This window comes from Heyndrickxia sp. FSL W8-0496 (assembly GCF_038007825.1).
GTDB classification, from domain to species: domain Bacteria; phylum Bacillota; class Bacilli; order Bacillales; family Bacillaceae_C; genus Heyndrickxia; species Heyndrickxia oleronia.
Genome location: NZ_JBBOXX010000001.1, coordinates 635,172 through 692,842, shown reverse-complemented (window position 1 = coordinate 692,842; position 57,671 = coordinate 635,172). Strand labels below are relative to the sequence as shown.

Genomic DNA, 57,671 nt, shown 5'->3' with positions numbered 1-57,671 from the left:
CATGGGGAACGGCACAGCAATCTGTTACTATTTGTCATTTAAATTTGCCTGGGAGTATTAATTGGCTTTGATAAGGTTTCAAAATAATAGAGTTTAGGATTTTAATAAGCACCAAGGTGCGTTTGGAGAAACTACAAGAATAGTGTCGTAGAGATGTTGCTCCCCATGACGCTTTTCTATAACATTCATTAAATTTCGATTCTAGGAAGCAGAAGAACCGTCCCTATGTTTTTTCTGGTAAACTAGTGAAGGGGGATATGTTACGCTCATATATTTTAGGGGGTTTTACTTTGAAGAAAATATGTTTGTTGATTTTAGGATGCCTGTTTATTCTTGCTTTAACCGCATGTAGTTCGGAGTCACAGACTACAAAGACTGATGAGTCTCAACACAGCAAAAAAGAAGTGAATGAAGAAAAAGAAAAGACCAAAGTCGATATTTTAAATGAAACATTTGCGGCATGGAAAAGTATAACTGGAGCCGTTTGGGTCAATTATTCTGCCGAAATAAAAAACACAGGAAATGTGTCCGCTAGAATTGATGATATAGTAGTAGACTTCCTAGATGGAGATGATAAGATTCTACAAACCGCACCCATGATTTCTCCAATACCGGATATCATCCCACCTAATGAAACTGCATATATTACAGAGTCGATTACATTAGAAACCGTCAAGGATCCCGCAGAATTAAAGAATACTCACATTAATATTGAATCTAGCAAAACCGATGACGAACTAATGATGCTAGAAACCGATAATATAGAATTATCTAAAGGAAAACATTCAGATATTCAAATGCCTTATCTTGTGACAGGAACTGTTACGAATCCCCACTCTGAAAAGGCAGATAATATTCTTATTTCTGCAGCATTGTATAGTGATAAAGATGAGTTACTAGGTGTTTTAAAAAGGACATTAGATATAAGCTTAGATCCTAATGGCTCTGAGAAATTTGAATTAAATTATCCTGAATTACCTGATGAAATTAGCGGAAAAGTAACAAAAGTGAAAGTAAAAGCCTATAATTCTTCCTATTGATATGTTGGTAGATTGCTCTTAGTCTAACTTGTTTAGTAGGAAATGAATGAACGTTGTAGTGACCTATATATTAATACAAACAGAAAGCTCCATGGAGGACGGTACTCTCCATGGAGCTTTCTATTTATTTTAGTCAATGCTAAACAGCATTCCCTCTCTGAAGCAAAAGAACCGTCCCTATGCTTCTTAAATACGAATCACACAATTATGCTCCGCTGCTTCCATTATTCCTAACACTACTTTCAACGAAGAGAGAGCATCTGATCCGCTAACAAGTGGTTCTTTGTCTAAACGAACACAATCAATGAATGCATCAATGACACCTGTGTTTGTTTGGTTATCATTTGTTTGAATGGATTCAAGCTTATAGTTAATCCTTTCCCCTTCTTTTGTTATCACTTCAATTTGGTTTTCAGGGCTGTTGTATATTTTTATCATTCCTTTTTCACAATAAAGCGTCGTACTATTATCCTCTTCACCATAATATGTCCATGAAAATGAGGCTGTACCAAGTCGTCCTTGCTTTGTTTTTAAAATACAGACAATGTTGTCACATACTTCAATTGGCTTGCCGTTTTCATCAACTTTATCGAGAGCACCTTGAAAGGCGCTAACTTGTTCGACTTCATCGTCTAATAAATAGTGTAGTAAATCAATTTTGTGGATCCCTAAATCACCTGCTACACCAAGGCCAGAGCGATCCTTTTTAAAAAACCAAGTGGATCTTGTTTTATTTACTCCCCACTGCTCTGGTCCTTGATGCCCAAATGTCGTTCTAAAGGTGAGCACATTGCCAAATTCTTTGCTGGCAATCATTTCTTTAGCCTTTTGATGGGCACGAGTGAAGCGTTGATTATGATCTATCATTAATTTGTTACCTGTTTTTCTTTGTGCTTCAACGATTTCGTTAGCATGTTCCATCGTTAATGATATGGGTTTTTCACATAATACATGCTTACCATTAAGTAAAGCCTTTGTAGAAAATATATGATGATTTTCATTCGATGAGCAATCACTTATTATTTGTATAGAAGGATCGAATAATAGCTCGTCAACAGTTTCTACTACCCTTCCACCGAACATGGTAGCCAGCTTTTCTGCTCGTTCAATATTTCTATCATAGAAAATGATTTCTTTTACAAATGGATTTGCTTTATATTCTGGTGCATGGCGCAATTTAGCTATTGAACCACAGCCTATAATCCCCACTTTAAAATCCAAGTGAATACCTCCCTATTCTCTCTTTTGGAAGACAACTGCCACAATGATGATCAATCCTTTTACAAAGCCTTGAAGATGTGGAGATACATTCATTAAGTTCATCATATTATTAAGAATTCCTAAAATAAGGACACCAAAAAATGTACCAAGAATTTTCCCCTTCCCACCAGTCATTCTTGTGCCCCCTATAATAACGGCAGCAATTGCATCTAGCTCATAAGACACCCCTGAGCTTGAGGATGAGATAGAATTTAGACGAGAGGTTTCAATAACGGCCGCAACACTTACTAATAAGCCTACCAAGCTGTATACGGCTAGTTTTACACGATCAACACGAATGGCAGAAAGAGTAGCTGCTTTCTCATTACTGCCAATGGCATAAACATAGCGACCAAACCGTGTTTTGTGCATTAATATATAGACAAGTACGGTCATAACGAGAAAAATAATGATTGGATAATCGATAATCCAAAGATCACTATTCGCAATAGCAGTAAATCCAGATACTTTCCCTGAAATACTTCCGCCATTAGCTATATATAGGGCAATTGAGCGTGCAGCGGCCATCATCCCTAAAGTAGCAATAAACGATGCAATTCTTCCTTTTGCCACCATTAACCCGTTCAAAAAACCAGCAAAAGAACCAACGATACATGCGGTTAATATAGCAACGAAAATACTACCTGAAGCATTTAATGCTAAAACGGAAATGACACCGACTAAGACGAGTACGGATCCAACCGATAAGTCGATTCCACCGGAGAGCATCACAACAGTCATTCCTAATGAAATGATACCTATAATAGAAACCTGCATTAATATATTCATTTGATTATTAATGTCTAAGAATCTAGGACTCATTATCGATGCAGCAATAAAAATAATGATGAAGGCAATAATTACACTATAATCTGTCCATAGCCATGAGAAACGATTGCTTGCTTTCGATGATTTTGGTTGTGGATTTGATTCCTTTAATTCAGTATTAACCATTATGAAGGACCTCCCTTTTCGATCCAGTTGCATAACTCATAATTTCATCTTCTGTAGCTTGTTCACCAGTAAAGCGAGCCATTATTTCCCCTTGATACATCACATGAATGGTATGACAGAGTTTTAAAATTTCCGGAGCTTCTGAAGATAAGATAATAATCCCTTTTCCTTGCTCAGCTAATTCAACAATATGCTGGTAAATCTCCCGTTTAGCACCAACGTCTATCCCTTGTGTTGGGTTATCAAAAATAATGATCTCTGTATCAACTTCTAGCCATTTAGCGATAATCACTTTTTGCTGATTTCCGCCACTCAACTTATCAATGGTAATCCGTGGATTGTGTACTTTTATGTTTAATTTCCTTTTATAAAAATCAAATTTACTTTTTTCTTTCCCTTCATGAATAAACCCCGATTTTTCAAAATTCCCTAAAGAAGAGAGGCTCATATTATGAATCACACTTAAATCTTTTATAATCGCATTTTCTTTTCTATCTTTTGGAACAAGAGCAATTCCTGCCATTAATGCTTTTCGTGGATGATCTATTTTTACAACCCGCCTATTAACCTTAATCTCACCCGAGTATTTTTTTCGATAACCAAATAAGCTTTCAAATAGCTCTGTCCTTCCATCTCCAGCCAGTCCAGTAAACCCGACGATTTCACCTTTCCTGACAGTAAAATGAATATTTTTAAATAGTCCTTCACTGCTCAAATTACTCACTTCGAGTACAGATGGACCAAATGTATGCTTTCTTGTAAAGCGCTCTTCTGAAATTTCCTTACCAACCATGAGTTTTGTAATCGTCTCAATACTCTCATTTTCCATATCGCCATTCCCAACTACTTCCCCATCCCGCAGTACGGTATAACGATTACAAATCTCTTTCACTTCCTTCAGTTTATGGGAAATATAGATGATGGAAACACCTGAGTTCTTAAGATTTCTCATCTTTGCAAATAACCGTTCTACCTCATGTTCTGCCAATGCTGATGTTGGTTCGTCCATAATAATTAGTTTCGATTTATGTAAGAGTGCTTTAGATATTTCAATCAATTGTTTGTAGGAAGTATCCAGATTTCGTACATACTCCTTCGGATGAATATCCACACCTAATAGCGCTAAAATGTCACTTGTTTGGTTACACATTTCTTCTACTTTTAAAAATCCAAATTTATTTCGAAGCTCTGATCCTAAAAACAGATTTTCATAGACTCGTAAATCAGAAACGACATTTAATTCTTGGTGAATAAAACTGATTCCATACTGCTGTGACACACGTGGGTTTGTTAGTTTCACTTCATTCCCATTTATAATGATGGAACCAACATCTGGTTTGAGCACACCACCTAAAATATTCATCAAAGTGGATTTCCCAGCTCCATTTTCACCTAATAATGCATGAATTTCACCACTCTCGACTTGCAAAGAAACCTTCTTTAATACGGATACACCGTTAAATGATTTTTCGATATTTTTCATCGCTATGAAAGGATTGGCAGACATTTCTTCATCTCTCCTTTGTAGGGAAAAGGGGAAATACAACAACTATACGATAGCTATTGTATTTCCGAATACTAATTTAAAGTTAGACATTAAAACTTTGAATCTGGATCATAGTGCTCATCAACATTTTCTTTTGTTACTTGAGTGGCTTCTTTTACGACCATTTTTTCTTCTGGTTCTTCCCCTTTAGCTAATTTTGCTGCAATTTTCACTGCATCCTCAACCATCGTAGGTGAATATAAGAAGGTTGCTGAAATAAGTCCACCATCCTTAATGTTCTCAAAAACTTCCTTGCCACCACCGGCACCTGTTACAAATTGAATATCTTTACGACCAGCTTCTTTAATGGCTTGGAGGACACCTAAAGCCATTCCATCATCCTGTGTAAAAACTGCATCAATTTGAGAATGAGCTTGTAAAATATTCTGCATTACTTCTAATGATTTTTCCGTTGAGAAGTCGCCACTCTGAGAGGCAATAATTTCAATTCCACTTTCACTCTCCATTGCTTCTTTAAATCCAGCTCCACGCTGCTCTGTCACGGAGCTTGGCGGACCTGTAATCTCTACAACTTTTCCTTTGCCTTTTAACTTCTCAATAAAGTACTTTCCAGCATTTACACCAATTCCTTCATTATCACCTTTTACCACAACTGTTGCTGCATCGTTTTCTAATTCTCGGTCAACAATGACTAAAGGAATACCGGCATCTTTTATTTTCTGACCTACTGGAGTCAGGGCAGCTGATTCAATTGGCAGCATGACAATGACATCCACTTTTTGTGAAATCAAATCATCAATATCATTTGCTTGTTTATTAGGATCTGCTGCATTCGTCATTACATAGTTAATTCCTTCACTTTTCTTGAGTTCCTTCGCTTGTTTTTCAGCATTATCAATGAGTGCTCCCATCCACCCATGTGTGGCAGATGGTAACGAAATACCGATTGTTAACTTATCGTCTCCATCTCCCTTACTACTACTACTTCCTTTTTCACTACTACAAGCTACCAAGACAAAAGCAGCTAATAAGCCTATACATAAAACTAGTAACTTTTTCAATCCATTCACCCCTTTGTTTTGTATAAAGCTCCCCCTTGAATGTAATCGATTACATTTTAAGGCCAGCGCTCTGATATGAAATCAATATTTTATAACAGAGCGCTAGTCTTAATGACTGCTTATCCTGATGTAGACTCGCGTATCACTAATTCATGATCTAAAATAACACTTTCCACCTCTTTGCCTTGTATTTTATTAATCAACATTTCGGCAGCTATCTTTCCCATTTTATACATTGGTTGGGCAATGGTAGTAAGTGTTGGATGGGTCATATTGGAAAAATCAATTTTGTCGAAGCCGACGATTGCTATATCATTCGGTACATGCAATCCATTTGCGTTTATTTCTTTAAGCGCTCCGATTGCTAAAAGATCTGATACAGCAAAAATAGCCGTAGGTCTATCTTTTAAATTCAAAATTTTTTTCATTGCCTGTTGGCCGTATTCAAAACCTAATTGCTGTGTATGGTAGATGTAATCGTCATTCACAGTTATCCCATGTTCTTTTAAAGCCTTTAGGTAACCCATTTTACGTTGTCTGGCATATAAATACTTTTCATCTGAATTAATCAAAGCAATTTTTGTATGACCAATTTTAATTAAATGCTTTACGGCCCGGTATGCAGCTTCTTCACTATCAATGGTCACATATGGAATAAGACTATTCTCCGCATATTCACTGCATTGAATAATGGCATGCCTTTTAGCTAACTTTGTTAATGCTTCCATATCTACAGCTGGATCCATCGAAATAATACCATCAGCCATTTTTTTTCTAACTAAATCAAAATAAATATTTTCTCTTTCCGGATTGGAATCTGTTTCGCATAGAAGAATATTATAACTTTTACCAATTGCTGTGCTTTCAATCCCTTTAATAATTTCTAAATAGAACGGATTTGAAATTTTTGGAATCAGCACGAGTAGTAATCGACTTTCAGAGTTTCTTAAATTCCTACCTAACATACTTGGCTCATAATTTAATTTTTTAATTGCTTCTTCTACTTTAATTCTTGTTTTACTTTTTACAGTACTCTGTCCATTTAATACTCTTGAAACGGTAGCTACTGATACCCCTGCTTCTTTAGCAACCTGCTTGATGTTTGCCATCTTGATCCTACTTTCTATGTCCTTACAAGTTTTTGTAATCGATTTCATTTTCATGATATTATGAACAGAATTATCTGTCAATACAAAAAATTCACACAGAAAAACATTGATTATATTCAATAATTTATATATGGTTATAAATGTAATGGATTACAAATCAGTATATTCTGAACTTTTCTTATAAAAGGAGGGCTTTCTTTGAAATTAGGTGTTTTTACAGTTTTATTCTCCGATATGCCATTTGATGACATGTTAGACTATGTTTCTTCTAAAGGTGTGGAAGCTATTGAGTTGGGGACAGGGGGCTATCCGGGTAATGCACACTGTAATGTGGATATGTTATTAATGAATCCCCAGGCTTTACAACAGTTTAAGAAAAAGGTTGAAGAGCATGGATTAGTGATTAGCGCATTAAGCTGTCATGCCAACCCACTACATCCACAAAAAAAGATTTCCGAACCGGCAAATCAATTATTAGAAAAAACAATCCTTCTTGCTTCTGAACTAGGAGTCCCTGTGGTTAATACCTTTTCGGGATGCCCAGGTGATCATGAGCATGCCCTCTATCCCAATTGGCCCGTCACACCATGGCCCCATGATTTTCAAGAAATTTTAAAATGGCAATGGGAAAAGAAGCTGATTCCGTATTGGAAAGAAAAAAATGACTTTGCAGTGGCTCATAATGTAAAAATAGGTTTAGAGCTTCATGGGGGATTTTCTGTGCATACACCAAATACCATGCTGCGCTTAAGAGAGGCATGTGGTCCTGCAATTGGCGCCAATCTTGATCCAAGTCATATGTGGTGGCAAGGTATTGACCCAATAGAAGCCATTAAAATACTTGGTCGTGAGAATGCTATTCACCATTTTCATGCGAAAGATACAATTATCGATCAAAATAATATGAATAGAAACGGACTTACAGACATGACAGACTACTCGGAAATGCGTGATCGTGCATGGTATTTTAGAACCGTTGGCTTTGGTCATGATTTAAAAACATGGGCAGATATTGTTAGTGCGTTAAGGCTGATGAATTACGATTATGTTATTAGTATTGAGCATGAGGACGGATTAATGTCCATTAATGAAGGATTTACAAAAGCTGTTGAAAACTTAAAACCTATATTGGTTAAAGAGTCCATTACAGAGATGTGGTGGACATAAATCTTGAAGGAATCTTTTCAGCACTCTGGGACAACGGAACCGACCCCCTGTCCCACCCTGTCCCAACAAGTTCCTTAATTTGACACAAAATTAATAAAGGATGAAATATTCGTTTTAAAAAGATAAAAGTGAAATTAGGCAGAAAGTAGTTTGAAATCTAGTTTTTATTTTCTATTTTTTGGTAGGCCGGTCTCTTGAATATGTAAACAGAAAGAGTATATTGGAGGTGTAAAAACTATAATTTTTTAGGAGATGCATGAGATGAAAGCATTAAGATGGCATAACCAAAAAGATTTACGATTAGAAAATATTGAAGAGCCTCAGGCTCTAAAAGGGAAAGTAAAATTAAAGGTAGAATGGTGCGGAATTTGCGGTAGTGATTTACATGAATATACAGCTGGTCCAATCTTCATTCCTACTGAAACACATCCATTAAGTGGGGATAAAGCTCCAATTGTGATGGGCCATGAATTTTCTGGACAAGTTGTTGAAGTAGGTGAAGGTGTGACAACTGTACAAGTTGGCGACCGTGTTACTGTTGAACCGATTTATGCATGTGGTGAATGTGAAGCTTGTAAAAAAGGAAAATATAATCTTTGCGATAAAATGGGATTCTATGGTCTTGCTGGAGGCGGCGGTGGATTTTCAGAATATGCAGCTGTACCAGCTGAAATGATTCATAAATTACCAGAAACGGTATCATTTGAACAAGGTGCACTTGTTGAACCATCTGCAGTTGCTCTTCATGCTGTTCGTCAAAGTAAACTAAAAGTCGGCGACAAAGCAGCTGTTTTCGGTACGGGACCTATCGGCTTACTTGTTATTGAAGCACTGAAAGCTTCTGGTGCATCAGAAATCTACGCTGTCGAGTTATCCGAAATTCGTCAACAAAAAGCAGCAGAGCTTGGTGCCATCGTAATTGATCCTAAAAAATACGATGCTGTTGAAGAAATTTACAAACGTACCAATGGCGGTGTTGATGTAGCTTATGAAGTGACTGGTGTCCCACCTGTTCTAAAGCAAGCAATTAACGCTACAAAAATTGATGGTGAAACAATGGTTGTTAGTATATTTGAAAAAGAAGCACCTATCCACCCTCATGATATCGTCATGAAAGAACGCTCTTTAACTGGTATTATTGGATATCGTGACGTATTCCCAGCTGTTATCAGCTTAATGGCTCAAGGCTATTTCCCAGCTGACAAACTAGTAACTAAACGTATTAAACTGGATGAAGTAATCGAAGAAGGATTCGAAGGCTTATTAAAAGAAAGAGACCAAGTAAAAATCCTTGTTAAAGCTGAATAAATGGCAAAACCAGATTTCTATGAAAATAGGAATCTGGTTTTCCTGTTATAACCTTACTATTTTGGGACAACGGAACCGACCCCCTGTCCCCTCAAATGCTAACCAATCACCTTACACAACCTATCCACCGCTTTTACAATTAGTTCTTGTTCAATATTCGCAAATCCAATAACAAGCTCAATCCATCCCTTTTCCACATTGGATTTATGTTTCAGCGTAAAGCGCCTTATTGTGTATATTTCTAGCTTTTTATCTTTGGCGAGAGTTTCAATTTCCTCATACGTCTTATCAGACTTGAATTGAGCAAGAAAATGTAGACCCGCCGGAATGTCCTGGATTCGCACCTTTTGTTTGAACCTTTTATGTAGCTCTTCTATCAACAGCTTCCGCTTTTGCTCATAATGATGATTCATCCGTTTAATATGCCTTGTATAACTGCCGTTTTCTATAAAATAATGCAAAGAAATCAAACTGATCATGTTACTGTATTGCATCAAGTCTGGATAATGCCTACGATAATCCCTTAACATTTCAGGTGGGAGCACCATATAGCTGATTCGGATGCCAGGAATTAGTGTTTTGGAAAAAGTGCCCGTATAGATTACACGTTGATTCCGGTCAAGACTTTGCAAGGAAGGGATACTGTTTGTTTCATATTTAAATTCGCTATCATAATCATCCTCTACAATATAGCGATTGTTTCCGTTGGCAGCCCAATTCAACAGCTCAATCCTTCTTGTGATTGGCATGATTTTTCCGGTTGGAAACTGATGTGACGGTGTAACAAATACAAAATTTGCTTTAGAGGCTTCAACTTCTCCAATGTCGATCCCTTTATCATCCAGTCCTACTGGTTGAACAGAAAAGCCCATATTTTTTAATAATCGATAAAAACGAAAATAACCCGGGTCCTCAACAGCAATAATTTCATTCTTATTTTGAATTTGCATTAATTGCTGAATAAGCAACTGTGTACCAGCTCCAATCACAATCTGTTCTGGCTCGCAAACAACACCCCGTGTGAGCGCGATCATTCGACTAATCGTTTTTCTTGTCATATAAGGTCCTTGAGGATGACCAAGTTCGGAAAGTTCCCTCTTATGATTATCAATCGCTTTATTCATGCACTTTAGCCATTCCTTGAAAGGAAATAGAGAAATATCCGCTGACATATGGGACAGGGAAAGCCAGTCACCATTGCTTGCATCGTGATTCTCTTTCAAATCCACTGGTAATTTATATACAGGATCCAGTGGATTTGAAAAGCTCGTAATATTTTCAACAAAATAACCTTTGCGCTCAATCGTATAAATATACCCTTCTGCAATCAACTGATCGTACGCGATGGCAACCGTATTGACACTGACACCCAATTCATCCGCCAATTCCCGTTTGGAAGGCAGCTTTTCATTTGCTTTCAACTTCTCATCCAGTATCTTGTTCTTTATTCCTTCATAAATCTGCTGATATTTGAAAGTGGTCTCTTCAGAATTGTCCAGTAACAAAAAACCCATCTGTTTCACCCTTATCTGGTACCTTATTTTTTATTAATCTGGTACTTTCCATTATACCAGTCAGTTGTCATACTAGGAATATGTTTACAGATGGAATCAGATTAACGAGTTGTTAAAGGAGGATATTAGCCATGATAACTACACATACAACCAGTAAAAAACTTCAAGATAAGAGGGAAAAATTTGTTGCAAGAGGGGTAAGCACTGGAAATCTAAACATTGTAGCGAAAGCTTCCGGATCTACCATCATCGATATCGACGGCAAACAATGGATTGACTTTGCTGGAGCAATAGGCACATTAAATGTCGGGCACACCCATCCGAAAGTAACAGAAGCTGTTAAGCAGCAAGTGGAAAAGTTTTTGCATCCTGGTTTTAATGTCATGATGTATAAAGGCTATATCAATCTTGCCGAAAAACTATGCGAAATTACGCCGGGGAATTTTAATAAGCAAGCTATTTTGCTCAATTCCGGGGCGGAGGCAGTTGAAAATGCAGTTAAAATCGCACGTCGCTATACGAAAAGGCAAGCAGTCGTGTCCTTTATTCGTGGATTCCACGGCAGAACAAACATGACAATGAGCATGACAAGTAAGGTAAAACCGTACAAATTCGGCTTCGGTCCTTTTGCACCAGAAGTCTACCAAGCACCATATCCATACACATACCACAAGCCTGAAAACGTATCTGAGGAAGCATATATCGAACAGGTAATTAAGGAATTCAAGGACTTCTTTATATCCACTGTTTCACCAGAAAACGTTGCTTGCGTTGTGATGGAGCCAATCCAAGGAGAGGGCGGTTTTATCATCCCACCGAAAAAGTTTGTTCAAGCAGTGCATTCGTTCTGTCAGAAGCATGGAATTGTTTTTGTTGCTGATGAAATTCAAACAGGTTTCGGGCGTACCGGGACATTATTTGCTATTGAACAATTTGACGTTGTTCCTGATCTTATAACTGTCTCGAAGTCATTAGCAGCCGGCTTGCCACTAAGCGGTGTAGTCGGAAAAACAGAAATCATGAGCGCGGCAGAACCTGGCGAACTCGGTGGAACATACGCTGGAAATCCAGTAGCCTGTGCAGCTGCCTTGGCCGTAATCGATGTCATTCAAGAAGAAAATCTGTTACAGAAATCAGAGGTAGTTGGTCAAAAAATTGAAGCAAAACTTCATGAGTTAGCTATAAAATATTTATTTTTAGGTGAAATTCGACGTCTAGGATCAATGGTTGCTGTTGAAATCGTTAAAGATCGCGATAGTAAAACTCCGGATAAAGAAAAAACCGGCAAAGTGACGAAATTTGCGAATGAAAATGGACTATTGCTTCTCTCGGCAGGTATAAAGGGCAATGTCATTCGCTTCCTGGCACCACTTGTCATTACAGACGAAGAATTGAACAATGGGCTCGCTATTCTGGAAAAAGCATTTGATAGCGTGAATAGTTAACTTTGCTCCCTAAAGGGAATAGAAATATATGGTGGTAAACAGGTAAAAAAACATTTGGAAAGGAGCAATAGGATATGACAGATTATATTAGCGTAAAAAATCCCGCTACAGGAGATTTAATCCAAGAGGTTAAAATCAATACCGAAGAGGAGATCAAACTTGCTCTTAAAAGAGGCCACGATAGTTTTAAAAAATGGTCAAAAATCAACGCCCATGAGCGTTCAAGATTGCTACAAAAATGGTCGAAAAAAATAAATGAGAACAAGGAAGAAATCGCAAAAGTCATGACCATGGAAAACGGCAAGCCGTTAAGCGAATCCTTGGGAGAAGTCGACTATTCAACAAGCTATATTGATTGGTACGCGGAAGAGGCAAAACGGATATACGGCCGAACAATCCCAGCAAATGTAGAATCGAAACGAATACTGGTCACCAAACAGCCAATAGGCCTAGTTGCTGCTATCACACCTTGGAATTTCCCAGCCGCGATGATGGCAAGAAAAGCAGCTCCTGCACTAGCAGCCGGATGCACGTTTATCGTCAAGCCAGCAGTAGAAACGCCCTTAACGACCATTAAGTTTATTGAGTTGGCTCATGAAGCAGGAATTCCAGAAGGTGTCATTCAATGTGTAAATGGACGAGGCAGTATGATTGGCGATTTATTTTCAAACAGCGATTACGTCCGGAAAATTACGTTTACGGGTTCAACACCAGTTGGAAAAGAAATAATCAGAAATAGCGCAGACACCATAAAGCACGTGACAATGGAATTAGGTGGTCATGCCCCTTTGATCGTAGCCGAAGATGCTGATATTGACTATGCTGTCAAACAAACTGTCGGTACAAAATTCAGAAATGCTGGACAAACCTGTGTTTGTGCCAACCGGCTCATCGTTCACGAAAGCATTGTGGACGAATTTACAGAAAAATTTGTTGCGGAAGTTAAAAAATTGAAAGTCGGTAATGGCTTGGATGAAGGGACAACCGTGGGACCGATCATCAATGAAAATGGGTTTAACAAAATTGTTGCCCAAATCAAAGATGCCAAAGAAAAAGGGGCAGAGGTCTTATTAGGTGATAAATATGATGCTAATCAGGAAAAAGGCTATTTCTTTGTTCACCCAACCGTCTTAAAAAATGTCAATACAGATATGATCATCATGCATGAAGAAACATTTGGACCAGTAGCACCGATCACCTCCTTTAAAACAATAGAGGAAGCAGTGGAACTCGCTAATAGTACACCATACGGTCTTGCTGCCTATTTCTTTACGACAGATTACCGCACTGGAACCTATCTTCATGATCATTTGGATTTCGGAATCATTGGTTGGAACGATGGCGGTCCATCAGCTGCTCATGCACCATTTGGCGGCATGAAAGAAAGCGGACTTGGTCGTGAAGGTGGTATTGAAGGAATCGAGCCTTACCTTGAAACAAAATACATGTCTATTGGTGGAATATGATCTAATTTCATATATACCCTATACAATAAAAAGGCATCGGCTAGGTGAAATGCCCCCCTTTCAAGTAGACAGTGATAAAAAAACACAATTAAACAACCTGAGTCCTGTGCTGCTATGGACTCAGGTTATTTAATTTTTTTTTGGAAAAGTTGATGATTGATAGGAACAAATACATTTATTTCATCAGCTTTTCTAAGCTAAAGAAATTTTCCATACAAGCATTGTCCCGACAGTTACTTTTTCTGGACATACTCACTTCATCTGATAAGATCTACTGCCTTTTTCTTAAAGGTGATGTCTAATTTTCCCCATAAAAAATCCCCCTTAAGCGTCTACTATAGGGGGAGCATAACAAGGAACTGATGTCTTTACATTCATTAAACCAAATAAAACGCTTCCATTTGGTAAATATAGATTAGTATTGTTAGTAAAATAAGTTCTCATTTTAAAGATGTTAGTGGTGTGAAGTTCATCCTAAAGGCTGCTGTTGTGTAATGCAATGAATATTTCCTCCACCAACAGAAATTTCACGGGTGTTTACCGTTACAATCTTTCGATCCGGGAACATCTTTTGAAAAGCTGCAATCGCATGTTCATCTTGAGGATCATTAAACGTAGGTAATACAACACCACCATTACATAAATAACAATTTATATAGGTTGAAATAAATGTTAGGTTAGGTGAACGGTTGTAACTAAACCTCGAGTAATCAATTTCCATGCTTTCCGCTTCACTTAGGGATATTTGTTTAGGCATTTGGATTTTATTAATCTTCAGCTTTCTTCCTTTAGCATCTGTAGTCTCACTCAATCGTTTATATGCATCTTGAAGTACCTCGTATTGTGGGTGATTTTGATCATCCGTCCATCCCATTGCGACCTCACCTGGCCTAACAAAAAAAACAACTTCATCCACATGACCATCTGTTTCATCGCCAACCAAACCGTCTTTTAACCAGATTATTTTCTCTACATTTAAATATTCTATTAGTTTTTCTTCCATTTCCTTTTTTGATAGATTCCTATTTCGATTAGGATTTAAAACACATTGTTCTGTAGTAATTAATGTTCCTTCCCCGTCCACGGTGATTGCTCCACCCTCAATAATTATATCCGTGGCATCATATCGACTTATTTGCTCAATATCCATCACTTTTTGCTTTACAAGCAGGTCTAGATCCCATGGAAAATATAAACCTTCATCTAATCCTCCCCAAGCATTAAATCCCCAATCGACACCTCGAACCTCCCCTTTATCATTTTTAACAAAAGTGGGACCGATATCACGCATCCATGCATCATTAGATGAAATTTCAACAATACGTATATTAGGAGGTAATAGAGCACGTGCGTTTTCATATTGATCTGCTTTCACACACATAGTGACTGGTTCGAATTGAGAGATTGCCTTAGCGACTTCAATATATACTCTTTGAGCTGGCTTAGCACCAGACCTCCATGTATCAGTTCGGGTTGGCCAGAGCATCCACGTCCCCTTATGTTCTTCAAATTCTCCTGGCATCCTAAATCCATCTTTTTTTGGTGTGCTATTTATCGTAAAAACCATATCCAATTCCCCCTTTAAAAAGAAATCTCTATTTAACTTCATGCAAATTTTATGCCATATTTTCAAAGTGTTTCAAAATACGATTCTAAATAGTTTTTTTTACATTTCAATTGCTAGATATGTATTTTTTAGAATGCTAAAGGTCATTTCGAACCGAAATCGAATCATCATTTTATTTATACAGATTTTCTTATTAAATGCTGTACTTTTTCATTCTTCTCATTAATGAAGATTGTGTTAACCCTAATGATTGGGCTATTTTCCGTGTCGATTTATGTTTATTTTGAGCTTCGATTATGATCCTTTTTTCAATTTCCTCAAGATAGGTCGGCAAGCTTTGCCCATTTAGATAAAAATTGGTACTATCTTTATTTTCATATTCCTCCACTACTTTATTTGAAAGAGCACTTTTTTCAATAACATTTGATTTTGCAGTAACAACAAGCCTCTCTATCATATTTTCTAATTCACGAATATTTCCTGGCCAACTATAATTCTGTAAGTAATCAAGTAATTCTTGACTTAAAACCAATGTCTTCTCGTACTTCGTTTTAAATAACTCAAAATAGTAATAAACCAAGGGTAGAATATCATCTTTTCTTTCCCTTAATGCGGGGATCTGTATAGAAACCACATTTATGCGGTAATATAAATCCTCACGAAAGCGTTTTTCCTTAACCATTTGTAAAAGATCTTGATTTGTAGCTGTTATGATTCGAATATCGACTTTTTTTATTTCAGTTGATCCGATAGGAATAAAAGATTTACTTTGCACTAATTGAAGAAGCTTTGGTTGAAGTGTCAACGGAAGTTCTCCAATTTCATCAAGAAAAAGCGTCCCCCCATTCGCCTTTTCAACTAATCCAACTTTTCCACTGCTATTTGCACCAGTAAATGCTCCTTTTTTATAACCAAACAATTCAGATTCTAACAATGATTCAGGGATTGCGCCGCAATTTATCTGGATAAAGGGCTTCTCTGGTCGATTGCTTCTTTGATGAATTTCCCTCGCTATCATACTTTTTCCCACACCCGTTTCACCGTTTAATAAAATGGTAGCGTCCACAGTTGCGACTCTGTTAATTAAATCAAGCATTTCTTCATGCTTTTTGCTTTTACCAATTACAAATTGATGGCTGTCAGCTACATTTTGTTTTCGTTTTATTTCTTGAAGTTGTTCCCAATAGATTTGTAGAAGATTTTCAGCCTGTTCTAGTTTAAGAGAGTTCCTTACTGTCTCTGTGACATCTTTAACATGTACAAGTACATATTCCGTGTTATCTTCCTTTATATTTACCAAATATCCAGTCGCTAAATATTGTCTCCCTCTTGATACTTGTACTTTTGTTACTGTCTCCTTTTTCTCTAATACAATTTTTGTTACTGAAGGAGTAAACATTCCGTTATTCTCCAACTCTGTTACCGTTTTTCCTATTATTTCTGATCTTGGTGCACCTTGTTGCTTTGTACTCGTATCGTTAACCCATAATGCAACTCCATTATGATCTGCTATAAATATCCCGTCTTTCAACTGGTTAAAAATATGATAAAAATGGCGGTCTTCAAAAAATTTTTTGCCCACTTGTATCCCCCTTGCGAAAGTTATTGATTGAGTTGAATCGAATTCGATTCAATTTAGATTCGAATTCGATTCTAAATTATTTATATAGTACTAATTTTCAGACTAAAAGTCTAAAATAAAGCTGTTTTTCCTCATCCGTTTTCTTGGCACATATCTTGCATTAGATAATTATGAGGAGGTAGCATATGAATTCAATCTTACTAGAAGTAAATAGAAAGCGTTTACTTGAATCACTTAGTATAAGCTCTTCGATTGGATCTTCTAAAAATGGTGGACTGAATCGTTTAGCCTTAACCGAAGAAGATAAAGCCATGCGAGACATTTTTATCAAATGGCTCCGTGAAGAAAAGTTAGAAGTTCGTGTAGATGACTTTGGCAATATTTACGGAAAAAGAAAAGGAACAATCAATAATGGTCCGGTCGTTGCTATGGGATCTCACTTAGATACCCAACCTTGTGGAGGGCGTTATGACGGAATTCTTGGTGTTTTATCAGCTTTAGAGGTTATCCGTGTCTTAAATGAAAATAATATCGAAACGCTTTACCCCATTGAAATTATTAATTTCACCAATGAAGAAGGTGCTCGGTTTGCACCGCCCATGTTAGGCTCCGGTGGGATTACAGGAGAATTTACAAAGGAGTTCATCTATAACTCAAAGGATAGCGCAAATATTATTTACAAAGATGCTTTAGAAACGATTAAATACATGGGGGATGAAAAAAATCGCTTAAAGAATGTGAAGTATTTCATCGAGCTCCATGTAGAACAGGGTCCTATTTTAGCATCTCAAAATAAATCAATTGGCATTGTAGAAGGAATTCAAGGCATGAGTTGGTTAAGCGTTAAAGTAACTGGCGAGACAAATCACGCGGGACCGACACCAATGGATAATCGAAGGGATGCTTTAGTACCTGCGTCTAAAATGATTTCAATAGTAAATGAGATAACAAAAGAAATTGATGGGCTTAAAACGACGGTAGGCAAGATAAATGTTCAGCCCAATGTTTCAAATGTCATACCTGGAGAAGTAGAATTTACGATTGATATACGACACCAGGATAACGAAATTAGATTAGAGGCTATCGAAAGATTGAAAGAGAAATTAAGCACCATTGCACTAATGAACAACGTAGATGTCACGATTACGACAGACTGGAACTCAGATGCCGTTGAATTCTCTCCAACAGTCATTGAAGCTATAAATGAAGGCGCTGATAAAAGAGGCTACACGTCCTTAAAATTATTCAGCGGACCTGGACATGATGCAAAATACATGAATAAAATCGCCGATACAGGAATGATTTTCCTGCCAAGTGTCAACGGAATTAGTCATAATGAACAAGAACTTACATTAGATGACGATATCGAAAAAGGAGCAAATGTCCTTCTTTATGTCATTCACAAGCTGGCCAATATGAAGTGAAATTCTAGTTGCCTACTATTATAATGATCAACCATTTTACCCTATAACAAATCAAATTTGAAAATTAACTTAGGAGTGATAGATATGAGTCAAAATCAAATCGTTCAAAAGGAATCTCTAGCTGCTGAATTAACGAAGCTTGATGTTAAACATCTTCTTCACCCATCTACCAATCCAAAAGCTCAAGTTGAATTTGGTCCGAAAATTATTTTTACGAGTGGTAAAGGGATCAATCTTTATGACATGAAAGGAAACACCTATATTGATGGTGTATCTATGCTTTGGAATGTCAATCTAGGACATGGTAATAAGGAGTTGGCAGACGCCTCTTACAAGCAAATGACCGATATTGCATATGCTTCCGCTTTCTACGGATATGCTAATGAACCAACTGTCCGCTTAGCCGAAAAAATAGCATCCTTAACACCCGGAGACTTAAATACCGTTTTCTTTACTTCTGGCGGTTCAGAGTCCAATGACACAGCATTCAAGCTTTCAAGATTTTATTGGCAATTACAAGGTTATAAGGAAAAGAGAAAAATTATTTCATTAAGAAGAGGATATCACGGGGTAACTGTAGCAGCACAAAGAGCAACAGGAATCGATGTGTATCGTGATTTTTCTGGTTCAATGGACCCCGATATCTTAAATGCAAAGGCCCATGTTACGGAATGTGAACTTGGTGACAAGAGTCACCCGGAGTATGAAGGCAGTATTAGGAGCATTATCGAAAAAGAAGGAAAAGACAAAATCGCGGCGGTGATCGTCGAGCCTATCCAAGGTGCAGGCGGAGTTCATATTCCACCAGATGAATACTTACAAGCGATTAGAAAATTATGTGATGAAAATGATATCCATCTCATTGCAGACGAAGTAATCTGCGGTTTTGGCCGTACTGGAAAAATGTTTGGTGTTGATCATTGGAATATTGTTCCAGACTTTATGTCGATTGCTAAAGGGATTACAAGTGGGTATGCCCAGCTTGGTGGTGTAGTCATGCGGGAAAAAATTAGGGATGCGATTACACAATTTGATGGGATGCTGGCACATGGATTTACCTATAGTGGACATCCAACCGCTTGTGCAGTCGGTTTGAAAAATATTGAAATATTAGAACGGGATGGTCTTGTTGAAAATGCGCATCGAATGGGGAACGAATTAGAAAAGGCACTTCATTATTTAGAAGATAAATATGAATTCGTTACAAAATCAAGGGTGAAGGGTTTATTAGCAGGCTTTGATTTAATGAAAGATCCTGATGCAAACATTCCATTTGACGAATCAGTAAAAGCGTCTGTTTCCCTTGTCGATGAATGTTATCAAAGAGGATTACTAATCAGACCATTTGATTTTGAACCGGGAATGAATATTATCGCGATCGCTCCCCCTCTGATCATTACGAAAAACGAATTAGAACAAATTATCCATATTGTGGATGACTCGCTTTCAGCACTTTCAAAAAAACTTTAGGCTCCTTACTAAAACATTGTTTCATTAAGCACTAAATAATATTAAAAACGCAGAGTGGATTGGAGCGGAAGGAACCTGACTCCTGCGGGATATAGAGGAAAGCTCGAGACCCCACAGGCGTAAGTGCCGAGGAGTTAGAAAAGTAGAGGCGGCTTGCTTATCCTACGTACGGACCATGGAAATTGAAGTTCAAATTTCCCCTTGAGGGCAGCGACTGAGATAAAGGAATCACGATGAGCCCAAAGGGTGAATCGATGATGACTTATCGTAGGGAGGTGACCGGAAGTTCGCTAGTCGATAGCCGCCGGAACTAGACAGGCTCGACTTCCTCCCCGCGGAAAGCAGGTTCCTGCAGCGGAAAGGAACGGTCTATTATTTATTAATAAAACAATTAATTTACGAAAACAGCCAAACTTTAATAGAAAAATAGTGAAGACAATTTTTAATGTAGGAGGTTCGTTGTGATAGATAATGCCGTAAGACTACATCCAAAAGTTAGTGAATTTTTAAAAGGACCAAAAAAATTATTTATTTATGGAAAAGAGGTTGAATCTGTCAAAGGAGACACGTTTCATACGATTAATCCGGCAACAGGTGAAGTGCTGGCAACAATTTATGAAGCGAGCGAAATAGATGTTGACCTAGCAGTGGAAGCCGCATCAAAGGCTTTTGAAGAAGGAACTTGGTCAAAAATGAGCGCCTATGATCGATCAAAGCTAATGTATAAACTAGCCGATTTAATGGAACGGGATTTTGATGTTTTAGCTCAACTAGATACATTAGATAATGGGAAATCGATCAATGAGATGATCCATGGTGACTTACCAAATGCAATTGAAAATCTTCGGTATTTTGCTGGATGGGCTACAAAAATGATGGGTCAGACCATCCCTATTTCCGATTCTTTCTTAAACTATACTCATCATGAACCTGTAGGTGTTGTTGGACAAATTATTCCATGGAACTTCCCTATACAAATGGCGCTATGGAAAATAGCACCAGCCTTGGCAACCGGTTGTACAATTATATTAAAACCAGCGGAACAAACACCATTGTCTGCTTTATATTTAGCAAAACTCATAGAAGAAGCGGGATTCCCTAAAGGAGTTGTTAACATTATTAATGGGTTTGGGAAAATCGCCGGAAATGCTCTTGTTAAACATCCAAAGGTGAATAAAATAGCCTTTACTGGGTCGACTCCTGTAGGCCAAGCAATCATGAAAGAAGCAGCAAACACGATGAAACGCGTGACCTTAGAATTAGGTGGAAAATCACCAAATATCATTTTACCTGATGCAAATCTAGATAAAGCTATTCCTGGTGTATTTTCTGGCATTATGGTGAACCAGGGTCAAGTTTGCTGCGCTGGTTCTAGAGTGTTTATTCCCGACCATCTTTACGATGAAGTTGTCGATAGATTAGTAGATTATGCGAAAAAAGTTAAATTAGGCAATGGGCTTGATGAAACAACAGAAATGGGACCCCTTATCTCCCAAAGACAACAAGACATCGTAACCTCTTATATAAATAAAGGCATTAATGAAGGTGCAAACCTATTAGTTGGAGGAGAAAAGCTCGAGAAAGGCTACTTTGTTACCCCGACAGTATTTGCTAATGTGAAAGATGATATGTCAATTGCAAAAGAAGAAATCTTTGGACCAGTGGTTGCAACGATGCCCTATAGCAGCATAGATGAAGTTGTCAGGCGCGCAAACGCAAGTCCTTATGGATTGGCAGCTGGTCTCTGGACTGAAAACCTAAAAAATGCCCACACCATTTCTAAAAAATTAAAAGCAGGAACCGTCTGGGTGAATTGCTACAATCTAACGAATGCAGGCGTTCCTTTTGGAGGTTATAAACAATCTGGATTCGGCCGCGAGATGGGGTCCTATGCGTTAGACAATTATACTGAAGTTAAAAGTGTCTGGGTTAATCTAGAATAAATACCGAACCCTAACAATCCTATATATACGAGAAGGATTGTTAGGTAATCTTTTATCAATTTCATCGTCTTTTCTTCACTACCGAATATAGTAGATTTACCTTTATCTATGAAAACCGATTCAAAAAATCTGATACAACCTTACTAGAATCAATAAAATCTGAAAATTCCAAATCATACAGATGGGAATGGTCTTATGAATGAAACGAATCGATTGAAACGGAGGCTAAATTTATTTCATATTATTGCAATAGGGATTGCCTATATGTCACCTTTTGCTGTATTTGATACTTTTGGAATTGCATCCGACATTTCCTCAGGTCATGTCCCTGCAGCATACATAGTCGTATTTACCGCCATTCTTTTTACTGCTTTAAGCTATGGAAAACTAGTAAAAAGATATCCTGCTGCAGGGTCTGTTTACTCTTATACTAAAAATCTTCTACACCCATATGTGGGTATCATGGTTGGCTGGGTTTCCTTTATCGATTACTTAGCCCTTCCTATGATTAATGCTTTACTAGCAAATATTTACCTATCCGCAGCATTACCCGGAGTTCCCGGGTGGGTTTGGATTGTTGGACTAATCATCATCATAAGTATTTTAAACATCTTCGGTGTAAAGCTAGCAGCATCGGTAAATATGATACTCGTTGTTTTTCAAGTTCTAATTGGGATCATTTTTATTTTCCTAACTTATCATTCTATTACACAAGGACCAGAGCACTTTGTTACTCTAAAAAATCTATTTCCTTCTGGGAAGGAATTTTCTAGTCTTTTCACTGCTGCAGCATTACTTGCCCTAGCTTTTATCGGATTTGATGCAATTACAACACTTTCTGAAGAAACCATTCAACCAAAAAAGACCATCCCTAGGGGAATTATACTAGTTGCATCGTTTGGTGGAATCTTTTTCTTCACGGTCACCTACTTTATGCAATCCCTATTTCCAGATGTATCTACATTTAAGGATATCGAGGGTGCTTCCCCAGAAATTGCATATATGATTGGCGGAAATCTATTTTTATCTATTTTCACGGCGGGAGCTTTATTCTCCGTATTTGCTTCTGGTTTAGCAGCGCAAATGAGTGCATCACGTTTGTTGTATGCAATGGGTAGAGATAAGGTATTACCTCAACGTTTCTTTGGGTATTTACATCCAAGGTTCAACTCACCAGTATACAATATTCTATTAATTGGAGTTTTAGCTTTAACAGCCATTTTCTTAGATTTAGAAACAGCCACTTCTTTAATTAACGTTGGTGCGTTTACCGCGTTTTCCTTCGTAAATATTTGCGTTATTGTGTTGTTTTTTAAATCTAAAGAACAGTGGGCCCTCGGCTTTACGCTAGGGTATTTGATAGCCCCACTTATCGGTCTAGGTTTTATCCTATACCTTTGGAGCAGTCTCAATATCATTGCAATTACACTTGGAATTAGTTGGATAATTATTGGCATTATCTACTTAGCTATATCTAAAGGATTTTTCAAAAAGGAGCCACCAAAAATTGATTTTCAAGAACAAGAAATGTAAAGCTGCCGTGGAGAAAGAAAAATACAATCGTTTTTCTTCTTTTCTCATCAAAAAGCTCCTCCACTTGCATGATTGTTGTAAGGAAAATGAAAGGAATGATTGATAATGAAACAATCGGCTGACCTAATTATTTCAAGCAATAATGTATTTACAGGACTTTCTGATCACCCCTCCCCCGCTTCTATTGCGATTACCGACAATAAAATTATTGCTATTGGTACTAATGAAGAAATGGAACAATACGCAGATGCGCATACGAAAATTTATCAATTTACTGACCAATTAATCATGCCTGGCTTTCATGATTTCCATCTTCATATTATGCAAGGTGCCGTAGCACTGGGAAGTGTTAATCTTTTCACAGCTCGATCAGAAGATGAAGCTCTAGAAATGATTCATGAATTCGCTCAATCAAATTTGGAAAATCAATGGGTGATCGGATTTACATGGGATGCTAGCTATTGGGATACACAACAATTACCGACGCGCCATTCATTGGATCGTATCCTTCCTAATCGCCCAGCACTTATGTTTCACGCCGAAGGTCATTATGCATGGGTGAATACAAAAGCATTAGAGATGGCCAATATTCATCGTTACACAGAAAACCCTCCTTATGGCGCTATCGGAAAAGATGAGGATGGGGAACCTAATGGTATTTTATATGAAAAAGCAATGGATGCAGTTATCCGCTATGCCTATGACTTTACAAAAGAACAAAAAAGGAAACTTTTCGCGAATTTCCTCGCTCACGCTGCTAGTTTAGGAGTAACTGCTGTACATGACTTACACGCTTTAAAGCCTATCGAAGCTTTTGATATTTTCAAAGAATTTGAAGACAAAGAGCAATTAACAACGCGGATCCATTTATGGCCTGCTTTAGATGACAATCTTGAACATGTCAAACGATTGAGAGCTACCTATCAATCAGATAAACTTCGTGTGGCTGGACTGAAACAATTTATTGATGGCGTTATTACCCCTCGAACTGCTTTTTTACTCGAGCCTTATGCAGACCAACCCGAAACACGTGGCGAGACATCCTTCCCTCCCGAAACGATCAAAAAATGGGTCGTTGATGCTGATAAAGAAGGATTTAGCGTGCGTTTTCATGCAATTGGAGATGGAGCCATTCGCCTTGCTTTAGATGCCTATGAGGAGGCACAAAAGGAAAATGGTAAGCGGGACGCACGTCATTCGGTTGAGCATATCGAAGTGATTCATCCGGACGATATTAATCGCTTTAAAGAGCTAGACGTTACTGCTTCCATGCAACCAGATCATTTTGCAATGTCCGAACGTGGGGTTTATACAGAGCGAATTGGATACGAACGGGAAAAGTATGTCTTCCCGATTAATACATTACAAAAATCTGGTGCGAGATTGGCATTTGGAACTGATTTCCCAATTGATATCCTTAATCCGCTCCTACAAGTCTATCGTGCAGTAACGAGAATCGACAGCAGCGGAAAAACGGTATGGCATCCACATGAACGTATTACACTTGGCGAAGCATTGAAAGCGTATACAACCAATCCCGCTTACAGTACATTTAGAGAACATGAACTAGGTTCATTAGAAGCGGGTAAGCTTGCCGATATCGTTGTATTAGAAAAAAATCTCTTTACTGTCCCTGTAGAAGAAATTCCTAATGTAAAAGTACAGTTAACGATTATGGATGGTCAGTTCGTTTATGATCGTACTGGAGCATTGGCAAAATAATACTATTATAGCGCTGCGCTTTCTGGGGGTGGAATCAAAGATAATAAAAATTTTCGGTATGGAGGAATGATACATGAAAGATACGAATTCACCAACTCTTAAGCGCTCCCTTTCATTAAAACATGTTGTGTTTTTCGGTTTAGCCTTCATGGCTCCAACAACTTTGTTTTCAACATATGGAGTAGCTGCTCATAGTACAAACGGAATGATTTCAACGGCTTATATTGTCGCCCTATTCGTTATGTTATTTACAGCCTACAGCTATGCGCAAATGGTGAAGGCCTATCCAAATGCGGGAGCGGCCTATACATTTACACAAAAATCACTTAGTCCGCATATCGGGTTTATCATTGGTTGGACAATTATACTAGATTATATGTTCAGTCCAATGATTAGTTCTTTATTACTAGGGATAGCCATGAGGGCTTATTTCCCTTCCATTCCTATGTACATTTGGATCATTCTTTTTATCCTAATAGTTACTGTTATTAATATACTGGGAATAAAGATAGCAGCCAAGGTTAATACAGCACTTCTATTCCTACAGTTCGGAACACTTACGTTGTTCGTTGTTTTTTCAATTAAAGGACTTTTAAATGGTCAGGGAGCAGGAACACTTTTTTCTATTCTTCCTTTTATTGATTCAAATGTAGAGTTATCGTCTTTCATGTCCGTGATTCCAATTTTATGCTTTTCCTTTTTAGGCTTTGATGCGGCTACAACTCTTTCAGAGGAAACGAAAAATCCTCGAAAAACGATTCCTAAGGCGATTTATCTTATTACCATCATTGGTGGATTATATTATCTTATTGGATCATATTTTTTACAGCTAATCTGGCCCGATTTCCAATCATTTAAAGACCCGGAGGCCGCTTATATGGAAATTGCATTTTATATTGGGGGCAACTTTTTGATTAGTTATTTTCTTGCAGAAGGGATCATGGCAAGTTTTGCTTCAGCGATTGCATCCGGAGCAAGCGCTTCGCGTATTTTGTATGCCATGGGACGTGAACGTGTACTTCCTGCAAAAGTATTTGGATATCTTTCACCTAAATATCGTACACCTGTCTTCAACATAATAATCATAGGAGCCATTGCTTTAAGTGCCCTTTTCTTAAGTCTAACGACAGCTGTATCACTTATAAATTTTGGAGCACTTTTTGCTTTTACTTTCGTTAATCTGTCGGTTATCTCGCACTTTTTTTTCCGAAATAAACAGAGATCCTTTATCGGAACGATTCGATACCTTATTATTCCGTTAATCGGAGCTTCACTCACTGGTTTATTTTGGATAAAATTAGACATACATTCACTAATACTAGGAGGAACTTGGCTTCTTATCGGGGTTATCTATCTATTAAACTTAACAAAAATGTTCAGAAAACCACCTCCTGAACTTGGTTTTGATGAAGACCTCAGTAATAAGGAAGCTAATCTATAAAAAGAGAGGATCGTTTAATAATGAGTCAACAACTAGCTGATATAATTGTTTCAAGTAATGCCGTATTTACTGGGCTGTCTGACCAACCGGAGCCCGCTTCCATTGCAATAAAAGACAAGACCATCATTGCAATTGGATCTGAAGAGCAGATTAAACCTTATATAGGCGAGAATACGAAATACTATCCATTTAATGATCAGTTAATTATGCCGGGGTTTCATGATTTCCATCTTCATATTATGGATGGGGCTGTAGCGATGAACAGTGCCAATTTATTTCCTGCCCGCTCGGAAGAAGAGGCGTTAGAAATCATTCGCAAATTTGCCGAGTCAAGACCAGAAGATCAATGGGTAATTGGCTCAACATGGGATGCAGGGTATTGGGATACACAGAAATTACCGAGTCGTTATTCATTGGATCGTATTCTTCCCGATCGTCCAGCGCTTATGTTTCACGCTGAAGGTCATTATGTCTGGGTAAATACGAAGGCCTTGGAAATTGCCAATATTAATCGTGATACAGAAAACCCTTCTTACGGAATGATCAGTAAGGATGAACATGGGGAACCGGATGGCATTTTATACGAAAAAGCGATGGGGTTAGTTATTCGTCATGCCTATGATTTTACAAAAGAAGAAAAGAGAGAACTATTCGCAAAATTCCTTAATCATGCTGCTAGCTTAGGAGTAACTGCAGTCCATGACTTATTTGCAACGGAATCATTAGAAATACTTAATGATTATGATGTTTTCAAAGAATTTGAAGACAAAGGGGAATTAACAACGCGGGTTCATTTATGGCCTGCTTTAAATGGCAATCTTGAATATGTCAAACGATTGAGAGATACATATTATTCGGATAAGCTTCGAGTATCAGGACTAAAACAGTTTATCGATGGCGTTATTACCGCTCGCACTGCCTATTTACTAGAACCATATGCGGATAAACCCGATACACGTGGTGAGACGTCCTTCCCTTCTGAAACGATAAAAAAATGGGTTGTTGATGCAGATAATGAGGGATTCAGCATTCGTTTTCATGCGATTGGGGATGGCGCGATTCGTCTTGCTTTAGATGCTTATGAAGAAGCACAAAAGGTGAATGGCAAGCGAGATGCACGTCATTCAGTAGAGCATGTAGAAGTGATTCATCCTGATGATATCGGTCGCTTCAAGGAGCTAGACGTTACGGCTTCCATGCAGCCAGATCATTTTGCAATGTCCGAACGAGGTGTGTATACAGATCGAATTGGAAACGAACGTGAAAAATATGTCTTCCCGATACATACATTGCAAAAATCCGGTGCAAGGTTAGCATTTGGAACCGACTTTCCCATTGATGTCCTGAATCCACTTCTACAAATCTATCGTGCAGTATCGAGAATCGACAGCAGTGGAGAAAAGGTATGGCATCCACACGAACGAATCTCACTTGCCGATGCATTGAAAGCCTATACGGTTGGATCTGCTTACAGTACATTTAGAGAGCATGAACTAGGTACTCTGGAAGTAGGTAAGCTTGCAGACATCGTTGTATTAGAACGAAATCTCTTTGAAATCCCTGTTGAAGAGATACCCGATACTAAAGTACAGCTAACCATTTCCGACGGAAAAGTTGTTTTTGATCAATACCAGCAGTTAAATGAAAAGTAAAATTTCTAAGTTAAAATAACAAGAAGAGGTGTGACTGAGGTACCCGCCGAAAGTTAGATTTCACTCTTAACTTTTTGAGTGCAGTACATCGCCACCTCTTTTATTTTTTGTTCAATAATCGCACCCGTTTATTGAACAGTTGATTTTTTAAGATATAATATTTAGCCATCACTTCTTAAAAGAGGTTTATTACATCTAAAAGACCCACCGAAACTTCTAGATATTTTATACTCTACTTTCATTCCTCTTTTTTCTAATTGATCTCCGAAAAATTTAAATTCATGATCAGTAATATATCCATTTTCATTTATCGGAAGACCATTTGTTGCTAGTCTGGACGAGTCTTCTAATGTTACATATATTTTATCCCAATCTTTAAGCTGATCAGGTGCTCCTTCTAATAATGCTTCTTCATAAACTATCATTAGAATCACATAGTCAAGATGAAGTGGGACAACGGAACCGCCCCCTGTCCCTTTAAATTTCTACCACTTCAAAAATATAAGGTATATTCCGGTCATGATGGCCATAGTTTAGCCCATAGCCTGCTATAAATCTATCTTCTATGACAAAGCCTTTATAATCTACTTCAATATCAACTTGTCTGCGTGAGGGTTTATCGAGGAATGTACACGTCTTAATACTTTTCGGGTTTCTTTTCTTTAGAAAATCATAGACTGTTTTCATCGTATTTCCTGAATCCAATATATCATCTACGATTAAGACATCATAATCGGAAATATCCACCTTCAAACCAGAAACAATATCTACTTTTCCAGTACTTTCTTTTCCAAATCCGTAACTTGAAGTTTGCATAAATTCAATTCTAACAGGAACGGTTATTTGGCGAACAAGGTCCGCTGTGAAAATAAAACTTCCTTTTAATAACGAGATAATAAGGAGATTTTTATCTTCATTTTGGTAGTCACTCGATATCGTTGATCCTAGTTCTTTTACTTTCTCATCTATTTGTTCTTTACTATACAAAATATGTTTTTTCATCGTTTTTTACCTTCCTCGTAATTTTTTTTGAGTTTCACTTAAAATACGTACTGAATAACAAAATTACTCATAAACAGAATGGCAATCATATATAATGCAGGGTGAATTTCCTTCCCTTTCCCCATTAAGAGCTTTATTAGTGGATATAGAATAAAGCCGACTGCCATCCCATCTGCAATGCTATAAGTTAATGGAATTAATACAATAATTAAAAGTGCGGGAAAGCTCTCTGTTAAGTCTTCCATTGAGATATGAACAATATTTTGCAGCATTAGAAGCCCTATTAATATTAAAATGGGCGAAACCGCACTAGACGGAACGATTTTAATCACTGGGATAAACAGGATAGAAATAAGAAACATCAATCCAGTAACAATGCTCGTTAACCCTGTTCTCCCACCAGCAGTAATTCCCGCAGCAGCCTCCACTGATGCTACAGTGGGGCTCGTACCAAAAATTCCAGAAGTAAGAACGGAAACAGCCGTAGCCTGGAGAGATTTCTTGCTGCTTTCAGGTCGGTTTAGCATTTTACTATGCCCATGGATCAATCCGATATTTTCAAACACAATGACCATCGCAAAAGAAAGTGATGTTAGCCAAAAAATAATATTTCCTGCTTGGCTCCAAGATATTTGACCAAACACCCCAAGGTATTCATGGAAATTTGGCATAGAAAAGGACCCTCCCTCAAAAGTAGCCCCTCCTAGCCAAATGGATAGAAATGAAGTAATGATGATGCTTAATAATAAGTTCCCCGGTACATTTTTTATAAATAATAAAATTGTAATAATTAACCCAATAAATGTCGCTATTACGGTCGGACTACTTAAATCTCCAATGGCAAGAAGCGTGTGATCAGCACTTGTAATAATGCCCGCATTTTCAAAGCCGATTAAAATCAACAGAATTCCAATTCCAATTGTAATGGCTTCCTTTAAGGAATTAGGAATAGCAGAAGTAATCACGTTCGCCAACGGTGTGAAGGCAATAATAACAAAAATCAGTCCAGAAACTAAAACCATTGCCAACGCTTCCTGCCAGGAAAAGCCCCCAGATTGAACAATTGTATAGGTAAACATCGCATTAAGACCCATTCCAGGAATAATTAGCAGCGGGGTATTGCCCCAGATCCCCATGATTAAACAGCCAATAAAACTGGTTAAAATAGTTGCAATGATACCTGCCTCCATCGGGATTCCTGCAACAGCTAAAATCGTCGCATTAACTATAATGATATAGGCCACTGTTATATATGAAATTAAACCAGCGGAAATTTCTTTTCCAATCGTCGTATTATATTGCTGAAATTTAAAGAAACGCTCCATATAAATCACCATCCTAAAAATCAAATGAACATGAAAGTAATCATAACATGGACTTAACTATTCGAAAAATATATAATTTATATAGAAACCATATACTTTTTATATAGCAGGAGAAATCAATGGACATTAAACAATTGCGTTATTTTATAGCCATCGCTGAGGAAAAAAATATAACAGCGGCTGCCACTAGGCTACATATGTCTCAGCCACCTCTAAGCATGCTGTTAAAACAAATGGAAAATGAGCTTGGTGTTAAATTGTTTGAACGAAGTGGTAAGAGTATGGAATTAACAGATAAAGGCAATGTACTCTACCAAAGAGCCTTACATTTGGTAAACAGTGTAGAAGAAATAAAAAATGAATTACAGGAAACAGAGGAAGGAAAAAGAGGTGTCATTGCTGTTGGGATTAACACCCTATCACTATCAGGTTTTTCAGAGGTGCTCCAATCCTTCCACAAAAAGTATCCCTTTGTTTCAATAAAAATTGTTCAAAATGACTCATTTTATTTATCAGAAATGATAAAAACGAGGGCCATTGAAATTGCCTTTGTTCGCCTTCCACTGGAGCATCGTGGATTGACTTACCATCATCTAATAAACGAGCCATTTTTTTTCGTAACCAATAAGGAAATACACACGATTTCATTAGAGGAGATTTCCCATACCCCTCTGATCGTTCCAAGTACAGAGGGTTTGGGTATATATAGTACGATTCTTCAAGCATTTACAAGGCAAAACCTCCAACTAAACAAAATAGCTGAGTGCTCCGATATGCATACATTAATGGAATTAGTTAATGGGGGAATAGGGGCAACGATTGTTCCAAAATCGGTTTTAGATCTCTATCAGGACAAAATCCTCTACTCAATCCCGATCAATAACGCTGATTTGATGTCATCATTAGGAGTCATTTGGCTTGAAAATCATTATGTCTCTACACCTGCCAAAAACCTAATAGAACTAATAAAGGAATACTATAGACTTTCAAAATGAATACGCCAAGAGATTAAAAACCGATTCTAGCGAATACCAGCGGGGGCCCCCCACTGTCATCGAATATTAGAATCGGTTTACTGCTCATGATCCAGCGCCCCCCTACTGGCTCAGCACTTCTGGAAAATTAAAAGCCTATTCTTCGATAAAAACCAAAGAATAGGCGATCAATATTTATATAGAATTAAGATTTAATAAATGTATATATCAGGACAAGTGGTAAGAATATTTAATATCTATGATTTCATTACTTCATATAATTAATGATCACGTCTGCAAGCTTTTTATTACTATCCCATGCATGCATATTTGCATAGGTTTCCTTTAGTTTACTATAGTTCGGATGGGTTGTTAGACTTTCTTTGTTTTTAATTTGCTCAATAATTTCTTCAATATGATTAAACGTAAATGGATATAATAATTCTTCTAAATCCTCATACGCTCCTCTGGCATCTCTATATTTTTCTTCGTCATTTATATAAAGGAGTATATTCCGATTAATCGGTAAAACATCAAAGATAATTGAAGAAAAATCGCTAATGAGACAATCCGTGATTAATAATAATTCTTGGGTTTCAATATCTCCGGAAGGGATAATTACATTATCAATCGCTAAATTTTGCTTTTCCATTGAGTGCAATTTAGCAATCACGACATATTCATTCCCAATTTTAGCCGCTAATTTTCTAAGATTAATCAAGTAATTAAAATCTGGGTATTTATTTTTAAAATTATAGTCCCTCCATGTTGGTGCATATAAAATAACCTTTTTCCCATGGGAGATTTGTAATTTTTGTTTTATTTCTTCCTTTAGTATTTGATTATGGTCGTTGTCCTTAAGCCATTGTACCCTTGGATAGCCCAAGTTAATGATTTTATCACTAGAAATGGAAAAGGCACTCTTAAATTTATTTTTTCCGCCTTCCGAATCGGATAAAAGATAATCCCATTTCGCCACATCTTTTTTCTTGTTTCTCTTATGGTTCCGATTATATTTAGAAACAAACTTTTCATGACTATCAAAAAACAGCTTTTTATAGGGAGTTCCATGCCAAAGCTGAAGCCATAAAGCGCCTTCCTTTTTATAAAATGCTAAGGGGGTCCAGCTTTCAGTTATAAAGACTTTTGCCTCGCCAAGAGCTTTCCAAAATTCTGCACTCTTCGGTTTGATTCGGTATTCTAGAGGTACCGCTTCATCTTTCGTAACATAATTAATTTTCAATTCCGGATATCTTTCCTTTAAATAATCAAAAAAGTATTTAGAATTACCCGTATACCGATAATCAAAACCTAAAAATAGCACCGTATTGCTTTGAACGGGAGACGACTGATATTTCTTTTTTATTTTTTCTAGATGATATAATCGTCTTTTTTTATTTAATTTACTTTCCTTCAATTTGTTTATATAAAAATGGATATCAATCATGTTTTTTAAGCTACGATACAGTTTATAATAACGATTTAATTTTCCCTTTTTCTGTAATTTCCTTACTAACATAATCGTCTTAATTTTATTATTGATAATCAATTTATTATGAAAGTATAGCTGATTAAATAAGACAATCTTCTCAGGGATATAATAGGTTTTATTTCGGTTATTTAATAGTTCAACTGTACTTTTCACCATTTGTTTTCGGTATTTTTTTGGTATCCGTTTTTCTGAATATAGCTGCGCTCTATAAAAAAGATACTTATAAACCATATAAAAAGACTCTTCATGTCTTGGGCTAAAAATAGTTAATGACCTGGAAACGGCTGTAAGATAATCATTCATATGCACGGTAGTATGGTAGTTTGTTTTAGTAGTAGAGCTAGGATTAATCCTAACTTTATAGAATGGATTACTGACGATACCAATCATATTGGCACTCTGAACTACATTTATATAAAACTCCAGATCTTCATAAATATAGCCTTCTCCATAACGAATATGATTTTTTTCCAAAAAGTCCTTTTTGTATAATTTATTAACGGTAAAATACGATTCTGCTTGAAATAGCATTTCACATTGATCCATCTCTAACCATTCTTCAATTAGGAATAGATCATTATTAACATATACTTCTCCTCTATCACTATAGAGATACGTCCAATCACAGAGTACAAAATCACAATCTCTTAACTTTGCCTTTCGGTACATAACCTCCAACGTATTTTCATCGAGCACATCATCACTATCTAAAAAGAATATATATTCCCCTCTAGCCTCTTGTACCCCTCTATTTCGTGCAGCTCCTTGTCTTTGATTTTTGGGTTGTTGTAAAATCTTAATAATAATATTTTCTTTACTTTGATATCCTTTTATCACGTCTACAGTATTATCTTCAGAACAATCGTCCACACAAATAATTTCTATTTTCCCATTAAAGGTTTGATGATTGATTGAATCCAATGCGTCAGCTATTAAATCTTCAGAATTATATGTCGGAATAATCACCGAAATATCATACATTAATATAAACCCTCACTTCTAGAACTCTATTTAGTAAACATGATCGATTCTTCATCATAGTTCTTTACTTTTTGACCATATTTTATTTCTTTTTTATTTCGTTTGAACAAACCTGTTAATTTATTCATCACTCTTACGTAATAATTAAATTCATTCAATTTATGTATAAGACCATTTTTAGACAAGTAAAATTCAATGTTGAGACGATGTAGAGGCAAGAATATTTCAAACCCCGCATGTTTAAAGTCTCTAACGGTAACTCCCCATATTTTTATATCTTTTTTAATCTCGCTCTTAGGGCATTTCTTTAATTTTTTTCCTATTTTTATATAGATACAATCATTTTCTGTCAGACTATCGAATTCGGAACTATAGTAACCCTCTATTTTTATCCCCAACCCTACATAGCTTTTCTTTTTGATAATTATTTTATCGGAATGATGATTGTTAGAAATACTTACTCTCTTTAAAGGCCATCCATTTCTTTTTAGAGATATTAAAAATTCTTTAAAGTAATGATTCATCTTTTGCTCAAGAATGATATGATCATCCACATACCTGATGATATTGATGAAGGATACGATGAATCTTTTTCTTTCTTCCTCCTTTAAGGAATTCATAAATATTTTTGAGTTTTTCTTATATAGATATAGCTTAATATGATACACCAATAAATACTGAATATATGGTATGACCGTCCCAAACTTAGCCAGTGACAAATTGATCAGCTTCTTATAGCCGTTGTCTAACAAGTTAAACCTAGCCATATTCCCCCATGATTCATCTACTAATGAATGTCCGTTATTTTCTCTTCTATAATAATAGGCAGTGTCTGTTACGACCCCATAATCGTTATTTTCTATTAAATATTGATTGAAAGACAAGGCATCTTCCCAATAAGAAATAGATGTAACAAAACTGAATTGATTGTTTTCGTATAATTTCTTTTTTATAAAAACTCCGCCTGCATAATAATGAATAGCAGAGTACTCTTCAAAAATGTTAATGATTCGATCACCTTTACGAAAGCGATAATTGAGTGCATGGTCTTTTATAACACCTTTTGAATCAACATACTTAATTGGTAAAATTGCCAAATCTACAGGATATTCACTAAAAAAATGATCGACCTTTTCGAGAGCATTCAGCTCCAACGTGTCATCTGCATCTAAAAATCCGATATAATCTGAATGTTCCGACACCATTTTACATCCTAAATTTCTAGCAGCACCAGGTCCGTTATTGTTTGTTTCTACATATTTAATATGATTAGGATATCTTTCTTTGTATTGTTTACAAATAAGTGAACTATTATCTGTACTTCCATCATTAATAATAATCAATTCTATATGTTCTCGAAAATCTAATGTTTGATTGATCACACTATCAATTGCCTGATTGAGATAATCCATTTTATTAAAAACAGGCATGATGATTGCAAAACTCCCCAAATTTCTCCCCCCTCTTATTCTAGTATAAAAAAATCTTATCTATAATAACATAACAAATTGTCGAATTTTGTATAAAAACGTAATAATTATTAACCAAATTCATATACTTAAAGGAAACAGTTAAATCAACCCATAAATATTACAAAAATTATCTAATTATCATAAAATTGAGAGGGAATTAATTGGTCATATTTCCTTTTTGCTATTGCTTTTGGTTCAAACTGAAAGGGGGACAATGATGACAGTCGAAACCTGATATCTATAAAAGGAAAGGGATCTTAATTGTTTCCATTCTCTTTCCATATGAATTATTTTTGTTTGAACATCCTTTTGATTAATTCTGTCTTGTGTTTTCTCCCAACGAACGAAAAAATAGTTCATTTTTTAACTATCAAGAATAAAATTGTCGTATATACCTTTAACTCTAAGGAGGAATATGGAGTTTCATGTAGAAATATCTAGAAAGAGAGGAGGGTTAAATTAGCACTACAATAAATACATATATTGTATTTTATGTAAAACACAAACACTCGAAATAGGGGGATAACTAGTGAAAATTTGGATTGCCGTTCTTAGTATCATTGGAGGTATATCAGGAATAATTTCAGGATTTTTAGTTACTGCAGGTGGAACAATATTTGGAGAGAGTGATATGGCTAATGACGGGGCAGCAGTATTTTGGTTAAGTATCTTGGCCATTTTTGTAGGCTTTTTGTCTTGGGCGCCAAAACCTGCAGTTAGAAAAATATGTGGTATTTTATTAATTATTTTTTCAATTTATGGATTTTTCATTAATGGATTATTTTTTACTTTTGCATTTATCTTTTTAATGATTGCAGGATGTTTAGCTTTATTTATGAAACCTAAAAAGAAAATTAATGATGTCACTGCTTAAGCATGTGTGGGACAACTTATTAAGGAGCCCTATTCTTTATTATTTTATATCTAGTTATTTTAAATAATAGCTTGCTAACTTTGAGAAAACTCTAATAAAATTTTAAAATGAAATGCCCACTTCTTAACAACTTATAATAGAAGGCATGATGTTGCTAGGAGTGGACATTTCTGATTGTTTAAAGATTTACAAAAGTGGTTTTAAGAAAAAAAGTTGAAGTGATGTTAAAGCTATTAACTTGACATGGAGCTAAACGGGTGTGATTATAGTACCAATAACCCAATATTTGAACTCTACCTAACAAGACTATCTTGCCCGAATTTTCATGTAAAGTTACTCTTAAGCAATGTAGGAAATTATGAACCATTAAACAATTATTTATACATAGTTAAATTACTATTTGTACTCTACAGTGCTTTTTCATCTTTTTGTCTACCAGTCTTACTACATATTTCACTGAGTGACAGGCATTGCCTCTGGTTAACATCAATAGATAACCTTAGATGTGATTCTCAAAGCATAAACACTCTAGTTCTTTTATGGTATCTCTATAAAATAAATATTTATCCTCTACTATTTTCAGTCCTCTTAACAATCACTTTTTCAAATTATGTAAAACTATGCTTGAATTCATCATGCACAATTCCCTAGCTATACTTGTTTTCTCGACACCTCAAGTATAAAATAATGGGTGATATCGTGCTTTTCATTTTTATAAAACTCGAACCAAAAAATGAAAAGCCCGTAGAGATTATCTCTACGGGACATTTCATCAAAATAATTGCCAAATGATCTATTGATACTATTAAGTGAGCAATAAATACTCTGCTAAATAAATTATTATTTAACAGTTACAACAGTAGTATCATTCACACCTGGTGTTTTATCTACAAGTGTAATTACAGCACCACTGATTGATACATCATAATGGCTAGTTACACTGTTATCGTTGATTAGTTTTGCGAAAATTTTACTTGCAACTGTTGAAGCTGAATCTCCAGCAGCAACTGCAGTAACTACTGAGTGGTTATAAGAACCATCTACTAATGTAACTGATACATTACCTGCATTAGTTGCACCAGTTGAGATAGTAATGTCAACTGATTCCTTACCAGGAGCAACACCAGCTGTTGTATCAGCTGAAGTAGCTGTAGTTACATTATTAGCTAAAGTAATTTTCATTGTTGCATCATCATCTGCAGCAGTTTTAGCTGTTAAAATAATCTCATCAGAAGTTGCACCCTTAGTTACATCGAAGAAGTTTGTAACCTTAGTATCTGCTACTAATTTGTTGTAAACTTTTGTTCCAACATCTGTTGCAGAATCAGAAGCTACCACTGGTACAGTAATATTCAATGGATTATTACCGTTAAATCCTTTAGCTGCAACAGTTACAGTAGCATCACCTGTACCAGTTGCTGCAGTAGTAGTTAAAGTTTCAACTTGCTTAGTTCCAGCAGTACCAGGAGTTGATACACCAGCACCAGTTACACCTGTAGCAGCAACAGCGTCAGATAGAGTAAATGAACCAGATGCTAATTTTGCACCATCTTTAGCCACTGAATCTTTACCATTAATAGTAAGTGTTCCTAATGATAAACCAGTTGCACCAGTAATTGTTAGGCTAATTTTATTATCATCAACAGTTCCATCAACAACAGAAGCAACAGTACCATTTGTTACTTTGAAGTCAGATGTAGCTAATGTAGTAGCATCCACATTTTTACTAAATGTAATTTCAACAGTATCTGCAATTGCATCAGCATTAGTATCAACTGCTACAGCTGAAGTCACAGTCACAGGAATGCTAGCATCTGAAACATTTTCAAGAATGTCAAATGTAAATTTGCCATCAGCATCTTTAGTTACAGAAACTTTAGCATTTCCTTGAGCTAGATAGCCTTCAAACGCTGATTTAGTTACAACGCTACCTTTATATTTCCATGTACCAGTTGCATAGCTGTATACAATGTTATTAATTGTAAATACATCTAGTGCAGTATCATATGAAGTTACTACTCCTGTTACTGGTTCAGTACCATATTGAGAGAAGTTAACTGTTACTGAAGCAGGATTTGTTGATGGTAATACAACACCCGCACGAGAACCAGTTGCAGTTACTGTTACTGAAGATGGAGTTTGAGCAACAACTTTTACTGATGCTTCTGTTGCATTAGATGCAATAGTAGCTTCTACAGTTTTAGTAGTTCCAGCTTTTACTTCAGTACCGTTTACATAAACAGTTCCAGTACCAGCTTTTACTTCAAATGAAACTTTAGTTGCATCTGCATTAGAACGTGGTTTACCGTTTTGGTCAACTAATCCGTATACAAATTTTGCATACTCTGTACCATTAGCTAATACATCTTTTACAGGAACATCGTTTTTATCTAATGCTACTAATTCAGCAGAATAAGTTACATTAGCAACAAAGTATGTGATTTCACCTTGAGCTTGTAAATCATCTTTATCTAATACTCCGTTTCCAGTGCTCTTACCATTGTCGATAAATGCTACTGGTGAAACATAATCATTTACATTTGTACTTGCAACTGTAAATAATGCTTTACCTTCTTTTTCTACTTTCACTTCATAGTAGTTTGTAGCACCAACTTTAGAAGTAGCAGAAATTTCTTTTCCATCAGAATCTAATACATGAAGGTCACCTTTAACACCAGTAGTGTCAATTGCAACTTTAACTTTAGTTCCTGGTGAAGCAGCCTTACCATCTTTATCAGTGTAAGTTACTGTGTAGTCACGACCACCAGTTTCTGTAGCGTTTTTGTAAGTCGCAGCGTTTTGTACGCCCTCAGCTTTAATAGTTAAACCTAAATCATGTTTAAGTTCAAACTTAACAGTTGAAGCTTGTGCTTGTAAAGCTGTTGCAGAGTAAGGATTGATGCTAGTGAATTTACCAGCAGTATCTTGTTTGTAATCTGCTGCAAACACAATTGGTGTTACTTCAGCGTTACTACCAGTTACAACAAGGTTTGCTTTACCAGAAGCATCTAATTTTACAACTGTTACTGCTTTTCCACCAGTTGTATATTCATATGGATAAGCTTCAGATGCTACACCAATAACATCTCCGTTAGATTTAATTGAATAAGTATCTAAACCTTCAACTTTAACATCTTTAACTGCTTTATCAGGAGCAACATTTAGGTTTTCTTTGAAAGTAACAAATACATACTTACCTGCATTAGCAGCTGAGTTGATTTCGTAAACTTTCTTAGAACCGTTTGTTAAAGAAGTTGCTTCAGTAATATCTTTAACTGTTAATTGTTTAGCTGAAGCCCAGTAAACTTTAGCATTATCTTTAACAGTAGACTTTTTAGTAGCATATGCTACTGCATTATCTACACCATTGTAATAACGAGTATAAGAGTATTCAGCAACACCTTTGTCGTTTGTTAATGCTTCTACTTCGATAGTTTTGTTATCTTTGCTATCGTTTTGAATATTGAATGTTACAGGAATACCTGCAGCAGATTCGCCTTCTTTAACTTTAACTTGTGCAGATAAAGTTACTTCTTCACCAATAACACCTTGTAAAGATTTAGTGTTCACAGTGATATCAGAAGGAACTACAGCAGATGCACCGATAAATTTACCAAGAGTAGCTGAACCAGATTTAACAGTGTATTGCTTTCCACCTTCTTGAGCAGAAGTTGTAAGAACTACTGTTTTGCTATCTGTTTGTTTAACAGCTGCGTTAGAAACAGTTAAACCTTCGATTGAGAAGTTAGCTGCTTTAACATTTTTAGCATCTACTTCATCTTTGAAAGTTACTTCAACAGTTGTATTATTAGTTGCTTTAACTAATTGAACACCTGGGAAGTTGTTACCAATTACATCACCAAATTTAGAGTCAGCACGGTGTAAAAGAATCGCTAAGTCTCCACGTTTGATAGCTGCATTTGGATCAAATTTAGAAGCAGTTACCCCTTTGATTAATCCGTTAGCATAAGCTGTTTGGATGTAAGGAGTTGCCCAGTTACCAGCTTTCACATCAGTGAATGGAGTTGCAGCATTAGTTAATGTTAAGCCATAAGCGTCAACAACTAATTTAGCAAATTCCGCACGAGTAACGTTACCTTCTGGTTTGAATGTTCCATCTTCGTAACCATTTACTAATTTTGCAGCATATAAGCTGTTGATGTATTGAGTTGACCAGTAGCCATCTTTAACATCTTTGAATGGAGTTTTTGTACCTTCTTCAAGGTGTCTGATAAGAGTGATAACTTTTGCTACCTCTCCACGAGTTACCTTGTTTTCAGGTTTGAACGTACCATTTTCGTAACCATTTAAAATACCTGCTTCAGCTAAAGCATCGATAGCTGTTTTGTACTCAGGTTTTGTAACATCTGAGAAACCAGCAGCTGAGCTTGCGATTGGTGCTACTGCAGATGCAACTAATGCTGCTGTTGCTGTAGTAGCGAATACTTTACGTGACTTTTTAGCCATGTTTGTATTTCCTCCCTTTTTTTATACTACATAGTTATTTAACTAGTTTCGGAGACATAGTTTACATGATAAGTAGTCTTAAGATTAGAATCTTTCCTACTATATGTATATATGAACCTATGCCGTCTCACGAGCCTAGTAAAATACGAATGAGCAAATTTAGCATATAATGCAACTACTAGTATATCTTACCTAAAATGTGAGGTCAACCATTTTTTGCTAAGGTTTCTAGATTTTCTTTGCATTGGATAAATTTACTCAATAAAGTTATTATTACAAGATATGACATGAATTTCAAGTGAATCTATCATTGAAAATATTACCATTTCCAATTTTTAGATCACTTGTGACCTCTTCCCATTAATTTCGACAGAAATAGTGGAAAGTTAAGGCTATTTCTGTAAAAACTAACATGTTAAATCTATCATCTGGAAGAATATATTTCCAAGATTTAAGAAAAATATACATTACCCTTGACGAAAATACAAGAATAATTGGAGAAAATCTTTGATTCGTAATACATTTGTAATATTCCTGAGACAATATCATTCTTTTTATCTAAAAATATCCAGTATTATAGGGGTTACGACCCAAACTACAGGTAATTCACTGCAAAATCCTGTACAAAATTACTAATCCAAAGGATGGTAATCCATTACTTTATACACAAGTAAAGACAGACTATTTCCGTCCTTCCCCTCTAAATTGCACACTTTAAGGTACTTTTTCTAACCAATGCACGTGGACTCACAATAAAAAAATCAAAATTTTCTCAATGACAAATATGGTACGAGTTTGGAAGTATTTTAGCTCCTTTTCTTACCAGATTTACATCCAGTCATCACCATTTCCGATTATATGTGGAAGCAACTTGTCTTATATCTAAAATTTCATTAATTTTTCAAACAAAAAAAGAGCCCACAATCATGTGAGCTCCTTCCTTTTATTTCAATTTAAATTCATCATTTAATTGTCTAGCGACAAATACAGCAAACTCCGCTCTGGTAATTGGCTGGTTTGGTAAGAATGTTCCATTTTCATATCCATTGGATATATGAGCGTCCTTTAACGCATTCACCGCTTCATAATAGTACATAGTTGGTTTCACATCATTAAATGCTGCCTTTTGACTATTTGTATACCCATAGGCTCGTTGGAAGATTAGGGCAACATCGCCACGAATAATCGGGTCCTGAGGCTTGAATTGGTTGTTTTCATAACCAGTAATAATCCCATTCGCATTGGCCTTGGCAATATAGCCTGATGCATAGAAGGTTGGTGCCACATCACTGAAGACCGTCCGCTGTTGTGTGCCATCATAGGATAAGGTCTTTCCGATCATGGTGACCGCTTCTGCACGTGTCACTAATTCCTCTGGATGGAAGGTTCCATCTGGATATCCCTCAATAATCTTGTTTTCTACTAAATAATTAATTTCATCGGTGTACCATGCATCAGCTTTCAAATCCGTTAATGCCGGAAGCTTCGTTGACTTCGGTGCTTGGACTAACCCATATCCATATACAGGGTCTTTTCCTGGTGCCCCGAGGTCAATCGCATTTGTTTGGAGTAGACTGCGAATTCTTGAACTTTGCAGTGTTGGAAATTGCTGCTTGTATAGAGCAAGGGTTCCTGTCACAAATGGAGTGGCCATCGATGTTCCTGTGTCATAAGCATAATCATCTTCAGTATCTGTTAATGGATTGTAATACGTACTATATATTTTATTCCCCGGTGCGACAACCTCTAAGGAATCTCCAGTATAGGAGAAGGAGGAATGCTGTCCGTTTTGATCAATTGATCCAACTCCGATAACACTTGGGTAACGTGCTGGGTATAAAATATCTGTTCCTAACGGTAAGGGCTTCAATGTGTTTCCTGCTGCGGCAACAATGAGAATCCCTTTACTATATGCTTTTTCTAATTCTTGCTTTAAGGCTGTCGAGCCTTCTTTACTTGTAATACTAATGTTAATGATATCGACTTGATGATTGATCGCCCATTCGATCCCGGCAATCATATCTGCTTGACGGCCATTGCCTGCAGCATCCAATGCTTTGATGGCATAAAGCTCTGCATCTGGTGCGACCCCGACCGTCCCGATATCATTATCTAATGCGCCAATGATTCCAGCGACATGTGTGCCATGTCCATTATCATCTTCATAAGATTTTGTATATTCAACAAATGATACACCGCCGGCGATGTTTAAATCGGGATGCTTTTCATTTACCCCTGTATCGATTAAAGCAATTTTGACACCTTTTCCTGTCAGACCTAATGCTTTTGATTGCTGGGATACGACTTGTGGCAAGCCCCAATTGGTTTGTTGGGCTTCGGTTTGAATTTCTGGATCGTCTTCCATCCATTTCACATGTGGAAGCTTTTTGATGATCTCTTTATTCGCTGCTGGAATGGTCGCTGATACGACTGATATTTGATTAAATACATGATGAATATCTTCGGTGTATTTTTTTAATTCGGTTAATTCTGTTCCTGGGTCAATCCCAATCATAACCCGTTCATGCTGATTCGAAGTCTCTTGTGCGAAACTTTCATGAGGAAATACCAAGATTAGAAGAATGAAAGAAAATAATAGGATGATCTTTTTCATGATGAATAGGTATCCTTCCTTTATAAAATGAAGGGCTGTCCCATAAGTGTGTATGACACTTGTTATCTGAGACAGCCCCAATAGCTTATTGTTTGTCTTTCCAATTATAGTAATCTTTGATTCCATCAACGATTGCTTGTGCCGCTAGGTTTTGATAATTATCTGAACCTAGTTTGCTTGCATCTGATTTATTCGATAAGAAGCCAAGTTCTATTAATGCAGCAGGAAGTGGATTGTATGTGATGACTTGATAATCAGCCGTTTTCACGCCACGATCTGTTGTACCGAGAGCTTTTACTAAGCGCTTCTGAATAAATGTTGCCAGCTGCTTGCTTGCTTCCGCACGAGGGCTTAATGCAGCCTTTGTATTATAGTAGGATTCCGTTCCATTCGCACTTTCACTGCCAAATTTATTGGCATGAATACTTACAAATGTATCGGCTTTCGCATTTACACCAATATTAATTCTTTGCTGCAAAGTTGGATACGTATCACCTGTTCTCGTCATGACAACTTTGATGCCTGCAGCTTCAAGCTTTTTCTGCACCTTTAGGGACACAGCTAATGTAATATCTTTTTCCACTAGTCCATTTCCAGAGGAACCGGGATCCTTGCCGCCATGCCCTGCATCAATTGTGATAACATGCTTTCCAGTCACTGGAGGTGTTGGATCTTGTGGATCAGTTGGTGGTTGTACTACAGGTGGTGCATCGGATAGATAAGACGCACTTACATAACCTGTTAAACTACCATTTGTTATGTATGCCCAGTTATTTGCAATACTGTAGACCGTCACTTTGTCGCCGCTCTTTAAATAACCAATGGCTGCGTAGCTTGTGTCAGGTCCTTTTCTTACATTTAATGAGGTAGCATTCACATATTTGACGCCAAGGGGTTTTGCTTCAGAGGATACTCGGAAGTCTTCGTTCATCCCACGTGCGACCATTAAGGAGAATTCCTCGCGGCTAATATTGTTTGTTGGCTTGAACGTTCCATCTGGATACCCATTTGAAAGTCCGCCTGTTACCATTTGATTGATAACGATACCCTGATTCGATGTCATAATCACATCTTTAAAAGAAACTTTGCTTGTTTCTTTTAGCTTGAATGCTTTTGTTAGCAGATAAGCCATTTCGCCTCTTGTAATCTTGTTTGCCGGCTTAAATGTTTTGTCTTCATATCCTGTAATAATCCCTGCTTCTACTGCAGATTGAATATAACCAGAACCAAAGCTGCTTGCCTTTACATCAGCAAAGCTCGTCGTTCTTTGTGTTCCGTTTAATCCAATCGCCCGACCGATCATCGTTGCAGCTTCCTCACGAGTCACATTATTATTCGGACGGAAGGTCTGATCAGGATACCCCGTAATCACTTTGTTATTGATTAAATAATCAATTTCCGTTTTGGACTTTGCCGGAATATCGCTCATCGTGCCTGCAGCATGACCTTTAATAGGGATCATTGCTAGGACAAGAATCGCTAAGATGGATATTATTTTTTTGTAAGTCTTCACAGTCGCGGTTCAAACCTCCCTCTATTTGTCATTTCATGTCATAGTTTATCATAATTTTCTGCTCTCTTTGACATTTTTCTTGAAAAATATAAAAATAGTTTTTTGGACTCATATATTATTAGAAAAAAATGATTAAACTCGAAGGTATTCCTTCTCTCATAAGAACAGTGCTTAGTAGCCTTTTCTCTGAATGGATAACCAAAATTTCCTGTTGATAATTGGAAGTCAAACATGTATCGTAAAAATTAGTATGATTTTAATCATATTCCGACGATTTTTGTCGGTAGACTGCGGTTAGGAGGCGACATGTTTTTTGAATAAGATTTGGGCGTTTATAAAAGAGCATCTGGCGTTCATCATTTTCTTGATGCTCATTACATTGAAACTACACTTATTTTCGAAAAATACAAATACAACATTTCTTTTAGATAATCTGGGATATTTTAAAAATGGCTTTTCGGTACTCTTTAAGCAAGGAAGCTTTGAAGCCTTTTATACGGGGCTATTTTTAGTTAGCTTTGGGGCATTATTGCTTCTATCGTTCTGGACCTTGTTTATGTCAGGACGAAAACAGTTAATTGCCTTGTTTATTTTAAACCTTGTCATTAGCTTTATCGCGATTGCGGATATTATCTATTACCGTTATTTCCATGATATCCTGTCGATCCCGGTTCTATCACAAGCGAATCAAACAGGTGCAGTTAGTGGAAGTATTAAGGATTTATTTCAATGGAAGGATCTTGTCTTTTTCATTGATTTGATTATTCTCATTCCGATCATTATCTTCCTATATATAAGGAAGATTAAATGGAAGAAGCAAATCGGCTTCCGTGGCAAAGCCGCTACCTCTGTACTCGTTGCAGTGATCGGATTTATCTTTGTCTATGCGCCGACACAAGATTATATTAGCAAGTATGGGAATGTACTGTTCAAGCAAAACTGGTACAATATGTCCTTATTTAATAAGACTGGGCTTATTGGCTTCCACGCCTATGATGCGTATAAGTTTGTCGATGAAACCTTTATCCATAAAACCGTGATTTCGAAGGAAGACAAAAAGAAGGCACAGGATTGGTTCAAGGAGCATCAAAAAACATTGGCTGCCAATTCACCATATGATGGCATAGCGAAAGGCAAAAACATCATTATGATTCAGCTTGAAGCCTTTAATAACTTCTTCATTAATCAAAAGGTGAATGGCCAAGAGATTACGCCAAATATTAATAAGTTAATTAAAGATAGTATGTATTATAAAAACTTTTACCATGAAGCCGCACAGGGTCGGACATCGGATGCAGAATTTTTAACAAATGAATCGATGTATCCTTTAACATCAGGTTCTGTCTATGTGCGTTATGGAAATCAGAAATTTGATGGACTAGCTACGAATCTTTCCAAGGCTGGTTACACCACTGCTGCTTTCCATGCCTATGAAAAAAGCTTCTGGAATCGTTATGTCATGTACCAAAACAATGGCATGCAGCATTTCTTCGGTAAAGATGATTTCAAACCAGGGGAAATCGCTGGTTGGGCATTGGGCGATCGTCCATTCTTCCAACAGGCCATTGATAAGATGAAGACCTTTGATCAACCATTCTATTCCTTTATGATTTCATTAACGAGTCACCATCCATATGAAATCCAGTCACAATATAAGGAATTAAATTTGGAAGGCTACTCAGGCATTTTCGCGAATTACTTACAATCTGTTCACTACACAGATAAAGCGATTGGTGAAATGGTAGAACGCTTGAAAAAAGAAGGATTATGGGATAAGTCAGTCCTCATTATGTATGGTGACCATGACTATGGGGTTAAGGAAGATGCGAATATGACGAAGATCGCTGGTGTGGAAAATACACCATTGAATGTCGAGCGCTTATACAATCAAGTACCACTCATCATCCACTTACCGAATGATGCAGGAAAAGGTATTTATGAGAAAACGGCTGGACAATTAGATATCGCACCAACCATCTTCCATCTACTTGGAATGAAACCTAACAATCTTTATATGATGGGAAGCAATATTGTATCTAAAGAAGATAATCTCGTTGTCTTCCGTTATGGATCCTTTACGAATGGGAAGGTGTATTATAAAGCATCCCAGGATGGTGTGTTCAGCAACGGAATTTGTTATGATTTAAAAACTGAACAAGAAACCGATGTCCAACAATGTAAAGCTGGATATGATGAATCCCGCGAACGACTCACGATTTCCGACCATATGATTATGGGAAATTTAGTGACGGAGTTTGAAGGGAAACAGAAATAAATTCTAATAGGTGACGAAAACTTTCATTGTAGGCTTTCGTCACCTTTTTTCAAGAGGAGTAATTCGGGGGGCATTTACTCACTAAAATGAATGAAAGGTAGAAGCGAATGAAGAACAAAAAAATACTTATTCTCTGTTTGGCTTTGGTCATTGTGATTGCTTTACTTTTTCCATTAAAAAAGCTTTACAATCAATCAAAAAATCAAGACAAGCCTGCGGAAAGTAGCAAAGAACTCACTACTGTTAAGCCGTATAAACATCCAGAATTGAAGGAAAGCTATGATGTTGTTGTCGTTGGTGGAGAACCTGAAGGGGTAGCAGCTGCAGTTGCCGCCGCTCGATCTGGTTCAAAAACACTCCTCATCGAGCATCGTGATGGACTGGGCGGTTTATTCACCTATGGAATGTTGAACTTTCTAGATTTAAGCCAGGATAAGAAAGGGGCACCTGCTAACACAGGAATCTTTTCTGAATGGCATAAGCTCGTAGGAAATCAAACAGGCTTTGATATTAAAGAAGGCAAGCTTGCTTTTCTAAAGCTTGTTCAGGACGAGCCAAATTTAACACTTAGCTTAAAAACACAATTAGTCGATGTTGTGAAAGAACAAAATCAATTAACAGGAATTAAGATTAAAGATGCCCAAAGGCAAGAAAAAACGATTGAAGCAAAGGCATTTATTGACTCAACCCAAGACGCTGATTTAGCGGTTAAGGCCGGTGCTCCTTATTTTGAAGGTGGCGAGGATATTGGCTTGAAGGACCGCAAAATGGCGGTTACCCTAATGATCCACTTAAAAGGCGTTGATTGGGAAGAGATGCGAAAGGCAGCCGCGAAGGGATTGTTTGGCGGCGGGAATGTCCGCGCAACCGTTGGCTGGGGATTCACTGGCCTACATACAGCCTATAAACCAACCTTAGAGAATACTAGATTACGCGGCTTAAACATCGTGAAGCAAAAGGATGGCACCGTCTTCATTAATGCCCTACAAATCTTTGGTATTGATGGACTCGACCCTGAATCAAAACAAAAAGCGATTGAAATAGGTAAGCAGGAAACGAAAGGCGTCGTAGAATTTTTACAAAAGAACTTCCCAGGCTTCGAAAAAGCTGAAATCGTCGACTATCCGAATGAGCTATATGTTCGAGAAACGCGCCATATTAAAGCTGAATATGCCGTAAAAATGTCTGATGTATGGGAAAACCGTGATCAATGGGATAGCATTGGCTTTGGCGCCTATCCTTCTGATGTCCAAGCAACATCACCACAGGATTACGGCTATGTCATGGCCGCACCTGTTCAATATGCAATCCCATTCCGTTCTTTAGTTCCACAGGAAATTGACGGATTACTTGTAGCAAGCAAGGCAAGTGGCTATTCATCACTCGCTGCAGGAAGTGCCCGCGTCGTTCCAACAGGAATGTCAGCTGGACAAGCTGCTGGTGTCGCCGCATCGCTAGCAATAAAAAATGATATTTCCTTCCGAGATATGAGTAAAGACAAAAAGCTGATAGAAACATTACGCGATCAACTTGAGGATCAAGGGGCGAAGCTCTACCATTTTGATATTAAATACAACTATCAAGGAGAATGGTACTATCCTGCGGTGCAAAAGCTCCTCAATTACGGAGCAGTCGTAGGTGGCTATGAAAACACACTTCCGGTTGACAAACCATTTAGTGAAAAGTTCTTCTTCTACTTCCTTGCGAATACAAAACGTATTTCACCAGTCGTGGAACAAAAGTATACCAATGGAATCATGGCTGTGAAGGACTTAGCAGCTGAAGATGATACACCAATTACACGAAACAAAGCCGCACAAATGATCATGACCTACTTCGGTGAACCAGCTACTGGTGACCAAGCATGGGAAGCATTAATGAAAAAAGGCATCGTGAATGATACCTTTACCAATCATGTAAAAGAAGATCGTGAGCTAAAAGGAAAAGAAGCGTATTATTTAGCCTACTTAATGTATCAGTATATTGAAAAGGAAACAAAGTAAGAGATTGGAGCGTGGGAGTCTGAGATTCTCACGCTTTTTTGTTGTGGTGGTTGATTGAGCGTGTAATTTTATGATTCGATACTTGAATTTTATATTTTGTTGCATTTACAACAAATTATTTTTCTTATATACTTTTAATAGAGACTAGTATAAATCTAGAAGGGGCTAATAAATGAAAACATCAAAAAGAGTGACGAGAGAAGCTGAGTTGAAAATTGCATTTTCTATCAGAGAAGAAGTATTCGTTAAGGAACAAGGCGTACCACTTGCAGATGAATTCGACGAATTTGATTCATTGGATGCAGACTGTGAGCATGTTTTAGTATATTACCACGAAGAACCGGTAGGAACAGGCAGAATCCGAATGGTTGATGGCGTAGGTAAATTGGAGAGAATTTGTATACTAGAGCCATACCGTAAATTTGGACTTGGTAAAGTGATCATTTATGCATTAGAGGAAATAGCAGTTGAACAAGAAGTGACTAAAGTCAAATTACATGGTCAAACACAAGCAGAAGGATTTTATAAAAAGCTTGGATATCAAACCTCATCCAGTGAATTTATGGAGGATGGGATTCCTCATATTTTAATGACCAAAACACTTAAAAGCTTGTAGACAATGCTACTGTCTACAAGCTTTTATTGAGAGGCATTTCACGTTCACCCATTATTTCTTACATCTAACAATATCTTTCCGGTACTTAATCTACTCTCAATTAATTGATGAGCTAATTGAGCATCTTTCAATGGAAAACGATGACTGATTTCGAACTTTAGCTTCCCTTCACTTATATACTTTAGGACCTGTTTAGCTGTAGTCTGCAAAGAGTCTGGTCGCTGCTTTCGAGTGGTGCCTAAGCTAAAGCCAAGGATAGAGCGACAACTTGAGTGAAGATCGCTTGTTTTAATGGTCCATGCCTTTCCACTAGAATGACCGAATTGAACGAATCGTCCATATGGAGCTAGACAAGTTAAACTTCTTTCCGTCGTTTCCCCAGCGATAGAATCTAAAACGATCGATACCCCTTTACCATCAGTAAGCTCATTTACTTTTTCCTCGAAGTTTTGATAGCCAATCACATGATCTGCACCCGCTTTTAACGCGATTGATGCTTTGTTTTCATTTCCGACTGTTCCTATCACTTTCCCAGCACCTAAAATTTTTGCTAATTGAATCGCAGTTGTCCCTACTCCCCCAGCTGCAGCATGAATAAGGATGGTTTCCCCTTTTTCTATCCTCGCTATCTCCACCAGCAATTTATAGGAAAGGAAGGATACCGTTGGACAAGCAGCCGCCGTATCAAAATCAATCGTGTCGGGTATTTCATATGTAAGATTCTGTTCAGCCACCGCATATTCTGAATATGAACCACTCGCTGGAAAAGCAATGACTTGTTGTCCAACCTGTAAATGTTGAACCTCTGAGCCTCTCTCGACAATGGTTCCAGCTACATCGAGTCCAGGCACAAATGGCAGTTTTCCACTACCTTTTTTACCGTATCTTGCTTTTACATCCGCATAATTGACACTTGTTTTCTCCACTTGAATTAATACTTGCGTAGGTTTGATCGTTGGAATATCTATATCCATGTATTTCATCACTTCAGGCTTGCCGAATTCAGTAACAACGATTGCTTTCATCTTTATCCCCCTTCGATTATATGTTGGTTTACATTTTAAAGGAATTTCTTCAGATGGAATATGACTAATAATTTATACTTTTATATAAATAAATCTTATGATTCCTATGAATTAAAAAAATGGTGATCGAAAAATCACCATCATACCCTTCCCTATAAAGCTCTTTTTTTGTATATCATTGCAGGGATCAATAAATATAAGGCATAGGCAAAAGACATCCATGCCGTAAAAGCAATAATCTGTGAATCGCTTAGCTTTGGAAAAATAAACTGGTGATTGGATATGGAAAATGTGTCCAAGGCTAAACCAATAATCGTACCAATGACTCCGAATTTTAATGCTGCCTTTTTGGTTTTATCGAAGAAAAGATACACATACGTAACACCCCAAAGTACAAGTCCTGTGCAAATTAATAATAAGACAATACTGATCACGTAATGATTTGTTCTAGGACTAACAAGAACACGATCTCCAAAAAGTACAAAAAAGAGTGTAGCAAATAGCCATACAATCAACCCCCATACCGCTGTAACGATATAGCCTTTCATTCATTGCCCTCCCTATTTAGCATATTCCCAAGTCCTTTAAGCAATCGTTCAATTTCTTCGTATGTTTTATCTACTGGAAAATCCTTTTGAACTAATGCCTGGAGCGCTATCCCATCAACCACCGCATTTAAAAGAATTCCCCATGTCTTAAGGGTAACGCCTTCAATTGGTGACTCAGTCCATAGATTGGTTAAATTATTCGTTAAAGCCTGATTTTCTGCTATAATAACATCGCCTAATTGACTTCTTATTTTTTCATTATTAAAGCTTGAAGTAACTAGCGTAAAAAATAACTTATGAAAAAAAGAGTCATGTGAACAACGACTTTTAGCAGACTCAATTGCTTGGCTTATGATATAGGAATGATCTTGCTGTGAAATTTCAGTCCAAGAACTTTCGCAAATATCCTTTACCATATCTAATAGCAATTGTTCCTTTGTTTTAAAATGGTAATAGATTGTTCCTTGTGTTACCCCTGCTTCTTCTGCTACTGCTCTCAAAGTAAATTTCTCTATTCCCTTATCAACCAAACACTCCTTTGCATATTGAATTAATTCATGCTTACTTATGACATTTGGCTTTGCCATTTTTTCACCTCCTTTTAGTTATTCAACTGACTAACTATATTTTAATGGAAAATTCCGACATTTACAATCATTTCCTTTCTAGAGTGAAATATTTTTGGAGTTAGCTTTAGTACACTTGTTTAGTGAGTTTTTTTGAAGGATTAGTGGATATTATTTAGGAGAAATATAAAATGGGCTAACCTTAGCCCCTTTCCATACTTACATTTTTTTTGCTTTGATTGAAATGATGATTATCATAGCATTGACTTAACCATGCAACTAATGAATTAATGAACCTCTCAAAGTTGTAATCCCATTTTCTAAGTACGCCTTTAAGCAGGTTAACGCAAAGACCCAGCCTTCCTTTTGCCCTAACATCGTGTTTACGATTTCAGGATCATCCCCATTAAAGCCTGATTCAGTTACTTCTATACGGGTACTTGTCTGATCTAACTCTACAAGTAAGATAGTAACAATCGTTTCTTGATCTTCAGGTCCCCAGGAAAACACAATTTTCTTATTTTCCTCAACCTCTACTACATGGATTTTACCTTCTGCATTGTATTCATCATATCTTAGAGTAATGCTCTTGCCTTGCTCCCATCTTTCCGAACTGGAGGAGAACCAGAAGTTTCCTATTTTTTCGGGATCTACGATTGCCTCGAAAACTTCACTAGCAGGCTTCACTATTTTAAATTTTGTTGTTACTTGAGTATCCATTCTGACTCAACTCTCTTCTTGTATATTTACCTCTATTATAAATCATTGTTCAAACTATTCAAATATCAATCCATGAAATAATAAAAGAGAGGATAACCATATCCCCTCTTTTATTATTTCGTATTTTTACGTTAACTATTCAACGGGAATATCCCCGGTTTCTACGGAAATTTTGAATGATTCTACGTTGCCGCTCTGGATTCTACTACTTCACATTCAATTTTTCCGCTATCTTGAATGAATCTACGTTCAAACCTCCATCTACTACGACTCTCTTAAATCTTCCTCCGATCCCAGAAGTTATATGCCTCAATTTCATTGGTAATCGGCAATAGCTCATATCCGTTTTCCTTTAAGTAGCTGAGAACGGCAGGTAGAGCGTCTGCAGTTGTTGCTTTGTCGTGGAACAGGATTAATGGTGACGTTCCACTCTTTTGTAAGGCTTTAATTTGATTGATTGTATAGTTGGCTGTTTTCGGTCCGTTTAATAGTTTCCAATCTAGGCTATCGACATTCCAATCCCACATTTGGTAGCCCTTTGCATCCATCGCCTTGCGGTAGTTTGTGGTCATATATGGTTTGCTACCATATGGAACTCGGATAACAGTAGAGTGTTGTCCTGTAATTTTTGCTAATGTACTTAAACATGTATTCATTTCACCAACTGCTGAGGCTGGGGACCGGTAAAATTTTTGTTGATCATGGGTCACCCCATGACAGCCAACTCCATGTCCTTCGCTAACCATTTCTTTGACAACGGTTTGGTGCGAGGCCATATTGTCATTCAGCATGAAAAAGGTTGCCTTGGCATCATATTTTTTTAAAATATTCAGGATTCTCTCGGTATGTGCGTTTGGGCCATCATCAAAGGTGAGGTAGGCGACCTTCCCTGGTTTTACTATTGTCTTTGTTAATTCTTTTTTATATTTTTCATAGATTTGTTCATTTGATAATTTTGCGTTTTTATCTATAATTCTAGCAAAAGATCCTTTTTGTACATATTCGACTTGGTAACCAAAATATTCACCAATAAATCGGTATGGTGCAACCATTTGATTATTTACAAGATGGAGTGATACCTTCTGCTTTCCACCAGATTCCGTTATTATCATATTTTGCTTCAGATCAAGGGATAGTTTTCTTGTTGCTTTCGTCAAAATAGCTATCTGCTTTTGCTGATCCCAGTTCACATCTACTCCTAATGATTGAGAAAAGAGACGAAGTGGGACGTAGGTTACGTTATTTGACATAAATGGTTTAACATCTTTAAATTTTATCAATTCATCATTTATGACAATGGAAGCTGGCCCTGTTGAGCTCGCTTCAGCTTTTCCACTAAAGAAGCCTAATGCACAAATAAGACTCAGAAGTAGAATCATTGAAATTTTTTTCATGAGAAATTTCTCCCCTTTATTTTATCCTTTGTTTTTGTCGAAGCATGGAAAATAATATATTAGTAGATTATGGTAATAAACTATAGCCGTCAATAAAAATTTATTTAGGGTTTGTCCCTCCCTAATTATTATGTAGTTTACTAGAGTTTATGTATGGTAATTGAAAACTATGATTAAAAAAAAATAACGAGGCTACCCTTATGTAGGGCATCCTCGTTATTGGATCATTTTTATTTTCCTCTTTTAATTTTTACTTCCTTCGTTGTTTCATTTCCTGCAATATCTACTACTTTGAAGACAAACGTATTTTCACCTTCGTTTAGATTTACATCATATTCAATCGTTTTATTGAATGCACGCATTTGATATGGTTCCTTCAGTTCCTGCGCAAAGATTTCACTGTCATTGACATAAACACGGATATCGTCGAAATTATCTTGGACATCTAAGGATACTCTTACTTTATCTGTGTCTTTATCAACAGTCGCCTTTGTGCCTTTAACCTTTAGCTTAGGTGCAGTGGTATCAACGATATATGGACGATTAATTTCGTGGAAGTTGCCACTTACATCATACGCGATTAATTTCGTTTCGTAGATTCCATCCTTTTTCACTTTTAAAGTGGTGCTAAATTCGTATTTATTTGCTTCTGTTTCTTTTAAATCAACCTTTTGGTCACCAATTTTTAAAGAAGTTACTTTTGATTTGTCTGTGACATAACCGGAGAATTCCACTTCTTTCGTATTTAAGGCGTCCATAAATTCAGGTGTAAGTAAATGGATCGCAGGCTTTGTAACGTCAGTGCCGTAAGTGATAACCTGCTCAGTCTTATTTCCAGCATTATCGTAGGCAACCACCTTTAACTCTTGATCTGGCGCTACGATTTTTTCCAATGTATGCTTGTGATCATCCATTGAATAATAAGCTTCATTCGTTACTGATTTTCCATCCACAAGTACATCCCAATAAGCCAATCCGCTTCCGCCTTGGTTATCAGATGCTTGCACGGATACTGTTTGTGTTTCACTATTAAAGCTTGCTTCTAGCTTAGGCTTTGTTACATCAACTTTAACCGGTAATACAATGGTTTGTGGTTGAGCTTCTGGATAGTCGATGACACCAGTAACAGCTAGATAATATTGGCCTTCCTTCGCTACTTGGCCATTGATTTTCCCATCCCAGCCAGTTTCGATATCTAAATGGAATTGAGTGGATTGTCCTGAATCATAGCCATCCTTGCGAGCATTCTTGTCTGTACGGAGCGTGCGAATTTCTTTACGATCCTTATCTAATACAACATATTTTACTTCTTTTGCATTTCTTAAGAAGGATAGGATTGGTACGGCATTATCTTGGACACCATCCCCATCTGGAGAAAATGCAATTGTATTAGGATCAACTTTACCTGTTCTTGGATTTACTCCGATGAAATCGAAATCATCACCAATGGATGTAGTTACACCCGTCACGCCATAGAATGAGCGAGCTTCCCAAGATGGCTGATCAAAGATCGGCGCTGCATCCCATTCCCCTTTAAATCCAGTATATGGAACAGTTAGTTCTGGATTTTTATCAGATGGATCTTTGAATGTAACAAATCCTTCTAACCAATATCCATTAGGGAATTGCTTACTTAAATCAGTATCTCCTTTTACTACACTAACTCTCACTTCTACTTTCGCTGTGCTATTTGCTGGAATTTTAATAGTGGACGTTTCTGCACCGTTCACTGTTACATACGCAAGGCCTGCTTTTACTAAATCAAGTGAACCTTGTGTATTTGGCTGTACGAATAATTGATTGTCTTTAGAGACAGTTTTATCTGTTTGGGCATTTGCATGTGCCTCATAAGTAACTTCTTTATCTGTCAGGTTTTTCGCTGTTAATTCAAATGTAACGAAATCAGATTTTACTTCTTTTAAAGCTACTTTTGCTTCATTTGTTTTTGAATCAGTCACAATGACCGGTGTTGTTAGTGCAGCATTTAATTGCATTAAGCCTGCACCTTGACGTCTTGGAGAGACGAACACATTGTTCAATGTAACTGGTGATGCTGTATTCATTAAAAGATTTTTCGCTAGCTTCACGCGCTCAGCATTTTTCATCGTCCCATTTAATTGATTGCGAACACGTTCAAGTACAAGTGCTGCACCACCTGAAACATGTGGCGCTGCCATCGATGTTCCACTCATCAATCCATATTTATTATTGTTTAATGTTGATAGAATTTGTCCACCTGGTGCTGTGATTTCTGGTTTGAAATCTAGGCTTGGTGTTAATCCCCATGAGGAGAACGCACTCATTTTTCCTGCATCAGGATTCGTAATTGTCTGCTGCTCCCCTTTAAAATCAAGGGTTACTTTTTTGCCACCAGCTAAAGCCGCTTTGATGTTATCCCCATCACTCTTTAACATGAACAAATAAGGAATGGTAATCTTAGCATCAGTTGCCATATTCACAATCCCATCGGAATTATTGTAGATGATGATCCCGATCGCTCCTGCTGCTTGAGCATTTAATGCTTTATCTGTAAAAGCAATCTCTCCACGTTGGACAAGAGCGTATTTTCCTTTAAAATCCTTACCTGCAAATTCTTCTGCTTTTCCTAATCCTGCATCTAGGATTTCAAAGCTTTTTTGCGTATAGTCTTTCGGATGAGTACTTCCAGCTGATAAAAAGGCGGCATTCACCGGATCCTGTCCATCAACGGTATAGGATAATGCATCGACATCCATATTCGTATTTTCATAGGCTGCAACCTGAAGTGATTCAGTTGCTAGACCTGGTGAACCGACCACTCCATAATCTGGGTTGGATGCAAATGGAGTGCTATATCCATCTCCTAAAAGTGCTGAGTTCCCAGCAGAGATTGACATAAGAATTCCACTATCTGTTGCGCGCTTGATCGCTTCCTGTTCTGGATCATCAGCTGCGACAAATCCTGCAGTTGATCCTAAGCTCATATTGAGGACATCCGCTCCAAGCTTAATCGCATCATCAATCGCTTTTACATATACATCACTATACGTACTCTTCATTTCAGGATCATTTCCAAACACCTTTAATGCTAGTAACTGTGCTTCAGGTGCGATTCCTTGAATTCCACCATTTTCCTCGTTACCATTTGCTGCAACTGTACCCGCTACGTGCATTCCATGCATGGATGCTCCTGCGGTACTATCAATGATATCGCTGTTTTTATCCATATAGTTATAGCCATATGGTACCTTCGCCGTATAGTATTTTCCTGGAAGATTATTCGCTAGCTTAAGCTTCGTCACTCCATCCTTTGTGAGTGTTGCGGAAGCATCATCTGATAGTTTCATATCTTTATGATTATAGTCAATGCCTGTATCGATAATTCCAACGATCATACCTTGACCTTTAAATCCAGTAGTTCTCCATGCCTTTTGAGCCTGTACAAGCTCTTTACTATATTTCATTTCTGGTTGAACTTTTGGCATATCATACTTATGAACTACTTGGACTCTTTTTACGTTCGGAATTTTTTCTACTTTTGCAATATCGCCTTGCTTAATTTCTGCACTAAAGCCATTGACGACTGTTGTAAAATTATGTAGAAATTTGGCGTTAACTTTTTGCTCACTAATTTGAGTCTTCACTTTATTCTGACTCTTAATTGCG

Annotated in this window: 39 protein-coding genes (1 of these 39 only partly in view); 17 read left to right on the top strand and 22 right to left on the bottom strand. The window is 37.1% G+C overall.

From position 1 onward, the window contains the following. Window positions 1-290: 290 nt before the first annotated feature. Window positions 291-1,040: an FxLYD domain-containing protein gene (locus tag NST63_RS03715; protein ID WP_341041305.1), complete on the top strand. Its 750-nt coding sequence runs from the start codon at window positions 291-293 to the stop codon at window positions 1,038-1,040. Window positions 1,041-1,226: 186 nt separating this feature from the next. Here the strand turns inward: NST63_RS03715 and NST63_RS03710 are convergent, their stop codons facing one another. The 5 genes from NST63_RS03710 to NST63_RS03690 all read right to left on the bottom strand — a co-directional run bounded on the left by NST63_RS03710 (window position 1,227) and on the right by NST63_RS03690 (window position 6,931). Beyond that, a complete protein-coding gene (locus tag NST63_RS03710; RefSeq protein ID WP_341041304.1) occupies window positions 1,227-2,261 on the bottom strand; it encodes a Gfo/Idh/MocA family protein in 1,035 nt (344 codons plus the stop codon). Window positions 2,262-2,273: 12 nt separating this feature from the next. Beyond that, on the bottom strand, window positions 2,274-3,254 hold the full coding sequence (locus NST63_RS03705) for an ABC transporter permease (RefSeq protein ID WP_341041303.1): 981 nt from the start codon (window positions 3,252-3,254) through the stop codon (window positions 2,274-2,276). Next, the gene (locus NST63_RS03700; protein WP_212945464.1) at window positions 3,247-4,761 is read right to left on the bottom strand and encodes a sugar ABC transporter ATP-binding protein; all 1,515 of its coding nucleotides are present in this window, start codon (window positions 4,759-4,761) and stop codon (window positions 3,247-3,249) included. Before NST63_RS03700 ends, NST63_RS03705 begins: the two co-directional genes overlap by 8 nt. An 89-nt stretch (window positions 4,762-4,850) precedes the next feature. After that, the gene (locus NST63_RS03695) at window positions 4,851-5,831 is read right to left on the bottom strand and encodes a substrate-binding domain-containing protein (protein WP_242598292.1); all 981 of its coding nucleotides are present in this window, start codon (window positions 5,829-5,831) and stop codon (window positions 4,851-4,853) included. Between the two features lie 110 nt (window positions 5,832-5,941). Beyond that, on the bottom strand, window positions 5,942-6,931 hold the full coding sequence (locus NST63_RS03690) for a LacI family DNA-binding transcriptional regulator (protein ID WP_071974707.1): 990 nt from the start codon (window positions 6,929-6,931) through the stop codon (window positions 5,942-5,944). Between the two features lie 198 nt (window positions 6,932-7,129). Here NST63_RS03690 and NST63_RS03685 point away from each other — a divergent pair, with 198 nt between their 5' ends. Then, window positions 7,130-8,098, top strand: coding sequence for a sugar phosphate isomerase/epimerase family protein (locus NST63_RS03685; protein ID WP_341041300.1), 969 nt, complete (start codon window positions 7,130-7,132; stop codon window positions 8,096-8,098). 261 nt (window positions 8,099-8,359) lie between these two features. Next, window positions 8,360-9,406: a 2,3-butanediol dehydrogenase gene (locus NST63_RS03680; protein ID WP_058006678.1), complete on the top strand. Its 1,047-nt coding sequence runs from the start codon at window positions 8,360-8,362 to the stop codon at window positions 9,404-9,406. A 98-nt stretch (window positions 9,407-9,504) separates the two neighbouring features. Here NST63_RS03680 and gabR read toward each other — a convergent pair whose 3' ends face one another. Further along, entirely contained in the window at window positions 9,505-10,920 is a 1,416-nt protein-coding gene (gene gabR, locus NST63_RS03675; RefSeq protein WP_341041299.1) for a MocR-like transcriptional regulator GabR, read from the bottom strand. Window positions 10,921-11,051: 131 nt separating this feature from the next. Between gabR and gabT the strand changes: the two genes are divergently transcribed. Together gabT and NST63_RS03665 are read left to right on the top strand one after the other, a co-directional pair. Further along, window positions 11,052-12,365, top strand: coding sequence for a 4-aminobutyrate--2-oxoglutarate transaminase (gene gabT / locus NST63_RS03670; protein WP_341041298.1), 1,314 nt, complete (start codon window positions 11,052-11,054; stop codon window positions 12,363-12,365). A gap of 74 nt (window positions 12,366-12,439) precedes the next feature. Further along, the gene (locus tag NST63_RS03665) at window positions 12,440-13,831 is read left to right on the top strand and encodes an NAD-dependent succinate-semialdehyde dehydrogenase (RefSeq protein WP_216384318.1); all 1,392 of its coding nucleotides are present in this window, start codon (window positions 12,440-12,442) and stop codon (window positions 13,829-13,831) included. Between the two features lie 469 nt (window positions 13,832-14,300). On the opposite strand, the gene aguA is transcribed toward NST63_RS03665, so the two are convergent. Continuing rightward, complete coding sequence (aguA, locus tag NST63_RS03660) at window positions 14,301-15,398, bottom strand: agmatine deiminase (protein WP_341041296.1); 1,098 nt, start codon at window positions 15,396-15,398, stop codon at window positions 14,301-14,303. Between the two features lie 193 nt (window positions 15,399-15,591). Next, on the bottom strand, window positions 15,592-16,980 hold the full coding sequence (locus NST63_RS03655; RefSeq protein ID WP_341041295.1) for a sigma-54 interaction domain-containing protein: 1,389 nt from the start codon (window positions 16,978-16,980) through the stop codon (window positions 15,592-15,594). A 185-nt stretch (window positions 16,981-17,165) separates the two neighbouring features. Here NST63_RS03655 and NST63_RS03650 point away from each other — a divergent pair, with 185 nt between their 5' ends. From NST63_RS03650 to NST63_RS03620, 7 genes are all read left to right on the top strand, one after another. After that, complete coding sequence (locus NST63_RS03650) at window positions 17,166-18,404, top strand: M20 family metallo-hydrolase (protein ID WP_341041294.1); 1,239 nt, start codon at window positions 17,166-17,168, stop codon at window positions 18,402-18,404. An 84-nt stretch (window positions 18,405-18,488) separates the two neighbouring features. Then, entirely contained in the window at window positions 18,489-19,874 is a 1,386-nt protein-coding gene (locus tag NST63_RS03645; protein ID WP_216384325.1) for an aminotransferase family protein, read from the top strand. A gap of 464 nt (window positions 19,875-20,338) precedes the next feature. Further along, entirely contained in the window at window positions 20,339-21,817 is a 1,479-nt protein-coding gene (locus NST63_RS03640) for an aldehyde dehydrogenase family protein (RefSeq protein ID WP_445663901.1), read from the top strand. Window positions 21,818-22,012: 195 nt separating this feature from the next. Next, window positions 22,013-23,350, top strand: a complete 1,338-nt coding sequence (locus NST63_RS03635) for an APC family permease (RefSeq protein WP_341041292.1) — start codon at window positions 22,013-22,015, stop codon at window positions 23,348-23,350. 105 nt (window positions 23,351-23,455) lie between these two features. Further along, window positions 23,456-25,072: an amidohydrolase gene (locus tag NST63_RS03630; protein ID WP_341041290.1), complete on the top strand. Its 1,617-nt coding sequence runs from the start codon at window positions 23,456-23,458 to the stop codon at window positions 25,070-25,072. A 73-nt stretch (window positions 25,073-25,145) separates the two neighbouring features. Continuing rightward, complete coding sequence (locus tag NST63_RS03625) at window positions 25,146-26,513, top strand: APC family permease (protein WP_341041289.1); 1,368 nt, start codon at window positions 25,146-25,148, stop codon at window positions 26,511-26,513. 20 nt (window positions 26,514-26,533) lie between these two features. Further along, window positions 26,534-28,165 (top strand): amidohydrolase, encoded by a 1,632-nt coding sequence (locus NST63_RS03620; RefSeq protein WP_341041288.1) that lies wholly within the window; start codon window positions 26,534-26,536, stop codon window positions 28,163-28,165. A gap of 161 nt (window positions 28,166-28,326) precedes the next feature. On the opposite strand, the gene NST63_RS03615 is transcribed toward NST63_RS03620, so the two are convergent. Genes NST63_RS03615 through NST63_RS03605 form a run of 3 tightly spaced genes read right to left on the bottom strand, consistent with a single transcriptional unit; the run spans window position 28,327 to window position 30,492 of the window. Further along, entirely contained in the window at window positions 28,327-28,590 is a 264-nt protein-coding gene (locus NST63_RS03615) for a hypothetical protein (RefSeq protein ID WP_341041287.1), read from the bottom strand. Window positions 28,591-28,642: 52 nt separating this feature from the next. Then, on the bottom strand, window positions 28,643-29,167 hold the full coding sequence (gene hpt / locus NST63_RS03610) for a hypoxanthine phosphoribosyltransferase (RefSeq protein WP_341041286.1): 525 nt from the start codon (window positions 29,165-29,167) through the stop codon (window positions 28,643-28,645). A gap of 38 nt (window positions 29,168-29,205) precedes the next feature. Beyond that, the gene (locus NST63_RS03605) at window positions 29,206-30,492 is read right to left on the bottom strand and encodes an NCS2 family permease (RefSeq protein WP_341041285.1); all 1,287 of its coding nucleotides are present in this window, start codon (window positions 30,490-30,492) and stop codon (window positions 29,206-29,208) included. Window positions 30,493-30,611: 119 nt separating this feature from the next. Here NST63_RS03605 and NST63_RS03600 point away from each other — a divergent pair, with 119 nt between their 5' ends. Continuing rightward, a complete protein-coding gene (locus NST63_RS03600; protein ID WP_341041284.1) occupies window positions 30,612-31,487 on the top strand; it encodes a LysR family transcriptional regulator in 876 nt (291 codons plus the stop codon). Between the two features lie 247 nt (window positions 31,488-31,734). Here NST63_RS03600 and NST63_RS03595 read toward each other — a convergent pair whose 3' ends face one another. Together NST63_RS03595 and NST63_RS03590 are read right to left on the bottom strand one after the other, a co-directional pair. Next, window positions 31,735-33,939, bottom strand: a complete 2,205-nt coding sequence (locus NST63_RS03595; protein WP_341041283.1) for a bifunctional glycosyltransferase/CDP-glycerol:glycerophosphate glycerophosphotransferase — start codon at window positions 33,937-33,939, stop codon at window positions 31,735-31,737. Window positions 33,940-33,965: 26 nt separating this feature from the next. Next, entirely contained in the window at window positions 33,966-35,390 is a 1,425-nt protein-coding gene (locus NST63_RS03590; protein ID WP_341041282.1) for a glycosyltransferase family 2 protein, read from the bottom strand. A gap of 550 nt (window positions 35,391-35,940) precedes the next feature. Here NST63_RS03590 and NST63_RS03585 point away from each other — a divergent pair. Further along, the gene (locus NST63_RS03585; RefSeq protein ID WP_341041281.1) at window positions 35,941-36,285 is read left to right on the top strand and encodes a hypothetical protein; all 345 of its coding nucleotides are present in this window, start codon (window positions 35,941-35,943) and stop codon (window positions 36,283-36,285) included. A gap of 840 nt (window positions 36,286-37,125) precedes the next feature. Here the strand turns inward: NST63_RS03585 and NST63_RS03580 are convergent. From NST63_RS03580 to NST63_RS03570, 3 genes are all read right to left on the bottom strand, one after another. Next, window positions 37,126-40,752, bottom strand: a complete 3,627-nt coding sequence (locus tag NST63_RS03580) for an S-layer homology domain-containing protein (RefSeq protein ID WP_341041280.1) — start codon at window positions 40,750-40,752, stop codon at window positions 37,126-37,128. A 943-nt stretch (window positions 40,753-41,695) separates the two neighbouring features. Further along, window positions 41,696-43,366, bottom strand: a complete 1,671-nt coding sequence (locus tag NST63_RS03575) for a S8 family peptidase (protein WP_341041279.1) — start codon at window positions 43,364-43,366, stop codon at window positions 41,696-41,698. A gap of 85 nt (window positions 43,367-43,451) precedes the next feature. Continuing rightward, window positions 43,452-44,879, bottom strand: coding sequence for an N-acetylmuramoyl-L-alanine amidase (locus tag NST63_RS03570; RefSeq protein ID WP_341041278.1), 1,428 nt, complete (start codon window positions 44,877-44,879; stop codon window positions 43,452-43,454). Window positions 44,880-45,192: 313 nt separating this feature from the next. Between NST63_RS03570 and NST63_RS03565 the strand changes: the two genes are divergently transcribed. From NST63_RS03565 to NST63_RS03555, 3 genes are all read left to right on the top strand, one after another. Then, complete coding sequence (locus NST63_RS03565; RefSeq protein ID WP_078110126.1) at window positions 45,193-47,154, top strand: LTA synthase family protein; 1,962 nt, start codon at window positions 45,193-45,195, stop codon at window positions 47,152-47,154. 107 nt (window positions 47,155-47,261) lie between these two features. Further along, window positions 47,262-49,157, top strand: a complete 1,896-nt coding sequence (locus NST63_RS03560) for an FAD-dependent oxidoreductase (RefSeq protein ID WP_341041277.1) — start codon at window positions 47,262-47,264, stop codon at window positions 49,155-49,157. Window positions 49,158-49,329: 172 nt separating this feature from the next. After that, a complete protein-coding gene (locus NST63_RS03555) occupies window positions 49,330-49,773 on the top strand; it encodes a GNAT family N-acetyltransferase (protein ID WP_341041276.1) in 444 nt (147 codons plus the stop codon). Between the two features lie 44 nt (window positions 49,774-49,817). Here NST63_RS03555 and NST63_RS03550 read toward each other — a convergent pair whose 3' ends face one another. The 6 genes from NST63_RS03550 to NST63_RS03525 all read right to left on the bottom strand — a co-directional run. After that, window positions 49,818-50,798 carry a quinone oxidoreductase family protein gene (locus NST63_RS03550; RefSeq protein WP_341041275.1) on the bottom strand — a complete coding sequence of 327 codons (981 nt, stop codon included), beginning with the start codon at window positions 50,796-50,798 and terminating at the stop codon, window positions 49,818-49,820. Between the two features lie 152 nt (window positions 50,799-50,950). After that, complete coding sequence (locus NST63_RS03545) at window positions 50,951-51,346, bottom strand: DUF5367 family protein (RefSeq protein WP_180212292.1); 396 nt, start codon at window positions 51,344-51,346, stop codon at window positions 50,951-50,953. After that, window positions 51,343-51,933: a TetR family transcriptional regulator gene (locus NST63_RS03540; protein WP_180212293.1), complete on the bottom strand. Its 591-nt coding sequence runs from the start codon at window positions 51,931-51,933 to the stop codon at window positions 51,343-51,345. Before NST63_RS03540 ends, NST63_RS03545 begins: the two co-directional genes overlap by 4 nt. 258 nt (window positions 51,934-52,191) lie before the next feature. Further along, window positions 52,192-52,632 carry an SRPBCC family protein gene (locus NST63_RS03535; protein ID WP_078110132.1) on the bottom strand — a complete coding sequence of 147 codons (441 nt, stop codon included), beginning with the start codon at window positions 52,630-52,632 and terminating at the stop codon, window positions 52,192-52,194. Window positions 52,633-52,907: 275 nt separating this feature from the next. Then, window positions 52,908-54,026: a polysaccharide deacetylase family protein gene (locus NST63_RS03530; protein WP_180212294.1), complete on the bottom strand. Its 1,119-nt coding sequence runs from the start codon at window positions 54,024-54,026 to the stop codon at window positions 52,908-52,910. 230 nt (window positions 54,027-54,256) lie between these two features. Continuing rightward, window positions 54,257-57,671, bottom strand: the 3' portion of a protein-coding gene (locus NST63_RS03525) for a S8 family serine peptidase (protein WP_341041274.1). 236 nt of this gene lie beyond the right edge of the window; only the last 3,415 of its 3,651 coding nucleotides appear in the window; the start codon falls outside the window, past its right edge; it ends in the stop codon at window positions 54,257-54,259.

Bases quoted from the DNA above. Each gene is read 5' to 3' on its own strand.
- NST63_RS03705 (WP_341041303.1), bottom strand. From the start codon at position 3,254: ATGGTTAATACTGAATTAAAGGAATCAAATCCACAACCAAAATCATCG.
- NST63_RS03700 (WP_212945464.1), bottom strand. From the start codon at position 4,761: ATGTCTGCCAATCCTTTCATAGCGATGAAAAATATCGAAAAATCATTT.
- NST63_RS03690 (WP_071974707.1), bottom strand. From the start codon at position 6,931: ATGGCAAACATCAAGCAGGTTGCTAAAGAAGCAGGGGTATCAGTAGCT.
- NST63_RS03680 (WP_058006678.1), top strand. From the start codon at position 8,360: ATGAAAGCATTAAGATGGCATAACCAAAAAGATTTACGATTAGAAAAT.
- gabR (WP_341041299.1), bottom strand. From the start codon at position 10,920: ATGGGTTTTTTGTTACTGGACAATTCTGAAGAGACCACTTTCAAATAT.
- gabT (WP_341041298.1), top strand. From the start codon at position 11,052: ATGATAACTACACATACAACCAGTAAAAAACTTCAAGATAAGAGGGAA.
- NST63_RS03665 (WP_216384318.1), top strand. From the start codon at position 12,440: ATGACAGATTATATTAGCGTAAAAAATCCCGCTACAGGAGATTTAATC.
- aguA (WP_341041296.1), bottom strand. From the start codon at position 15,398: ATGGTTTTTACGATAAATAGCACACCAAAAAAAGATGGATTTAGGATG.
- NST63_RS03650 (WP_341041294.1), top strand. From the start codon at position 17,166: ATGAATTCAATCTTACTAGAAGTAAATAGAAAGCGTTTACTTGAATCA.
- NST63_RS03645 (WP_216384325.1), top strand. From the start codon at position 18,489: ATGAGTCAAAATCAAATCGTTCAAAAGGAATCTCTAGCTGCTGAATTA.
- NST63_RS03635 (WP_341041292.1), top strand. From the start codon at position 22,013: ATGAATGAAACGAATCGATTGAAACGGAGGCTAAATTTATTTCATATT.
- NST63_RS03630 (WP_341041290.1), top strand. From the start codon at position 23,456: ATGAAACAATCGGCTGACCTAATTATTTCAAGCAATAATGTATTTACA.
- NST63_RS03625 (WP_341041289.1), top strand. From the start codon at position 25,146: ATGAAAGATACGAATTCACCAACTCTTAAGCGCTCCCTTTCATTAAAA.
- NST63_RS03620 (WP_341041288.1), top strand. From the start codon at position 26,534: ATGAGTCAACAACTAGCTGATATAATTGTTTCAAGTAATGCCGTATTT.
- NST63_RS03615 (WP_341041287.1), bottom strand. From the start codon at position 28,590: ATGATAGTTTATGAAGAAGCATTATTAGAAGGAGCACCTGATCAGCTT.
- hpt (WP_341041286.1), bottom strand. From the start codon at position 29,167: ATGAAAAAACATATTTTGTATAGTAAAGAACAAATAGATGAGAAAGTA.
- NST63_RS03605 (WP_341041285.1), bottom strand. From the start codon at position 30,492: ATGGAGCGTTTCTTTAAATTTCAGCAATATAATACGACGATTGGAAAA.
- NST63_RS03600 (WP_341041284.1), top strand. From the start codon at position 30,612: ATGGACATTAAACAATTGCGTTATTTTATAGCCATCGCTGAGGAAAAA.
- NST63_RS03595 (WP_341041283.1), bottom strand. From the start codon at position 33,939: ATGTATGATATTTCGGTGATTATTCCGACATATAATTCTGAAGATTTA.
- NST63_RS03580 (WP_341041280.1), bottom strand. From the start codon at position 40,752: ATGGCTAAAAAGTCACGTAAAGTATTCGCTACTACAGCAACAGCAGCA.
- NST63_RS03575 (WP_341041279.1), bottom strand. From the start codon at position 43,366: ATGAAAAAGATCATCCTATTATTTTCTTTCATTCTTCTAATCTTGGTA.
- NST63_RS03560 (WP_341041277.1), top strand. From the start codon at position 47,262: ATGAAGAACAAAAAAATACTTATTCTCTGTTTGGCTTTGGTCATTGTG.
- NST63_RS03555 (WP_341041276.1), top strand. From the start codon at position 49,330: ATGAAAACATCAAAAAGAGTGACGAGAGAAGCTGAGTTGAAAATTGCA.
- NST63_RS03550 (WP_341041275.1), bottom strand. From the start codon at position 50,798: ATGAAAGCAATCGTTGTTACTGAATTCGGCAAGCCTGAAGTGATGAAA.
- NST63_RS03545 (WP_180212292.1), bottom strand. From the start codon at position 51,346: ATGAAAGGCTATATCGTTACAGCGGTATGGGGGTTGATTGTATGGCTA.
- NST63_RS03540 (WP_180212293.1), bottom strand. From the start codon at position 51,933: ATGGCAAAGCCAAATGTCATAAGTAAGCATGAATTAATTCAATATGCA.
- NST63_RS03535 (WP_078110132.1), bottom strand. From the start codon at position 52,632: ATGGATACTCAAGTAACAACAAAATTTAAAATAGTGAAGCCTGCTAGT.
- NST63_RS03530 (WP_180212294.1), bottom strand. From the start codon at position 54,026: ATGAAAAAAATTTCAATGATTCTACTTCTGAGTCTTATTTGTGCATTA.